Annotated in this window: 41 protein-coding genes (1 of these 41 running past the window's edge); 13 read left to right on the top strand and 28 right to left on the bottom strand. The window is 69.3% G+C overall.

Annotation, left to right across the window (positions count from 1 at the left end; all coding sequences use genetic code 11):
* Positions 1-912, top strand: partial view of a sterol desaturase family protein gene (locus tag DAT35_RS00210; RefSeq protein ID WP_108064837.1) — the 3' portion only. The gene continues 6 nt to the left of window position 1, outside the view; 912 of the gene's 918 nt are visible here — the last part of the coding sequence; its start codon lies beyond the left edge, outside the window; the stop codon is at positions 910-912.
* Here DAT35_RS00210 and DAT35_RS00205 read toward each other — a convergent pair.
* Positions 832-1890 carry a hypothetical protein gene (locus DAT35_RS00205; protein ID WP_108064836.1) on the bottom strand — a complete coding sequence of 353 codons (1059 nt, stop codon included), beginning with the start codon at positions 1888-1890 and terminating at the stop codon, positions 832-834. The two genes, DAT35_RS00210 and DAT35_RS00205, sit on opposite strands and share 81 nt — an antisense overlap.
* 151 nt (positions 1891-2041) lie before the next feature.
* On the opposite strand from DAT35_RS00205, the gene DAT35_RS00200 reads away from it, so the two are divergent.
* Positions 2042-3868, top strand: coding sequence for a hypothetical protein (locus DAT35_RS00200; protein WP_108064835.1), 1827 nt, complete (start codon positions 2042-2044; stop codon positions 3866-3868).
* A gap of 24 nt (positions 3869-3892) precedes the next feature.
* Here the strand turns inward: DAT35_RS00200 and DAT35_RS00195 are convergent, their stop codons facing one another.
* The 11 genes from DAT35_RS00195 to DAT35_RS00145 all read right to left on the bottom strand — a co-directional run bounded on the left by DAT35_RS00195 (position 3893) and on the right by DAT35_RS00145 (position 20341).
* Positions 3893-4744, bottom strand: a complete 852-nt coding sequence (locus tag DAT35_RS00195; protein ID WP_108064834.1) for a TonB family protein — start codon at positions 4742-4744, stop codon at positions 3893-3895.
* Positions 4725-5186: a biopolymer transporter ExbD gene (locus DAT35_RS00190; RefSeq protein ID WP_108064833.1), complete on the bottom strand. Its 462-nt coding sequence runs from the start codon at positions 5184-5186 to the stop codon at positions 4725-4727. Before DAT35_RS00190 ends, DAT35_RS00195 begins: the two co-directional genes overlap by 20 nt.
* Positions 5187-5188: 2 nt before the next feature.
* Positions 5189-5947: a MotA/TolQ/ExbB proton channel family protein gene (locus DAT35_RS00185; protein ID WP_233261225.1), complete on the bottom strand. Its 759-nt coding sequence runs from the start codon at positions 5945-5947 to the stop codon at positions 5189-5191.
* Positions 5948-5990: 43 nt separating this feature from the next.
* The gene (locus tag DAT35_RS00180) at positions 5991-7220 is read right to left on the bottom strand and encodes an MxcI protein (RefSeq protein WP_108064832.1); all 1230 of its coding nucleotides are present in this window, start codon (positions 7218-7220) and stop codon (positions 5991-5993) included.
* Between the two features lie 54 nt (positions 7221-7274).
* Entirely contained in the window at positions 7275-9668 is a 2394-nt protein-coding gene (mxcH, locus tag DAT35_RS00175; protein WP_233261224.1) for a TonB-dependent siderophore myxochelin receptor MxcH, read from the bottom strand.
* 167 nt (positions 9669-9835) lie between these two features.
* Positions 9836-11209: a class II 3-deoxy-7-phosphoheptulonate synthase gene (locus DAT35_RS00170; RefSeq protein ID WP_108064830.1), complete on the bottom strand. Its 1374-nt coding sequence runs from the start codon at positions 11207-11209 to the stop codon at positions 9836-9838.
* Positions 11210-11250: 41 nt separating this feature from the next.
* Entirely contained in the window at positions 11251-15612 is a 4362-nt protein-coding gene (mxcG, locus tag DAT35_RS00165; protein WP_108064829.1) for a myxochelin non-ribosomal peptide synthetase MxcG, read from the bottom strand.
* A 62-nt stretch (positions 15613-15674) separates the two neighbouring features.
* Entirely contained in the window at positions 15675-16583 is a 909-nt protein-coding gene (locus DAT35_RS00160; RefSeq protein ID WP_108064828.1) for an isochorismatase family protein, read from the bottom strand.
* Positions 16584-16595: 12 nt separating this feature from the next.
* Positions 16596-18266: a (2,3-dihydroxybenzoyl)adenylate synthase gene (locus DAT35_RS00155; RefSeq protein ID WP_108064827.1), complete on the bottom strand. Its 1671-nt coding sequence runs from the start codon at positions 18264-18266 to the stop codon at positions 16596-16598.
* Positions 18263-19489: an isochorismate synthase DhbC gene (dhbC, locus tag DAT35_RS00150; protein ID WP_108064826.1), complete on the bottom strand. Its 1227-nt coding sequence runs from the start codon at positions 19487-19489 to the stop codon at positions 18263-18265. The genes DAT35_RS00155 and dhbC overlap by 4 nt, the downstream gene beginning before the upstream one ends.
* A gap of 78 nt (positions 19490-19567) precedes the next feature.
* Positions 19568-20341, bottom strand: a complete 774-nt coding sequence (locus tag DAT35_RS00145) for a 2,3-dihydro-2,3-dihydroxybenzoate dehydrogenase (protein WP_108064825.1) — start codon at positions 20339-20341, stop codon at positions 19568-19570.
* Between the two features lie 228 nt (positions 20342-20569).
* Between DAT35_RS00145 and DAT35_RS00140 the strand changes: the two genes are divergently transcribed.
* Positions 20570-21655: a Gfo/Idh/MocA family protein gene (locus tag DAT35_RS00140; RefSeq protein ID WP_108064824.1), complete on the top strand. Its 1086-nt coding sequence runs from the start codon at positions 20570-20572 to the stop codon at positions 21653-21655.
* 22 nt (positions 21656-21677) lie between these two features.
* Positions 21678-22820, top strand: a complete 1143-nt coding sequence (locus DAT35_RS00135) for a Gfo/Idh/MocA family protein (RefSeq protein WP_108064823.1) — start codon at positions 21678-21680, stop codon at positions 22818-22820.
* 5 nt (positions 22821-22825) lie between these two features.
* On the opposite strand, the gene DAT35_RS62045 is transcribed toward DAT35_RS00135, so the two are convergent.
* From DAT35_RS62045 to DAT35_RS00110, 5 genes are all read right to left on the bottom strand, one after another.
* Positions 22826-25195, bottom strand: a complete 2370-nt coding sequence (locus DAT35_RS62045; RefSeq protein ID WP_108064822.1) for an SH3 domain-containing protein — start codon at positions 25193-25195, stop codon at positions 22826-22828.
* 59 nt (positions 25196-25254) lie between these two features.
* Positions 25255-26031, bottom strand: a complete 777-nt coding sequence (locus DAT35_RS00125) for a PP2C family serine/threonine-protein phosphatase (RefSeq protein ID WP_108064821.1) — start codon at positions 26029-26031, stop codon at positions 25255-25257.
* Positions 26032-26048: 17 nt separating this feature from the next.
* On the bottom strand, positions 26049-26693 hold the full coding sequence (locus DAT35_RS00120; protein ID WP_233261223.1) for a VWA domain-containing protein: 645 nt from the start codon (positions 26691-26693) through the stop codon (positions 26049-26051).
* Between the two features lie 174 nt (positions 26694-26867).
* Positions 26868-28490 carry a carboxypeptidase-like regulatory domain-containing protein gene (locus DAT35_RS00115; RefSeq protein WP_108064819.1) on the bottom strand — a complete coding sequence of 541 codons (1623 nt, stop codon included), beginning with the start codon at positions 28488-28490 and terminating at the stop codon, positions 26868-26870.
* Positions 28491-28536: 46 nt separating this feature from the next.
* A complete protein-coding gene (locus tag DAT35_RS00110; RefSeq protein ID WP_108064818.1) occupies positions 28537-28971 on the bottom strand; it encodes a hypothetical protein in 435 nt (144 codons plus the stop codon).
* 205 nt (positions 28972-29176) lie between these two features.
* Between DAT35_RS00110 and DAT35_RS00105 the strand changes: the two genes are divergently transcribed.
* Positions 29177-29944 (top strand): spermidine synthase, encoded by a 768-nt coding sequence (locus tag DAT35_RS00105; RefSeq protein WP_233261222.1) that lies wholly within the window; start codon positions 29177-29179, stop codon positions 29942-29944.
* Positions 29945-29963: 19 nt separating this feature from the next.
* Here the strand turns inward: DAT35_RS00105 and DAT35_RS00100 are convergent, their stop codons facing one another.
* From DAT35_RS00100 to DAT35_RS00055, 10 genes are all read right to left on the bottom strand, one after another.
* Positions 29964-31070, bottom strand: coding sequence for an FAD-binding oxidoreductase (locus DAT35_RS00100; protein WP_108064816.1), 1107 nt, complete (start codon positions 31068-31070; stop codon positions 29964-29966).
* 3 nt (positions 31071-31073) lie between these two features.
* A complete protein-coding gene (locus tag DAT35_RS00095) occupies positions 31074-33365 on the bottom strand; it encodes a lantibiotic dehydratase (protein WP_108064815.1) in 2292 nt (763 codons plus the stop codon).
* Positions 33362-34870 carry a hypothetical protein gene (locus DAT35_RS00090; protein ID WP_108065582.1) on the bottom strand — a complete coding sequence of 503 codons (1509 nt, stop codon included), beginning with the start codon at positions 34868-34870 and terminating at the stop codon, positions 33362-33364. Before DAT35_RS00090 ends, DAT35_RS00095 begins: the two co-directional genes overlap by 4 nt.
* Positions 34867-37170: a lantibiotic dehydratase gene (locus DAT35_RS00085; RefSeq protein WP_108064814.1), complete on the bottom strand. Its 2304-nt coding sequence runs from the start codon at positions 37168-37170 to the stop codon at positions 34867-34869. The genes DAT35_RS00090 and DAT35_RS00085 overlap by 4 nt, the downstream gene beginning before the upstream one ends.
* A 48-nt stretch (positions 37171-37218) precedes the next feature.
* Complete coding sequence (locus DAT35_RS00080) at positions 37219-40533, bottom strand: serine/threonine-protein kinase (protein WP_199242759.1); 3315 nt, start codon at positions 40531-40533, stop codon at positions 37219-37221.
* Positions 40534-40544: 11 nt separating this feature from the next.
* Positions 40545-41402: a hypothetical protein gene (locus tag DAT35_RS00075; protein ID WP_108064812.1), complete on the bottom strand. Its 858-nt coding sequence runs from the start codon at positions 41400-41402 to the stop codon at positions 40545-40547.
* A gap of 9 nt (positions 41403-41411) precedes the next feature.
* Positions 41412-43676 carry a TonB-dependent receptor gene (locus DAT35_RS00070; RefSeq protein WP_108064811.1) on the bottom strand — a complete coding sequence of 755 codons (2265 nt, stop codon included), beginning with the start codon at positions 43674-43676 and terminating at the stop codon, positions 41412-41414.
* Between the two features lie 170 nt (positions 43677-43846).
* Positions 43847-44755 carry a PhnD/SsuA/transferrin family substrate-binding protein gene (locus tag DAT35_RS00065; protein ID WP_108064810.1) on the bottom strand — a complete coding sequence of 303 codons (909 nt, stop codon included), beginning with the start codon at positions 44753-44755 and terminating at the stop codon, positions 43847-43849.
* Positions 44752-47289 carry a tetratricopeptide repeat protein gene (locus DAT35_RS00060; RefSeq protein WP_108064809.1) on the bottom strand — a complete coding sequence of 846 codons (2538 nt, stop codon included), beginning with the start codon at positions 47287-47289 and terminating at the stop codon, positions 44752-44754. Before DAT35_RS00060 ends, DAT35_RS00065 begins: the two co-directional genes overlap by 4 nt.
* 5 nt (positions 47290-47294) lie before the next feature.
* Positions 47295-48905 carry a SpoIIE family protein phosphatase gene (locus DAT35_RS00055; protein ID WP_108065581.1) on the bottom strand — a complete coding sequence of 537 codons (1611 nt, stop codon included), beginning with the start codon at positions 48903-48905 and terminating at the stop codon, positions 47295-47297.
* Between the two features lie 321 nt (positions 48906-49226).
* Here DAT35_RS00055 and DAT35_RS00050 point away from each other — a divergent pair, with 321 nt between their 5' ends.
* From DAT35_RS00050 to DAT35_RS00035, 4 genes are all read left to right on the top strand, one after another.
* Complete coding sequence (locus tag DAT35_RS00050) at positions 49227-50549, top strand: chloride channel protein (RefSeq protein ID WP_108064808.1); 1323 nt, start codon at positions 49227-49229, stop codon at positions 50547-50549.
* Between the two features lie 202 nt (positions 50550-50751).
* Positions 50752-51759 carry a thiamine pyrophosphate-dependent dehydrogenase E1 component subunit alpha gene (locus DAT35_RS00045; RefSeq protein ID WP_108064807.1) on the top strand — a complete coding sequence of 336 codons (1008 nt, stop codon included), beginning with the start codon at positions 50752-50754 and terminating at the stop codon, positions 51757-51759.
* Positions 51760-51762: 3 nt separating this feature from the next.
* The gene (locus DAT35_RS00040) at positions 51763-52821 is read left to right on the top strand and encodes an alpha-ketoacid dehydrogenase subunit beta (RefSeq protein WP_108064806.1); all 1059 of its coding nucleotides are present in this window, start codon (positions 51763-51765) and stop codon (positions 52819-52821) included.
* A 108-nt stretch (positions 52822-52929) separates the two neighbouring features.
* The gene (locus tag DAT35_RS00035) at positions 52930-53421 is read left to right on the top strand and encodes a GNAT family N-acetyltransferase (protein ID WP_108064805.1); all 492 of its coding nucleotides are present in this window, start codon (positions 52930-52932) and stop codon (positions 53419-53421) included.
* A gap of 32 nt (positions 53422-53453) precedes the next feature.
* On the opposite strand, the gene DAT35_RS00030 is transcribed toward DAT35_RS00035, so the two are convergent.
* Positions 53454-53816: a TIGR02266 family protein gene (locus tag DAT35_RS00030; RefSeq protein WP_108065580.1), complete on the bottom strand. Its 363-nt coding sequence runs from the start codon at positions 53814-53816 to the stop codon at positions 53454-53456.
* A 175-nt stretch (positions 53817-53991) separates the two neighbouring features.
* Between DAT35_RS00030 and DAT35_RS00025 the strand changes: the two genes are divergently transcribed.
* The 4 genes from DAT35_RS00025 to DAT35_RS00005 all read left to right on the top strand — a co-directional run.
* Positions 53992-54882: a hypothetical protein gene (locus DAT35_RS00025; protein ID WP_146209521.1), complete on the top strand. Its 891-nt coding sequence runs from the start codon at positions 53992-53994 to the stop codon at positions 54880-54882.
* Positions 54883-55676: 794 nt separating this feature from the next.
* Positions 55677-56135: a hypothetical protein gene (locus tag DAT35_RS00015; protein WP_146209520.1), complete on the top strand. Its 459-nt coding sequence runs from the start codon at positions 55677-55679 to the stop codon at positions 56133-56135.
* A gap of 83 nt (positions 56136-56218) precedes the next feature.
* Positions 56219-57082, top strand: coding sequence for a PD40 domain-containing protein (locus DAT35_RS00010; RefSeq protein ID WP_158501493.1), 864 nt, complete (start codon positions 56219-56221; stop codon positions 57080-57082).
* On the top strand, positions 57079-57671 hold a 593-nt coding region (locus DAT35_RS00005; RefSeq protein WP_146209519.1), incomplete at its 3' end, for a hypothetical protein. The genes DAT35_RS00010 and DAT35_RS00005, both read left to right, overlap by 4 nt.

Genomic DNA, 57671 nt, shown 5'->3' with positions numbered 1-57671 from the left:
GATCTTCCTTCCTTCGATCCCACCCAGTTCGCCACTCCGGCGTTCATCCTCCTGATGGCCGTGGAGGGTCTCTGGCTCGCCCGGCACCGCGAGGAAGGACTCGTGGGCTACGCCGTCAAGGACACCGCGGCCAGCCTCACCATGGGCACCGTCTACTCGCTCATCTACATGCTCTGGAAGGGCGTGGAGTACGCCTTCTACTCCCTGCTCTACGAGCTCACTCCGCTGCGGCTCGGCACCGGCGTGCTCACCTGGGTGATCCTCTTCTTCGCCGAGGACCTCTGCTACTACTGGTTCCACCGCGTCCATCACGAGTCCCGCTTCTTCTGGGCCTCGCACGTGGTGCACCACTCCAGCCAGCACTACAACCTCTCCACCGCCCTGCGCCAGACGTGGACGCCCATGACGCACCTGCTCTTCTGGGCCCCGCTCGCCCTGCTCGGCTTCCACCCCGCGCTCATCCTCACCCAGCACGCCCTCAGCCTGCTCTACCAGTTCTGGATCCACACCGAGGCCATCGGCCGCATGGGTCCGCTCGAGTGGGTGCTCAACACGCCCTCGCACCACCGCGTCCACCACGGCTCCAACCCGCGCTACCTGGATCGCAACTACGCCGGCATCCTCATCATCTGGGATCGGCTCTTCGGCACCTTCCAGCCCGAGGACGAGCGCCCCGTCTACGGACTCACCAAGAACATCCAGACGTACAACCCGCTGCGCATCGCCTTTCACGAATACGCCGCCATCCTCCGCGACGCGCTGCGCCCCAACCCGCTGCGCGTGCGCCTGGGGTACGTGTTCCGCAACCCCGCCTGGAAGCCTCCGGAGGACTCAGTCCCGGCAGCAGGCGATGGCGCCGTCCTGGGAGCGAAAGAAGGCCGTCGTCAGCTCCCGTCCCACCCAGGCGCATAGCACCTCGTACGTCCGCCGCCGCGCGCCACCTACGCGCGCCGGCTCGCGAATGAGCGTCTCCGGGTGCCGGATGAAGACGTTGTAGCCCAGGATGAACCCATCCGAGCGCAGCACCGTAATCCCATCCGTGGCCATCATCCCGCGCAGCAGCTGCGCCGCCGAGCTCACCGCCGCGGCCGCCTCCACGTCCGGGCTCTCGTGGTAGCGCATCACCCGCGCCACCATGTCGATGGGCTCCCCCAGCAGCACCCCGTCCACGAACACCGGCGAGCCCGTGCTCCCCTTGGGCAGCACCGCCACCAGCGTGCCGTGCGAGGCCTGCATCGCCTCGAAGAGCACGCGCCGGTAGAAGTCCCGCGTCAAGCTCCGCGCCGGATCCTTCAGGTCCACCGTCAGCCCCAGCGCCAGCTCGTCCATCGCCACCGTGGGAAGGGTGACTTCCGCTCGCGCACCGGACAGGAAGACGTGCCGATACAGGCCGCCCATGCCGCGCAGCTCGATGACGTTCTCCGCCAGCTGCAGCACGCCCACCATGCGCAGCGAGCGATCCCCGGCCCGCCGCATCCGCTCCAGCGGCGTCTCCACCAGCGGGGAGGGATCCGTCCGGAAGACCCCGTAGGCGAAGCCCTCGGGCACCAGCAGCATGTACAGCGACCACCACCGCCCCTGGCCCAACGGCGCGCACTGCTTGAGCGCCCGCTGGATCGTCTCCCGCGTCCGAGGGCCCACCCCGATGGCGACCGGATCCCTCCCGTCCAACACCCGCAGCATCCCCTCCAGGTCGTCCCCCAGGAACGCCACGGGGAAGAGCGGCTCGCCCTCCTCGCGGTAGCGCGACAGCGTCACCATCAGCTCGCTGAGAGGGTCTCCCACCTGCTCGGAACCCAGCCCGGCTTCATTGAGGAAGGAACAGACTGCGTCCGACAACAGGTGGCGGAAGGACAGGACCGGGGACTCTCCCGGAGCCGAGGTGCTCATGGACACGCACAGTCTCCTTCAATCCCCACGTTCACGCACGCTCCAAGGGGTTTGACTCATTACCGAAACTCAAGAAAAATAGGATCACCAGGGGCGCAACCGGCCGTTCCTCCTGCACAAAACCTCCTCTTACCCCCCAAGAGGTCCCCCCGTGAGCAATCGGAGCGCGATCGCTGTCGCTGTGGAGGGTGGCTCGCCTGGCGCGCTGCCAGCCAAGGCCATTCAAGTGGACGCGGGTGTGGCGCTGCCCGTGGCCTTTGGTGGATTGAGGAAGATCCTCCTGGCCTGCGAGGACGCGGCCCCCGAGGCCGTGCGGCCCCTGGCGAGGCAGCGGCCCGCCGAGTGGAACCGCCTCTTCCCCGGCTCCATCGAGGGCGCGCCGGATCTCACCGATCTGGCCCTCACGCCGTCCGAGCGCCGGCTCCACCGCGAGTCGGAACAGATCTTCTGGATCCTCAACCTGGCGGCGCGCGCCATCGTGGAGACACTGAGGGTGAGTGGCCGGCCGCTCGTCATCCACGGCGCGGGCGAGTGCGATCTCGTCAGCCTGCGAGCGGTGATGCGCGCGGCCGAGTGGGGCCGGCTGGAGCAGCTCGACAGCCGCATCCTGCTCACCGGCTGGAACACGCGCCGGCCGCACGATGCCGCCTTCTTCGAGGAGCGGCGCCGGGCCTTCCTCGACTCCCTGTGCGAGCGGATGCGTACCTCGCACCCTGGTGGCGGCGTGGGCCCGGTCTCCGGCCGGGCGCTCGAGCCGGCAGTGGACCTCGAGGGCCGCTACCTGGGCACCGTGGTGGACGACCAGGCGCCGCTCGAGCACCGCATCGCCGCGGCCGTGCTCGCCATCCGCAGCTGCTTCTTCACCACCAACTACGAGGGCGCCATGCTCGCCGCCGAGCGGGGACTGGCGCTGCTCGACGCGGCGGGTGACGCCCTGTCCCCCGCGCGGGTGGCCGAGGGCTGGGACGCGCTCGACACGGGCTTCAGCACGCCCGCCATCGAGATCGACCGGAGCAGCCTCGGGGACGCGGAGGAGCTGCGCATCCTCTTCGAGCGGGGAATCGGCGTGGTGCACGTCTTCACCGGCCAGCACGACGAGGCGATGGAGGCCTTCGGCCGGGGTCTGGAGCGCCATGCACCACCGGAGCGGCTCGCGCACCTGCACATGTTCCGCGCCCTCACGCGCACCAAGCGCCTGGCGCAGATGCCGGATGCCCGCGCCGAGGTGGAGGCCGGGCTCTCGCTGCTGTCGGGCCGGGAGACGGAGCTGCGCTACCTGCACGAGGCCTGGCTGCGCAACGTGTACGCGCTCACGTACTTCCTGGAGAAGAACCTCCCCGAGGCACTGGTGCAGGAGAAGCTCGCCATGCGCTGCGTGGGAGACCTCCACGACGCGAGCGCCACGCACCTGAAGATCAACCTCATCTCCAACGCCAGCTACCTGCAGGAGACGGCGAGGAACTACGCGGACTCCATCGCCATCTGGCGGCGCTTCGAGAAGATCAGCGCCAACTGGGGTGCCAACTTCGCCAAGCACCACCGCTACCGGCTGGCCGCGCTCCAGATGGCCAACGGCGAGCGCGAGGCGGCCATCGCCAGCTACACCGAGGCGTTCGAGTGCGCCGGGGAGCTGGGAGATCCCCTGCACCAGCAGGTGATCGCCGCGGACCTGGGACTGCACCTGCTGGACAGGCAGCCGGGCACGGCGGCGCGGTGGTTCTCGCGGGCGGCGGAGCAGGCGCGCGTCATCGGAGATCCGCTCCGGGTGGCGCAGAGCCTCGCGGGCCAGGCGCTCGCCGAGGGAAGCCGCGATTGGACGGAGGCCCTGCGCTGCGCCCAGGCGAGCACCACCACGCCGGCGGAGACGGAGCCCCTGGTGAAGGCGCTCACGCACGGAGACGCCGAGGCCCTGCGCAAGGCCATGCCCCGCCCGCGCAGCAAGCTCAACCGCCCCTTCGACTCGGTGAACCTCTACTGAGGTACGACCGAGGGACGCGCCGGCTCACCGCCGCGTGAACCGGACCCGGATCGGCGGAGAGGAGGCCGCGTACGGACGGCCCTCCCGATCGAGGGCGGCGTCGAAGCGCGCGTTGCGAGCACACTCGAGCGCCGCCTGGCCAAAACCATGGCCCGGATCGGACACCAGCTCGGCCGAGGTGACCCGGCCTTCGGCGGTGACGACGACGCGCAACACAACCGCCTGCTCGTCGATGCGCAGCGCGTCCGCTTCCCGAGGCCAGGGACACTCCCAGTTCCGCGCAGGGAGCTGAACGGAGCGGGCCCTGCTCGCACCCGATCCATTGGCATCGCCCGAGGGGCTCGCGACCGCCTCGACCGCCTGCGTGGAAGTCCCGTTGGACGCCGTCACGCCTCCGGCGTAGCTCTGGCCCTGACCGCTCACGATGTCGAAGCCCGTGAAATCGAGGGGAGCTTCCGCCTCGTCCGCGGCGACGACCGCTCCGGCCTGTGCAGGAGCGGGAGCAGGTGGAGCGGAGCTGGCGGGCTTCGCGGTGCTCGGTGGCGTCTGGGCCCGAGCCGAACGCGGCGGGGGCCGTGACGCAGGTGGCGGAGGGGGTGGAGGAAGAGGCTCGGGAGGAGCGGGCGGTTGCAGATCCACCACGTGCTCGATCTGGATCGGCGGCTTCGCCGCGACCACCGAGAGAGCGCGCGAGCTCTCCTGCTGCCACGCCCGCCATGCGAACCCCACCGCGGCTCCATGCAGGGCCACCGTCGCGAGCATCGCCCATGCGAAGCGTCCCGGGGCCTTCGCACGCGCGGGCCCGAAGACGATCGACGCAATGCTCTCGGTCCCCGCCACGTGCCGGGGAACGGACTCAGGGGCTCGCACGTCCATCCTCCGCTGGCGGATGCCCGTCGTCGCCCTGGGCGGCCGGCTCCGGACGAACCGTGCCGAAAGCCACACGGGTGAGCCCTGCTCCCTTCAGTTGGTCGAGCACCGCGATCACCTGCCGATGGGGAACGGCCCCATCCGCCTGGATGACCGCGCGAAGCTCCGGATCTCGAGCGAGCGCCTGACGAGCCTTGTCCTTCAAGGCAGCCTCATCCAGGACCGCTCCATCCACCTGGATCTGGCCACTCGCGGTGATGGAGATGGCGAGAATCGTCTGGACCTCCTCGCTCTGGGACGCCTGGGGCAGATCCAGCGGCACGGCGGGACTGTCGACGAGCTTCGCCGTGACCATGAAGATGATGAGAAGCACCAACGTGATGTCGACGAGCGGCGTGACGTTGATACCCTCGATCAGTCCGCCGCGGGGCTGCGTTCCACCCGCCATGGCTAGACGACCCCCCGTGCCGGCCGGGTCTCGACAGCGCTGCTTTGAGCCAGGAGCACCTCGGGGGCCTCGCCCTTCCCCACCCTCGCGCCCCCGCCCGCGTCCCGCTCCTGGGCGGACACATAGGCCAGCACGAGGTTGGTGAGCGCCTCGGCGTCAGAGAGCATCCGGGCGATCCGCCTCTGGAAATAGTTGTACGCCGCGACCGCGGGGAGCGCGACGCCGATTCCCACGGCGGTGGCCACCAGGGCTTCCGCGATGGCTCCCATCACGGCATTCGACGCGACCTGACCTGTGCGCCCTCCCGCCACGACCGTCGCCCGGCCCAACTCCTCGAAGGCGAGCAACACCCCGATGACGGTGCCAAAGAGCCCGATGAAGGGCGCGTTGTTTCCCAGCGTCCCCAGATAGGCCAGGCGGTTCTCCAGCGTCGCGCGTTCGATGGCGAGCGCGCTCTGCATGCCCTTGTCAGCGGCGGTCAGACCCCGCGGCGCGAGGCGGAGCCCGGCCCGGGCAACCACCGCCCCGAGGGAGTTCCGCTTCTCGAGCTTCGCCAGCGCCCCGGAGAAGTCACCCTTCGCGAGCGTCTCCTCGAGAGAGTCGGCGAGCTCGCGAAGGACGTCCTGCTTGCCACGAAAGACAATCCAACGTTCGACGATGATGCCAACGCTCGCCAGTGAGAGGGCAAACAGGAACCAGAGGATCCAGTTGGCGCCCCACTGGACGAAGACATTCTTGATCAGCTCGACGATGGGCATCATCGCCCTCCTTCATCGGGGGTCGGAACTCCCGTGACCTATCAGTTCAGCGCACCTGCAGGAAGGAGAAGGCCATACCCGTCGAGGTGGCCATCAGCTTTCCATCCTCGCCCGTCATCAGGTGGAGGGTCGTATTCCCATCCTTGAACGAGGTGAAGAGGGTCTGGTTGCCGGCCTCGAAGACGAAGGCGCTGCCACTGGTCGCCGGGAAGCCCGCCACGGGCGTGGCAGTCCGGGCGTCGAAGTTGAACCGGCTCCACCGCCACGCCGCCGCACTCGCCAGGGCCCGGGCACTGGTGCCCGCCGTCACCGGCGAGGCGAGCGTGCTCTCGTCGAGCACGCGCAGGTAGGCCGCACCGTTGGGACCGGGAACCAGCGAGCCCACGGTCTGTCCACCCGCGAGCGTGTTGAGCGACACGTAGAACGAAGAATCGAAGGCGAGCTTCTGGAGGTCGAACCGGATCATGCAGGACTCCGGCGCGGACTCTCCCGTGGTCCGGCGATACGCGGCGCCGTAGGCCTCCGTGGCCATGTAGAGCAGCCCATCGGGGCCGATGACACCATCCCGCGCGTAGCCACACCGATCGTCCTTCACCACCGTCGCCGTGTCGGTCGTCGTATCAATGACGACGACGCCCGCCTGCTTGACGACCTGCGCCGTCGAGGTGCGCCACGCCGGGAGCATGACGAGCTGATTGCCGCGGCGGATCGGGAACGACGAGAAGCTCAGGCCCGCACCATCCACGGTGAGCCCGTTGAGCGGAATGCTCCCCGTGAGCGACATGTCGGAGGGGTTCCAGACGATGGCCTGCTGGGTGCTTCCATCGAAATAGTAGGCCTTGGTGTCCGAGACGAACTGGAAGGCGTTCTGATACTCACCAATCGTCTTCACCGCCTTGGGAGCGAAGCTGACGGTTTCACCCTTCTCCAGCTTTCCATCCGCCGTCAGGTTGTAGCGGGTGACCGTCGGGCCCTCGCTGCCGCCCACGAAGAGGGCGCCCTTCTTCGAAAGGCCGGCGATGAGCGCCCGCCCGGGGATGACGACGGCATTGTCGAAGGAGAGCTGCTCGGTCTGCTCCACCTTGTCCGTCAGGATGATGTAGGTCTGGCTGGAGGAGCCGCTTCCGGAGGACTGCGCCGCGATGGCATAGACGGGAGTGGTCGAGTCTCCGCCGTTGTCGGGCGTCTTGCCATCATTGTCGTCCCCGCAGCCAGCGAGGAGAGAGAGGGCAAGGGCCGTGGTGGCGAAGCGACGAAGCGGTGTCGTGAATGTCATGTGAACTGCCTTTCGCTGGGTGAAAGTTCACTGCGTGAGGGGTTTCGTGCCGGCTCAGAGCTCCGCCGTGAGTTTGGCGAAGATGCTCCGCCCGGGACGTTGGACGCCGTAGAAGTCATACGCGCGCGCATCGGTCAGGTTCTGCACGTCGACCGTCCAGCTCAGCGTGGCGGGCGCACGGCGAATGACATAGGTGAGGGACACCGAGTGCAGGAACTGAGAGGGAATCACCACCGAGGAGTCCGTCACGCCCGTCTCCGCCCAGGCGCGGAAGAACGTGTGGACGTAGCGGGAGTGCCAGGTCAACGAGAGCTCGTCATTGGAGCTCAGCACGTCGCGAAGCAGGAAGCGGGCACTTCCATTGGCCAGCAGATGGGGCTGGTTGGGAATGCGCTGTCCTTCGAACTGGCTGAAGAGGCCCTCGTCGGAGATGTTGCGAAAGTCCTGCCAGGTGATGTTGCCGTCCAGGCTGAGGTACTGCCCGGGTGACGTCCAACCCGCCGCGCCAGCGACCCCCAGGATGCGTGCGGCGAAGACGTTCTGGTAGATGAGATAGGCCTCCTGGCCGAGCAGCACGATGAGCTGGTCCGCGAGGCGTCCAAACCCATTCACATTGGCGCGGAAATCCCCCGCCCGGGTGGACCCGGACTCGAGCGTCAGTCCGACGTTGATGTTGTGGCTGGTCTCGGGTTTCAGCGCGAGGTTCTCGACGATGATGCCGCCATCTCCGAAGAGCTCGTCTGGACGAGGCACGCGGGTGGCCCACTCGTAGGAGGCCTTGGCGTAGAGCTGCCTGGAGATGCGCAAGCGGGCGCTGTCCCCCACCCCCACCCGGTGTGAGTTCTGATCGAGGTCCCAGAACCCACCGTCAGGCAGGGGCTTCTGGGCATGGGCCCGCTGCACATAATCCTTGATGAAGACGATGTTCTCGAGACGCTCGCCGAGGGCGTTGAGCTGGTACTCCAGGCCGCTGACCAGGGAGAGCAGGTTGCGGGCACCCGTGAGCGGATCGAGCATCTGGTGGGCGCTGAGGTACAGATCCTCGCCGACCCGGGTCACGTACGTGGGCGCCAGGGAGAGACGCAGCGTGTGTTGGGGAGCGGCGTTCCATCCCAGGTTGAACCGGCCAAAACCCGTGTGCTGCTCCACGTGCCTGTCGACGGCACTCGAATCCACCTCTCCGGGCTGGGGAAGCACGAAGATGCAGCGGCCGAACCAGTCGTAGGAACAGCGGCCGATATCTGTGAAAGACGACTGGCGCCAGGTGTAGCCGACGATCGTCTCGGCCGAGAGTCCCTGGGAGAAGAGCTGCTCATACCGGAGGGTGGAGCCCACCGACACCTCCCCGGTCTCCACCTCGCCATAGGGCTTCGTCGCGGTGGTGTTGTTCTGGAGCTCCTTGTCGGAAGTATTCGCGAACACGCGAAGGAGCAGACGCCTGGCCCATGGCCGGTCCACGAAACCCGCCTCGACCCCGAGCCCGGCGGCCTGGTAGGCGTCATGGAAGCGATAGACACGCGCGGGCTCGAGCTTGCCCCGCTCGTTCGCGACCTCGACGTCCATGGGGTAGTCATTCCGGGTGCGATCCACGAAGCCATTGGCCCGGATCAGGAACCCGGAGGGCGCATGGAGATGGCGGAGCCGGGCCGAGAAGCGATGGGTGTCGAATGAGCCGAGCTCGTAGGAAGCAGCCGCGCCGGTTCCGCGAACATCCTGGTCGGTGATGAGCTGGACGGCGCCTCCCAGGGCATCAATCCCGAAGCGGATCGGCACCACGCCCTGGTAGAGCTCCACCTGCTGGATGAGGTTCACCGGAACGTTGGCAAGACTCGAGCCGAAGCCCGCCAACTCGAGCGGAACGCCGTCGATGAAGAAGCGGATCTGCTCATCCGTGAGCCCCCCGAGCGAGAAGCGCGTGCGGCTGCCGAGCCCACCGGCCCTGCGCACCCCCACGCTCTCGGTGCGAGCCATGGCCTCTCCCAGATCCGCGGCCTCACGCTTGATGGACTCGGTCTCGACCACCTGCACCGCTTCGGCGGACTGACGCCGACGCTCCGCCGCGGACTCGCCCTGGACGGTGACTTCGATGGGCTCTTCGGCAACCGGTCCCGGACTGACCGCAGCAGGGGCCGCCTCGACAGGCGCCGGCGGCGGAGGCTCCTGGGGCGGCAGACGGAACTCATAGGTGTAATGGATGCGCGAGGGCATCGGCTGCCCGTTGCGCTTCGCCGACTCGAAGCGGAAACGGAGCGCCGCCTCGCGGGCCGCCTCGTCGAAGCCATGTCCGGCGGGCTCGAGCACCTCGGCCTCCGTGACGTTGCCTCGCGCGTCGATCATGAGGCGCAGCGGCACCTTCGCCTCGAGGCGCTCACTGCGCCCGATGTCTGGATAGGACGCCTCGACGAACTCCAACAACTTCGGAGGCTCCAGTACGCGAGCCGGAGCCACCCCGGACTCCTGAGGAGCGGACGCATTCGCCGCGGCGTCCTGCCCCGCATGAGCCAGGGTGGAACCGAGGAGCCACGAGATCGAGATAATGAAAATGGTTCTCATTTTCAAATTCACGTCGCATGTAGTCCCGATCATCGGGCTCCGTCAAGAAGGATCTCCGCGGCTCAGGCGGCCCGGACCTGGGGGGCACGCAACTCGTGGAGCTTCTCGGCCACCAGGAACGCGAGCTGCAGCGCCTGGTCCGCGTTGAGCCGGGGATCGCAGTGGGTGTGGTAGCGGCTGGACAGGTCGTCCTCGGTCACCGCCTGAGCACCCCCCAGACACTCGGTGACGTTCTGCCCGGTCATCTCCAGGTGCAGACCCCCGGGATGGACTCCTTCGGAGGCGGCGACCTGGGTGAAAGTCTTCACCTCCGACAGGATGCGATCGAAGAGCCGGGTCTTGTAGCCATTGCTGGCCTGCAAGGTATTGCCGTGCATCGGGTCGCTCGACCAGACCACGGGGCGGCCGTCGCGCCGGGTCGCGGCCATCAGCCTGGGCAGGCACTCGGCGGTCTTGTCCGCCCCGAAACGGCCAATGAGTGTCAGCCGACCGGGAATGGCCTTCGGGTTCAGGACGTCGATCAACCGCAACAGGGTGTCCGGATCCATGCGCGGCCCACACTTGAGGCCGATGGGATTCTGGATGCCCCGCATGAACTCCACATGGCCGCCGTCGAGCTGGTTCGTCCGCTCGCCAATCCACAGCATGTGCGCGGAGGTGTCGTACCAATCGCCCGACGCGGAGTCGACACGGGTCATCGCCTCCTCGACGTTGAGGAGCAGGGCCTCATGGCTGGTGAACAAGTCGACCGAGCTCACGGAGGACTGCGGCTCGGAGTGCCCGGTCAGGGCGCGCATGAAGCACAGGGATTCGAAGATCTGATCCGCGAGCCTCCGGTAGCGCTCGCCCTGCGGGCTGCCGGCAATGAAGTCGAGCGTCCACCGGTGGATGTTGCAAAGGTCCGAGTAGCCCCCCTGGGCGAAGGCGCGCAGGAGGTTCAGCGTGGCCGAGGACTGGTGATAGGCCTTGAGCAGCCGCTTCGGATCCGGCGTGCGATCGGCGGCGTTGAACTCCATCCCGTTGATGATGTCGCCGCGATAGGCCGGCAGGGTGATGCCGCCAATGGTCTCGACAGGGCTGGAGCGCGGCTTGGCGAACTGGCCGGCGATACGGCCGACCTTCACCACCGGACGGCCGCCCGCGAAGGTCAGCACCACCGCGATCTGGAGGATCAGCCGGAAGGTGTCACGGATGTTGTCGGCCGTGAACTCCTTGAAGCTCTCCGCGCAATCACCGCCCTGCAACAGGAAGGCCTTGCCTTCGGCGACCTGGCCGAGCGCGGCGGTCAGCTTGCGAGTCTCGGACGCGAACACGAGAGGAGGCAGGCGTGACAACTCCTCCTCGACGCGGGCCAGCGCGCGAGGATCCGGATAGTCGTCGGGTATGTGTTTGACGGGCTTTTCCCGCCAGGAATGGGGGGTCCAGGTTCGAGTCATCACAGAAGAGTCATTTCCAAGGTGAAGGCCGGGAGAAGTCATCATGGGCGTGGCAGGAGCGAGTGCTCCACGCAGTAGTCGAGGTAGCGGTACAGCAGTGCGCGGTCGGAGGGAGGACAGGTGATGCCACTGCCCGCCAGGGCCTGTGTCACCCGTTCGCAACGAATGGGTCCCAAGCCGAACGCGGGCTCCGCCGAGCCCGAGCGGAGATCGAAGAACGCCAGCGTGGTGCTGTTGTCCGCGTTGCCCGTGCGTTCCGCCACCCGGGCGCGCCACTCGGGGACCGGGTACAGGTCGACGGGGTAGCCGTAGTCGCGGACCCAGCGGAACACCTCGCTCAGCCGGACCTCCGGCGTGGGCGTGAGGTTGAACACCGCACCGGGCCGAGGCACCAGCGAGAGCCGTACGAGCGCTCGCGCCACGTAGTCCACCGGCGTCCACGTCTCGCCCACGTCCAGTTGAGGCAGCGCGCCCGCGGGAATGCCCGCCAGCAGGATGCGCCAGACCAGGTCCTGCGGATTGACGATGGCGCTGTCGGGTGCACCGACGACCCGGCCCAGCCGGTAGACCGCCACCGGCAGGCCCCGCTCGGCCGCCTGTTGCACCAGCCGCTCCGCCACCCATTTGCTCTGCTGGTAGCCGTCGCGCAGGCCTGGATGTGCCGGCACGAAGTCCTCGGGAACCTCGGGGCTGAGGTTCACCTGGGGGGCCACCGCCAGCGTCGAGACGTAATGCAGGGGCTTGTGACGAACGGCGGCGGCCAGCCGCAGGAGCTCGCGGGTTCCCCGCACGTTGACCGCCTGCAGGCTGCCGTATTCGCGCACGACACTGACCACGGCGGCGTTGTGGTAGACCGCGTCGCACTCGGCGGCCAACCCGTGGAACCGTGCGGCACCGAGCCCCAACCACGGCTGCGTCAGGTCGGCCGGCACGGCCAGCACCCGCTCGGCGAGGCGCGTGGTCGGGAGCCGCCAGGCCGTCATGGCCGCGCGAATCCGCTCCATCGCCTGGGCCTCATCCCGGGCGCGCACCAGGCAGACCACTCGCGCGTCGGTCTGACGCAGGAGCTCATCGAGCAGGTACGCGCCTACGAAGCCGGTGGCGCCCGTCAGCAGGACCTGCCGAAGCGGGGCTTGCGGCTCGAGGCTCGTGGCGCGAGGACTCCGCTCGTCCTGAGCCGGCTCCTCGGCCTTCCGCCACGGAACGATCTCCTCGGGCAACTCGGCATCGGCGAGCATGGCGGCGGTGAGGCCGCTGCTCTCCGCACCGGCTTCCGCACCTCGCTCCAACGCTTGCGCCAGCGCCGCGGCGGTCGGGTAGCGAAACACCGTGGCGACAGACACCTCGCGGCCCAGCTCGACACCGAGCCGGTTGGCCACCTGGATGCTCTGGAGCGACTGCCCACCGAGCTCGAAGAAGTCATCCTGCGCCGACAGGACATTCACGCCCAGCACCTGCTCCCATACGCGCAGCACCACACGCTCGAGCCCCGTGGCGGCGGCCGCAGCCTGGGTGGATTCTTCGGAAGGCTGGGCGCGGCGCAGCTCGGCCCGATCGAGCTTGCCCGTGCTCGTCCGGGGCAACCGCTCGGCGAACACGAAGGCCCCCGGCACCATGGGCGCGGGGAGCTCCGCCAGCAGGAACCGGCGCAGCTCCGCCGCCGACGGAGCGGGCGAAGCCGCCACGATGTGCGCGCACAGCCGCCGCGTGCCTCCGGGCAACACCTGCCCGACCACGGCGGCCTCGCGAACACCCGGGTGGCCGAGCAGCACGGTCTCGACCTCGGCCGGGTCGACCCGGTGGCCGCTGATCTTGAACTCGTCGTCGACACGGCCGACGAACACCAGGTGTCCATCCTCGCGCAGCCGGACCCTGTCACCGGTGCGGTAGGCGCGTGGGCGGTCGGGCAGTTGCTCGAGCGTGGTGAAGCGCGCCGCATCCAGCAACGGACGTCCCAGATAGCCTCGCGCCAGGCCACCGCCCAACAGGTACAGCTCGCTCTCGGCCCCTGGAGCGGCGATCCGCCCGAGCGGATCGATGAGCACCGCGCGAACACCCGGGAGCGGACGGCCGATCGGCACCTCGTCGCTGGCGGGCCCGGCCTCGGTGCCGCCACTGAGCGTGGCGACGGTGGCCACCACGGTGGCCTCGGTGGGGCCGTAGGTGTTGAGCAGTTGCACCTCGGGTCCGACGGCGGAGCGCCATCGTGCGACTCGCTCGGGCAGCGCGGCCTCCCCGCCAATGATCACCGTGCGAAGGGACGAGGGCAGCCGAGCCGCGCCAGTCGAGACGCTGTAGGCCAGTTCGTGCCAGAACGCTGTGGGCAGATCCAACACGGTGATGCCATGCTCTTCGCAGGCGTCGAGCAGCCGCGGCACCGACTGGAGCATCTCATCGGTGCGCAGTACCAGCCTCGCGCCCGCGCACAGGGTCAGGAAGATCTCCTCGACGCTGGCATCGAAGTGAAGCGGCGCGAACTGCAACACCGTGTCGTCACGGCGCAGTCCGTAGCGCTGCGTCGCCCCCGCGACGAAGTGGGCCAGCGCGCCTCGGGAGATCTGCACGCCATTGGGCTGGCCGGTCGAGCCGGAGGTGTAGATGACATACGCCAACCGCTCTTCTCCCGTCCGGGAGGTCTGCGTCATGTGGCTCGAGGCAAGCCCTTCATACCTTCGCACCAGCAGGTGGCCTGGGGCCTTCGGGCCGGCATCGGACGAGGAGTGTTGGGTATCGGTGGTGATGATCAGCTCAGGCGCGGCGTCGTCGAGGATCGCGGAAGTCCTGGACGTTGGCCCGAGAGGGTCGAGCGGCAGATAGCCGGCCCCGGAGAACAGCACGCCCAGGCTCGCGACGATCGCATCGATTCCCCGAGGCACCATCACCGCCACGGGGCTGTCGGGCCTCACGTCCTCGGCGAGGAGCCGGTCCGCCAGCGCACGAGCCGACTCGAGCAGCTCGCGGTAGCTCAACCGCTGCTGGCCGTGCTCCACCGCGACCGCGTCGGGCTGCTCGCGGGCGCGCGCGGAGATCAGCTCCAACACCGGACGAGCCGGTGCAGGGAGCGGCCCTCCGTCGAGCACGGAGGAGGAAGTGGACTCCACGTTGGAACGAGGAGCGATGGCACCACGGTCTGGCGCATCGAGCAGCGACGCCAGAAGCTGGAGGAAGTCGTGCTGATGGGTGTCCAGCTCGTCGGCGCGGTAGCAAACCGGGTTGGCGTCGAAATCGACCCGCAACCCGCCACCGTCGGACCTGGCGTACATGCCGATGGAGAGGTCCTCGACGGGCCCGGCGGAGATGTTGTGCGCGATGGCCGGCATCCCGGCGAAGCGCAGGGCGTAGTCGAACGGCATGATGTTGACCACGGGGCCGAACAGCCGGCGCTGCCCACCGACCAGCCGCAGGTCGCGGCGGAGCTGCTCGTAGCGATAGCGCAGATGGGGCCGGATGGTGCGGAGCTCCGAGGCAACGTCGCGGGCCAGCGTGAACAACGCGGCACCCGGACGTACCGGCACCCGCAGCGGCACGATGTTCATCGCCATGCACGGCACACGCAGCGCGGCGGAGCCGAGCCGCGACATCACCGGAAGGCCGAGCACCACCTCCGAGGCACCCGTCCGCTGGTGCAGCCAGACCACCGTGGTGGCGAGCACGAGGTCTGGCCAGCTCAGGCCCGCCTGGCGCGCGGCCGCCTGCAGCCGCTCCACTTCACTCGTGGGCAGATGGCGCGTCTGCCGAACGAAGCTGGCCGACATGGGCGCGGGTGCGGCCAGGCTCACCGGGGTGGGCCGGTCGGCGAAGCGCTCCATCCAGAAGGCCCGGTCGAGCTCATACTGCGCCCCTGCCCGGAAGGCCGCGTCCTCATCCAGCACGGCACGCAGCGAGCCAAAGCCACCCGTGGAGGGCCGGCCGGCGGCCCGTGCGGTGTAGAGCTCGGCGACCCGGCGCGCCAGCAGCGAGAAGCCAAAGCCATCCATGGCGATGTGGTGGACCCGCTGGAACCAGAAGAAACGATCGGGCGCGGCCTTGAACAGCGCTTCCGCGAACAGGGGCCCGCGGCTGAGGTCGACGGGCCGGGCCAGATCGTCCCTCATCCAGGCCTGCGCCGCCGCCCAGGGATCGGGAGTCCCGCTGAGATCCACCACGTGCAGCGTCCAGTCCGGCTGCGTCCCAAGGAGCTGCCCGGGCCCATCACCATCGGACACGAAGCGCGAGTGCAGTGCCTCGGCTTCTCCGACGGCCTGCCGCAGCGCTGCCTCGAATACCGCCGGGTCGACGGGCCCGCGTATCTCGATGCATTCGCCGGCGTTGTACACCGGGCTCTTGAGGTCGAACTGCTGGCCCAACCAGATTCCGTGCTGGGCCGCCGACAGCGGCCAGCGGGCATGCTGTGAATCGCACATCGCGAGGTACTCCCTGGGAGGATGAGCGCCCGGAGCGTGGGAGGGTCCCCACGCCCCATGGGCTAGGATGGATGGTGGGAATTGGCGCGAGGCGTCGCGGGGACCAGCAGCGCGTACCAATCGGTCAGGGTCGGGCGCTCGGCCAGCTCCACGAAGGTGATCTCCGCGCCGGTGCCCCGCCAACGCTCCACCAGGCTCATGAGCCGGATCGAGTCGAGCCCCCGCTCGAGCAGGTTCTCCCCCTCCCCTATCTCCGACGCCGGCTGGAGCAGCACCTCGGCGACATCCTCACGCATCTGCTGGCGGCTCAGGCTCTGCGCGCCGGACGCGGTCTGGGGCCGCAGCGCATCGATGACCTGCTGCGTGGTGGCGGTGACGGCGCACAGCCTCGCCGCGTAGTTCAGCGCCAGCTGATGCTGCTCCAGCGAGAAGTCGCCCAGCGCATCGGCGACCAGGAACGCCTGCACATCGTGCATGAAGGCATGGCTCGCCGTCTGGAGACAGCCGATGTGGGCGTAGATTCCGCAGATGATCAACTGGTCGCGCCCGCGCTTGTGCAGGATGTCCAGCAGGTCGGTCTTGACGAACGCGCTGTAGCGCCACTTGGTGAGGAAGATGTCGTCGGGGCCCGGAGCGAGCGCATCGACGATCTGCTTCAGGTCCGGGCCGCCGCTGACACCCGGCCCCCACAGGTCCAATTGAAGGCCACGCTGCTCGGGCGTCTGGCCGCCGGGCTGGGCCGAGTACACCACCGGAATGCCCAGGGAAGCGCAGTGCTGACGCAGCGCCCGGATGTTCGCCAGCAATTCCGGCACCGGAGACTGCTGAGCGTTGAAGGCATTCAGGAAATAGCGCTGCATGTCGTGGATCAGCAGCACGGCGCGCTGGGGATCCGGTGTCCACGACACCTTGTTCTTGGGCAGATCAGCTGCGCCAGGCATGGGATACGGGGCGATGGCGGGAAGTGCCATGGAATGACTCCTTCAATTCGAGCGTGTGGGGGTTGCGTTTCGTGAGGAAGATTTCGCGAGCGCCTCGCGCAGCGCCTTCTTGCTGACCTTTCCAACTCCGGTCTGCGGGAAGGTGTCGACGAGCTCGATCCGATCCGGAATCTTGTACGCCGCCAGTCCGCGCTCGCGCAGGAACGCGGTGAGGGTGGCGGCGGTCGGCCTTGTTTCGCGTGGAATGACGAACGCGCAGGTGCGCTCGCCGAGGAACGGGTCGGGCATGGCGACCACCGCCGCGTCATGGACCGCGGGATGGGCCAGCAGGTGGTTCTCCACCTCCTCGGCCGCGACCTTCTCACCGCCGCGGTTGATCTGATCCTTGGCGCGCCCCTCCACCACCAGGTACCCCTCGGGAGTCACCCGCACCAGATCTCCCGTGCAATAGAAGCCATCGGAGGTGAACGCCCGAGCGTTGTGCGTCTCGGCCTTGTAGTAGCCGCGGATGGTGTAGGGGCCGCGCGTCAGGAGTTGGCCCGTCTCCCCTGGAGCGACCTCGCGGCCGTCTTCATCGACCACGCAAATCTCATCGTCGGAGGAGATCGGCCTTCCCTGCGTGGTGACGATGAGTTCCTCGGGATCGTCCAACCGGGTGTAATTGACCAGTCCCTCGGCCATTCCGAAGACCTGCTGCAGGGTGCAGCCGAGCGTGGGACGCACCCGCTGGGCGGCCTCGATGCTGAACTTCGCCCCTCCGACCTGCAGCACTCGCAGGCTCGACAGGTCATGACGTCTGGCCTTGGCGGCCTCCAGCCAGATCATCGCCAGCGGAGGCACCAGCGCGGTGATCGTGACCCGCTCCCGCTCAATCAGCGGAAAGGCCACGTCGGGGCTGGGATGCATCGCCAGCACGGCCGTGCCACCCGCGTACAGGGTGCCGAACACTCCCGGCGAGCTCATCGGGAAGTTGTGCGCGGCGGGCAATGCGCACAGGTACACGCTCGACCCATCGAGCTGGCAGATCTCCGCGCTGGCGCGCACGCTGTAGATGTAGTCGTCGTGGGTGCGCGGAATCAGCTTGGGCACGCCCGTGCTGCCGCCCGACAGTTGGAAGAACGCCACATCGCTGGCACGTGGCCCCTCCCACGTCTCGGCCGGCGAATCCGCGTACAGCCTGCTCAACGCCGTGAACGGGCCCGCGTCGCCAGCGACAATCACATGTCGCAGCGTGGGCACCGTGCCGCGAACCTGCTCGGCCAGCGTGCGGTAGTCGAAGCCGACGTGCCTGTCGGGGATGATGTAGGCGACCGCTTCGGTGAACGCGCAGAAGTAGGTGATCTCCGCGCTCCGGTGCGCGGGAAGCGCGAACACCGGCAGCGCGCCCAACCGGAACAGCGCGAAGCACACCTCATAGAACTCGGCGATGTTGGGCAACTGGACCACCACCCGATCCCGCGGCCGGATGCCCAGGGCCCGGAAACCGGCGGCCAGTTGATCGGCTCGCGCGTCGAGCTCGCGGTAGCTCCAGCGCTCCGTCCCGGCCACCAGCGCGGTCCGCTCACCGTGGCGCTCCGCCCGCTCTCGCAACACCTGCCCGAAGGTCTCGCCGCGCCAGTACCCGGCCTCCCGGTAGCGCCTGGCGAACTCCTCGGGCCACATGGGGCAGCCCTCGAGCACGCCTGCTTCCTGCTGAGGGGGTTGGCTGCTCATGGCTGGACCTCGACGCCCTGCCCCAGCCCCATCGCCTGGAGCATCGTGCGGAACTTCGCCTCGGTCTCGGCCAGCTCGGACTCGGGCTTCGAGCCGACCACGATTCCCGCTCCGGCGAACAGCCGCAGCGTGCTCTCGTCGGCCTCGGCGCAGCGGATGGTCACGGCCCACTGCCCGTCACCGTTGGCATCGCACCAGCCCACCGTGCCCGTGTAGTAGCCGCGCTCAAATGGTTCGATCTTCGTGATCGCCGCGTGGGCCAGCTCGGTCGGGTAGCCACACACCGCCGGAGTCGGGTGCATCGCGACGGCCAACGTCAGCGAGGAGATCGACGGATCCAACAGCTCGCCGCTGATCCGGCTGGACAGGTGCCACATGGTGGCGGTGTTGACGAGCGACGGTTTCGAGGGCACCTCGAGCGTCTTGCAATATGGACGCAGGGCCTCCGCCACGGCGTCGATCACCACGGCGTGCTCGTGGAGGTCCTTGGGCGACGCCAGCAGTGCGGCGGCCCGCGCTTGATCCTCGATCGGATCGGCACTGCGCGGCGCCGATCCCGCCAGGGGGTTGGCCAGCACCTGCAGACCCGAGCGCGAGACCAACAGCTCCGGACTGGCGCCGATCAGCGTGCGCCGCCCCCCTCCCGTCGCGGAGGCCGAACGCGGAGGCAGATCCACCGCGAAGGTGTAGCCCGAGGGGTTGCGCTGGGCCAGGTTGCACAGCAGCTGCCGCAGGTCGATCGGCGTGGCCGCGCTGAGGTGCAGGGAGCGCGACAGCACCACCTTGCGCAGCGGGCCGCTCTGCATCAGCTCCAGGGCCCGCTCCACACCGTGAAGATACGCCGAGGGCTCCGGCACGGGCCGGACCGTGTAGCGCGCCGACGACGGGCGGCTCACGGGAGCGGCCATGTCGAACGCCAGCGGCCCCGCGCGCTGGATGGTCATGGGCACCACCAGCTGTGCCGGGACCGAGCCGTCGAAGGGCACCGCGCCCACCGCCACCGGGATGTCGTGAGCGGCCTCCCGCGCGTCGTTGAGCACCGCCGCCACGCGCTCGGGAAGGCGCGCCAGCGCGTTCGCTCCCCCGGGGTGCGGCACGGTGGCGAACGTGCCTCGCGCCAACAGCGTCCGCTTGGGCGAGGCGAAGAAGAACGACGAGCCCGCCTCGTAACCTTCCAGCAACTGCGCGGCCAGTGTCCGCTGCGCCATGGCACTTTCAGTCATCACAGCTACTCCTGATTTTGAATTTGACAACCATTCTCAACTTCAAGACATACGAAGAGGTGGAGCTCCGGCTCGGACCTAGGCCCCCAGGGTCGCGCCGCCGTCGACGCACAGGTCGTGCAACGTGATGTGGCGAGCCCGGTCGGAGGCCAGGAAGGACACCGCGTGAGCGATGTCGGAGGGCGTGGCAATCCGGCGCAACGGGATGCCCACGCGGAAGGTCTCGGGCGAGCCAGCGATCATCGCCTGCGCGCCGTTCTCGTCGGTCCACAGCGCGCGCTGCATGGCCGTGTCGGTGGAGCCAGGAGACACCACGTTGCAGCGGATGTTGTGCTGGGCCAGCTCCAACCCCAGACATTTGGTGAACATGGTGGAGGCGGCCTTGGAGGCGGCATAGGCGGCCATCTGCATCCGCGGAACCCCGGAGGCATTCGAACCGACGGTGACAATCACCCCGGACTGGCGCGGCACCATGCGCCGGGCCACCGCGCGGGAGACATGGAATACCCCGTGGGTGTTGACCGCGAAGGTGGCCGCCCAGTCCTCGTCGCTGAGCGACACGGCCGGCCCCATCCGCAGCACACCGGCCACGTTGACCAGGATGCCGATGGGCCCCAGCTCGCGCTCGACCCGCTCGACCACCCGCTCCACCGCGGCGCTGTCACTGACATCCACCGGGAAGGCGGCGGCGCGGCACCCTCGCTCGCGCAGCTCCGCCACCAGCGAGGCCAGCCCCTCCTCCCGCATGTCCAGCGCCGCGATCACCGCGCCGTCGGCGAGCTCCCGCGCCACCGCTGCCCCAATGCCCTGCGCGGCGCCCGTCACCAGGGCCACTCTGGCCGTCGCTCCCATCCGCTCCTCCTCTGCTCCAGGGTGATGACCCACTGGGCTGTCCTGACGGCTGGCCTCACACCACCGTCCTAGATGAATCCCGGAAAATGAAAATGGTTATCATTATCATTTTCTCGATAAAGACCTGCCATATTCTTGTAGTGGTTGTCAAGAGATACCTCTGACGCAGTGAGCAATTGTTCTTTCCTGGGCTCACCTGCCTCCCTGGAATAGTTTCCGCCGCAAACAATGCGTGACGCCATTCGCTGGGGCATTCTCGGGACGGGACAGATAGCGGGACTCTTCGCGAAGGGGCTCCGGGAGATTCCCGAGGCCCGGCTGGTCGCGGTGGGCTCGCGCTCGAGCCAGAACGCGGAGCGCTTCGCCCGGCAGTACGGGGTTGCGCGCGCCTACGCGACCTACGAAGAGCTGGTGCGCGACGCGGAAGTGGACGTCGTCTACGTGGCCACGCCCCACACCGCGCACCGGGAGCACTGCGTGCTGGCGCTCGACCACGGCAAGCCGGTGCTGTGCGAGAAGCCCTTCACCGTGAACGCCGCCGAGGCCACCGCCGTGGTCGCCGCGGCCCGGGCTCGCGGGCTCTTCTGCATGGAAGCCATGTGGATGCACTTCGTCCCCGTGATGCGCGAGCTGGAGACGCTGGTGAGCGCGGGGACCATCGGAGACGTGCGCATGCTCACCGCGCACCTCGGCATACCCTTCGAGTTCGCGCCACAGCACCGCCTCTTCGACCCGGCGCTCGGCGGTGGCGCGCTGCTGGACCTGGGCGTCTACCCGCTGTCGCTCGCGCTGCGGCTGATGGGGAAGCCCATACGAATCTCCAGCCAGGCGGTGCTCGGGCGGACGGGAGTGGATGAGCAGTGCACCGTGCTCCTCGAGTTCCCCGAGGGGCGGCAGGCGGCGATCACCACCAGCCTGCGCAACCGCACGCCCGATGACGCGACGCTGATGGGCACGGAGGGGATGATCCACCTCCACGCTCCCATCTACCGCCCGGAGACGCTGTCGCTGGTGCGAACCCCTCGGATTGCACTGGCGAGTGAGACGTCACGGATTCGAGAGTTCGCGGACCGGCTCGGATTGGATCGGCTCACGCACAACCGCTGGGTGCGCGAGGCCGTCGACTTCGTACGCACCGAGCGGGTGACACGCCGGGTCATCGGCAACGGCTACGCGCACGAGGCCCTCGAGGTCATGCGCTGCCTGCGAGAGGGACTGTGGGAGAGCCCGCTCATGCCGCTCGCCGAGTCGGTGGAGTTGATGCGTACGGTGGATGCCATCCGCCTCGAATGGACACGCCAGGGCCGGGAGTAGGCACTGGGAAGGAAGTGAAGTCATGCGGATCGCCATCGTCGGTACCGGCTACGTGGCCGACTACTACCTGAGGACACTGCCCCGGCACCCACAACTTGAACTCGTGGGAGTCATGGACCGGGACGGGCCACGCGCCGAGCGCTTCGCGCGACACCACCGCGTGTCCAAGGTGTACCGCACCTACGAGGAGCTGCTCGCGGATGGCCGCGTGGAGTGCGTGGTGAACCTCACCAATCCGGGCAGCCACTACGCGCTGACGAAGGCTGCGCTGGAGGCGGGCAAGCACGTCTACTCGGAGAAGCCGCTGGCCACGGAGATGGCCCAGGCCGAGGAGCTGGTGGCCATCGCCGAATCCCGCGGGCTGCGGCTCGCGAGCGCTCCGTGCACCGTGCTCGGCGAGACGGCGCAGACGATGTGGAAGGCCCTGCGCGAGGAGCGCATCGGCCGGGTGCGCCTGGTGTACGCCGAGCTGGATGACGGGCCCATCCACCTGATGAAGCCCGAGCGGTGGCGCAGCGAGTCGGGCAGCCCCTGGCCGATGAAGGACGAGTACGAGGTCGGCTGCACGATGCAGCACGCGGGCTATTACATCACCTGGCTCGTGGCCTTCTTCGGCCCGGCCGTGCGCGTCGCGTCCTTCTCCACCGTGCTCACGCCGGACAAGGGCGTGGAAGTGGACCGGCTGACGCCGGACTTCAGCGTGGCGTGTATCGAGTTCCAGTCCGGCACGGTGGCGCGGCTCACGCACAGCATCTACGCGCCGTACAACCACGGGATGAGGCTCATCGGAGACCGGGGCATGCTGAGCACGAATGAGTGCTGGGTCTACGACGCACCCGTGCAACTGGGGCGGCGCGACGGGCTCGGGCTGAAGGCGGAGAAAAACCCGATCAAGGCGCGGCTGGTGGGCCTGGGCCCGGAGACACTGCCCCTGCTGCCCGGTCCCGGTCAGACCCGAGGACAGCGCAACCTGATGGATGTCTCGCGCGGCATCGCCGAGATGGCCGAGGCCGTGGCCCAGGAGCGTCCGTGCCGGCTGTCCCCGCGGTTCGCCCTGCACGTGAATGAAGTCACGCTCGCCATCCAGCACCCGGCGGAGCCCGGCGTTCCGAGGACGATGAAGACGACGTGCGACCCCATCGAGCCCATGCCCTGGGCGCGATAGTCCACTCAGGGCGTGGACCAGCAGCCCGGGCCCGTCCATCCCTCGCGGCCGCTCGTCAGCACCACCTTGCGCCACCCGCCCTCCTCCGCCACCACCTCCAGGTGGCTTCCCGCCGCCAGCCGCTCCAGCACCGGCGCCGCCGTCGTGGCCCTCTCCCGCGCCATGCAGTCCTGGGGCAGTACGTCGGCGGGTTTCTCGGGCTCCACCTGCTCCTGCGCTACCGGCGGTGTTGCCACCTTCGCCGGCTCCGCCACGCCCGTGGCCCGCGTCACCAGCCCCACCAGCCCTCCGAGCACCACCGCCGCAACCAGTCCCAGCACGTAGCGCCGGTCCTCCCACACTCGTGGCTTCAGCGCGGCCTCCATCGCCGCCTGCGCCGCGGGCATCCCCAGCGTGGCCCTCATCTTCATCTGCTGCGCCCCCTCCACCTTCTCCGCCAGCTCCCCCGAGCGCTTCACCATCTCCGCCGACCACGTTCGCAGCGGCGCCACCTCCGCCTCCAGCCTCGAGCGCAGCGAGGCCTTCCGCTGCAGGAAGTGTGAGATCAGCGCCCTCCGCTCCGCCTCGCTCACCGCCAGGCCCGGATCGAACCGGAAGCCCTTCTCCACTTCCTTCGCCCACGCCACCAGCCTCGCCGACCTCACCGCGCCAAAGCCCGGCACCTGCCTCACGTCCTCCTTCAGCACGTCGTACGCGGACTCGATTCCATAGCGCACCAGGTTCGACTTCAGCCCCTGCTTGATACCCTCGATCTCCTGGTCCTCGATGAGCGCGTTGCGCAGGAACTGCTCTCGCTGCAATGCCTCGCGATGCTGCAACTGCCGACGCTGCTCGGCCTCATACTCCGGTTGCAGCTTGCCGTACTCCGCTCGCAGCCCGTGCAGCAGCTGCCGCGCCCGCTCCGCCAGCCGGTTCAGCTCCTCCTTGAAGCGCTCGTACTCGGCCTGCACCGCCGCCAGGCCCGCCTCCGCCTGATGGAGCAGCCCCTGCTGCTCGGCCACCAGCGCCGGAAGCCGGAGCTCCCTTCGGCCCTTCCACCACAGCACCGAGGCACTCGCCAGCAGCGTGCAGCCCGGCACCAGCACCAGCTGCCCCAACCTCGGCGACGCCAGCACCAGCACCCACCAGCCCACCGTCGTCAGCACGCCTCCCACCAGCATGGCCAGGCTCGCCTGCCGCACCCGGTCCACCTCGGTCTGGAGATCCTCCGGCAGCCGCTCCGGCAACGCGGGCATCGGCGCGACCGGCACGGGCGTGGCCAGGTTCGGCGACAGCAGCCGCTGTGCCTCGACCCACAGCGGTTCGATCTCCTGGAAACCACACGTGAAGCCCTGCGGCCCCGGCGCCTGGTTCCGCGGGTGGGTGAAGAAGGCCACCCCGCGCGTCACCATCATCTGGCACCACGGGCAGGCCGCCAGGTGCTGCGGATATTTGTGCGTGGGCTCCTGTGGGCACGTGCGCAGCGAGCGCGCCAGCGTCTGCAGGCCCCGGTACCACGCCGTCGCCCCGGGCCGCCCCGTCCTCGAGGCCTCCGGTGCGAAGGCCTGCTCGAAGAGCGCCGTCAGCTCCACGGGCAGCGTGTCCAGCGGCAGGTGGATGGCCGGCGGCGCCATCTGCAGCGCCCTCGCGTTGCGCCCATAGGCGAAGCGGAACTCCCGGATGGCCCGCTCCGGCGTCATCTCCCCCTGTCCCGTGAAGACGCCCGTGAAGGGATGGCGCCCCAGGAAGAGCAGGTGGAAGAGCAGCACCGCCAGGCTGAAGCCCTCATTCGACGAGGTCCGCTCCAGCCCTCCGAAGGACTGGCCCTGAAGCTCGGGAGGCGTGAAGAGCGGCACGCCCACCTCGCAGCGGTACACCCGGCTCTCCGCACGAATCTGGAACGAGTCGCAGTCGATCAGCCGCACCGTGGCGTCCTTCGGGGACACCAGCAGGTTGCTCTCGTTCACGTCCCCCACCAGATGGCCGACCGCGTGCAGTTCCTCGAAGACGCTCGCGCAGTTGAGCGCCGTCTGCACCAGGAAGGCCCAGTCCGCCGCGGGGAACTCCTTGCGCCGGCTCGCCGTGGAGTACAGCAGGTGGATGGGCTTGTAGCCATTCACCCGGGACATGGTGAAGCCCCGCACCGGACCTCCGGCACGTCCCTCGTGCAGCACCTCGTGCGGCCAGGCCGCCAGCTTCTCCACTCCCGAGGGCGCATGGGCCGCCATCCACAGCAGCTTCTGGCCCTGCTCCACCGGCGGCGCCGTCAGGTACACCTTCGCCACGCGCTGCGGATCCCTCGGCAGCGTGTACACCGCGCCCTCGCCCCCCCGGCCCAGCTCCGGACCCAGGGCGATCCGCTCACCTCGCGCGTTGAAGAGGAGCGTCTGCGACACGGTCTACCCGCGGCATGGCGAGGACGTGCGCCCCGCTCCTGACAGAATGCACTTCGCGCTCATGGCTCCCCCCCGGTGGGTGCTCGACCTTCCCGGATGGCGAGCACGAGCGTCTTGTCATCATCCGTCCGCTCGTTCACCGCGGGCGAGTCCAGGAACGCGCGCAGGGGCACCACCAGGTCCTCCGGGTGCGCGGCGCCGCGCAACGCGGCGAACAGCGGCTCGAAGAAGGGACGGTGCACGGAGCGCGAGGCGAAGTGCAGCGCCAGCATCTGCAGCCCGTCGGTGAACAGCGCCACCTCGTCCACCGGCTCCCCGCTCGTCACCTGCAGCACCTGCTCCAGGTCCGGCGAGGTGACGAACCAAGTGGTGTTGGCGTACTCGCCCACCTGCGGCCAGAAGACGGGCACGTACTCCTCCCCCTGGCGCACGACGATCGCCCCATCTCCCACCTGCGCGAACACGGACGCGTGCTCCCCCACCACCGCCGTCAGCAGCGTGCAGGACAGCTCGCGCATCGGTACCTCGCGCCTCGAGGCCTCCTCCTCCAGGGCCTGCCGCACCTGCCGGTACCAGCCACGAACCACCTCCGGATCGCTCACGGCCCCCGGACCCTCGCGCTCGAGCGCCTCGCAAGCCAACTCGATGAAGCGCCGGCAGGCCAACGCCGAGCCCACCTGGCTCAGCGCCGCGCTGCCCGCACCATCGGAGCAGGCCACCACCAGAAAGGACTCCTGCCCCGGACACGTCGCCGTCCCCGCGCAGTTGTCCTGACAGGGCGTGGCCGAGCGCCGGTGCGAGGTCCCCTCCAGGGACTGCTGGAGCAGCCTCCACATGCGGATGGATCCTGTTCCTAGACGGAGGCCCAGCCGCCGGGCGCCGCCGGGTTGGCCAGCCTCACCTCGTCGGTCGTCTGCGAGCGGGACACGGCCTTCTGGGAGTTGGACAGCCACTGGAACAGGTCCCGGAAGCGCAGGCCGTCCAGCTTCAGCGGCTCACGCACCGACAGCTGCTTCAGCACGTCCAGGTTCGCCCCCTCCACGCCCACGGCGAAGAAGGAGAAGGCCTTGGCGGACTCGCCCTGGCGCACTCGCTCGGCGGCGGACTGCCACGCGTCCGTGGGGCCTCCATCCGTGATGAGGAAGATCCACGGCCGGTAGAAGAGGATGCCGTTCTGCCGGTAGAGGCTCTTGCGCGCCGACAGCATGTCCGTGGCCCGGACGATGGCCTCGCCCATGGGCGTGTTGCCCTCCGCCATCAGCGTGGGGGGAAAGAAGGCCTCGGCGGTGGAGAAGTCGTGCACCGTCTGCACCTGGCCCCCGAAGGTGACCACGGCCACCTCCACCCGCTTGGAGGCCAGACTGTCGGCCGCCAGTTCGTCGCGGTACTGCAACAGCCCCGCGTTGAGCGCCTCGATGGGGCGCCCGTTCATGGAGCCGGAGGTGTCCAGCAGCAGCACGCAGGGGCAGCGCGGCTCCGGGTTCTCTGCGAACGACAAGGCTCCAAACGGTACTTGCTCGGCCACGTGGCTCCCTCTCGGGTGCGCGGGGCGGGTCTCCCCCCCAGGCGGATCCCGGTGGATCTACCAGGGCGGCCCCGGGTTGAACAGGCACAGCAGGAGGGTGGATCAGCCCCAGCGGCGCCAGACGTGCGTTCCACGACGCCGGGCCGCTCACCCTCCGGGCAGGGAGCTGCGGACCCGGGCGGGCTCGGTCTCCGGGTTGTCCTTTCGCGCGGGCCTGCGAAGCAGCTTGAGCCTCAGATTCCCGGCCGGCAGGTACACCACTCCCCGAGCCCCGAAGAACGTGTCATCTGGCGAGAGCTCGTACGCGTAACGGCCGGGAGCAAGCCCGTCCACCGCGAAGCTCCCATCCCTGGCCGTCAGGGCAGTACCCCCTCCCGGGGGGACATCACCGCGCGTTTCCCCCGAAGGAGACGGGCCCCGTGCCGCGCGCGGAGAGAGGAGCACTCGGACACCGCTGATCCCCCGGCCCTCTGGATCCACGATGCGTCCGCGTGCCAGGGCCGCCGGCTGGAGGATGAAGTTGGCCGAGAGCGAGCCTTCCACGGACAGGTCCCCCTTCGTCGGCTCGAGCGGGGAGACATGGCCAGCGGCCCTGACGGCGAGAAGCACCTGACCCCGCTCCACGCACTCGAAGCGGTAGCGTCCGTCCGAAGAGGTGGTAGCGAGGCTCCTCCGCTCGACACCATCGCGGGTGAGCAGCAGTTCCACCGCCGCCCCTGGGATGGGCACCTCCTTGGGACGCAGGACGCGCCCGGTCACCTCGCCACAAGGCTCCAAGGAGAGCTGTACGTCCGAGGGGTCCCCATCGCCGGAGATGCGGACCGTCGCCGTCGCGAGTTCCTGTCCCTCGCGCGCCGACAGTGAGTAGGTGCCCGGTGGAAGTCCCTCGAGCCGGAAGCTCCCGTCCGCCTGGGTCTGCATCTGCCCCTGCAACCCCTGGCCCTCGAGTCGGACGCGAACGCCCGCCACGCCGTCCTTCCCCTGCCGGAGCACGCGGCCCGACAGTCTCCGAGGCATGTACAGGCCGAGCGCGACCTCGTCCCCACGCACCGGGCTCGCGTCCGCGAGGCGCCCGGGAAGCGAGGCGACCACGTGGTACTCGCCCGTGGGCACCCGCGGGAAGATCGTCCTTCCCTCGGCATCCGAGGCCGCCACGAAGGCGTAGCCTCCGGCCCGCGGCAGCAGCGCGACCTGGGTACCGGGAAGGGGCCGCCCCGAGTCGCCGTCCCTCACGACCACCGAGACGCTCCTGCCCGCTTCCAACGGAACCCGGGCCACGGTGGAGCCCGCGGGAATGGCGGCCACGAAGGCCGTCCCCATGGGGCCACTGGCCCAGAGATCGTAGGTGGCAGCCCGGAGGTTGGTGAGCTCGAACCAGCCATCGGCATCGCTCACGGTCTCGCGGAGCGGAGACCTGTAGCCGAGCCAGTCCGCCGTCTGCGCCAGCTCTCCCTTCATGGCGCCGCACTCGGGATCGAGGATCGTCGTCCCGGGTTCGCCATGGGAGCAGGCTCGCGCGGAGAGCGGCACGTCGGCATGGAGCACGGCGCGCACCGTCGCGCCCGCCACCGGCTTGCCCTCCCAGGTGACGACTCCCCGGAGGACGAGCGGACCCGAGGGCAGCGATTCTCGAACGATCGTTCGAGCGGAAGCGGTGGCCTCGGAGCGCGAAGGCTCGGAGGGCGCGTGCGCGCAGCCCGAGACGACGAGCACGAAGACTCCCACCACTGCACCCAGCAGGCGCGACACCCAGAGCTCCCGTACGGTCATGAGATGCGGCGGACTCTACCCTGCTCCACCGCCTCGGAGGCTCACCTCACAGGCCGAAGTCGCGGCGGATGCGCCCGACGGCCTCTAGGAGACCAGCCGATTCCAACTGGGCCGCGGTCCACCTCACCCCCCCGGCCAGGTCGTGGACGGTGACATACGGCGTGGGCAGGGGCCTGATGTGCAGGACGGCGCTCAGCGCCAGCCGGACGAAGGGAGAGGTGATGATGAGCGCACAGCCGAGCAACCGCTCGCGCATGAGTGCCGCGTGCTCCAGCACCCACTCGGCCTGGCGCTGGCGCTGTGCCACCGTGGGCATGACGAGCTGACCCATGTCGAGGACACTGACGTACAGATCGCCTCGCTGGAGATAGGCTGTCCCGCGGGCGAGGTACTCTTCGTACTCTGAATCCGTGGCCGCGCCCCGGAACCGGGAGATGAGCAGTGGCCAGTGCGAATCGTCAAAGGTGATGGATGCGCCCATGCCTCCTCCCGGGTCCAAGCATGCCCGATTCCCTGGTAACGAGAGGACCCGTGCCGGGGCCGCGAGGACACCTCCTCTGGTTGAATGAGAAGGCAGGGAGGAGAATTCCACCCGCCGGGTTGGGGGCCTGTTCCACTCGGAGTGTTGGACCGGGCAGCCTGACCGTGCTACCGAGCGCGTCCACGACTCCGCTCCGGAGGAGAAGGTGAGCCTTTCGGGAACAGTGGTCCATGAGGCCTCTTCGCCCTTCGGGACCGTGTACGTGGTGGACGAGGGCGACCAGCGCACGCTGCGCTTCGACAGCCCCGATGGCACCCTGCAGAGCGCCATCCTCAAGAGCGATCCGCTCGCGGTCCCGACGAGCTACGTGCGCGTGGCCACCGCCGGGCTCGCGCTCACGCGGGGCCGCTCCCGTGTGCTGGTGGTGGGGCTCGGAGGAGGCGCGTTCCCCATGCTGCTGCACCGGCTCCTGCCTGGCCGGGCGCGGGTGGATGTGGTGGAGCTCAACCCCGTGGTGGTGGACGTGGCCCGGCGTTTCTTCGGTGTCCGGGAGGATGCCCGGCTCCGCATCCTGGTGGATGACGGAGCACGCTTCATGGCGCGGCAGGGGACTCACTACGACGTCATCCTCCTCGATGCGTTCTCGGACAGCGGGACACCTGATCACCTGAAGGAATCGCGCTTCTTCGAGGACGTCCAGCGCAGGCTCAAGCCCGGTGGCGTCGCGGTGCTCAACATCGCGCTGGAGAAGCCGAGGAACGTGGCGCCGCGAATCGAGACGTTCGCCCGGGCCTTCGAGGACTGCGCGAAGCTGCGCGGCGCCTCGGAGTACAACAACCTCATCCTCGTGGGCACCCTGGAGCCCCTGCCCTCCGAACCCCTGTTCCGGCAGCAACTCTGGAGGCTCGCTCGCGAGCTGGACTTCCCCGCCCTGACCCAGAGCGTGGCGTCCTTCGAGCGGATCAAGGGCTGAACCCGGACATCCAGAATGACTACGAGTGCTCCGAAGCCGCCGCGAGCACACGCTCGGGCTCGAAGGCGGCGGCGATTTCGCTGTGGCCGTGCTCCATGAGCTCCGACACCGCTCGGCCCGTGAGCGCGCTCGTGAGGATGCCCTGCCCCGCGTGCCCGCTGGCGATCAGCACCACTTTCGTCCCCGGGTAGCGGCCAATGAGCGGCTTGCCCCCCGGCGTCACCGAGCGCAGTCCCGCCCACGCCTTTCCGAAGCGTGCCTCGCGCAGCTTCGGCGCCAGCTTCGCCACCGTCGCTCCCAGGTGCATCAGCCCCGTCGGCGTCACGTGGCACGCGAAACCGGCGTCTTCCTCGGTCGCTCCCACGACGATCTCCCCCATCCGCCACGGCGCCAGGTACGTAGGCCCCGACACCACCCGCGTCAGTCTCACGTCCGGACTGAAGATCGTCAGCATCTGCCCTCGCATCGGCTTCACCGGCAGCCCCGGCAGCCCCGCGATTCCCCCCGACCACGCCCCCGCGCACACCACCAGCCTTCCGGCTCGGAGCGTCTCGTGCTCCGTCCGTACCTCGACTCCGCCCTCCACCTCGGCCACTGCGCGTGCTCCTTCGCCCAGGCGCACCCGCACGCCCCTTCGGTGCAGGTCGTGGAGCAGCGCGTTGAGGTACGCCTCCGTGTCCACCATGAAGCCCTGCTCGGTCAGGAAGGCTCCGAGGATCGGCGTGCCCTCCAGCGCTGGCTCCAGTTCCACCACTCGCGTGGCATCCATCCAGGTGCCCAACCACTCGGGATGGTTCGCCGCCTTCTGTCCGAGCGCGTCCCGGCCCTTCGCGTCCATTGCCACCCGGAGCACGCCCTGTCCCCGGCGCAGGTGCAGGCCGTCACCCAGTGAGGCCAGCTCCTCGGCCAGCGCCCCGTGCGCCGCCCTCGTGAAGGCGAGCATGTCCGGGTCGTCCAACAGCCGCACCGAGGGAATCGCCACTCCCGCCGCCGCTCGCGAGCCCTGCCCTCCCGGGTCCATCGGGTCCAACACCGTCACCCGCGCCCCCAGCATCACCAGCCGGCGCGCCACGGACAGGCCCATCACTCCCGCTCCGAGTACGAGGACGTCCTGCATTGCGCTCATCGGTCAGCCTCCCTCCTCGCTCCAGCGCACCGCCTGCATCCGCATCTCGCAGGTGTAGCGGCCTCGCTCGTCCTTCAGCCACAGCTGCTCCGGTGCCGGATACATCTCCTCCACCGAGAGCTGCTCCGCCGCTCGCGACAGGTACAGCAGCAGTTCCAGCGCGAACGGCGAGGCCGTGTCGATCAGGTACGGCTTGCGCTCCGTGGAGCTGCGCATGAACACGAAGCGTGGCCAGCCGCTCGTGTGGCGCTCGCGCTCCACCGCGAGCAGCAGATCCAGCCCGCTCACCTGCGAGAACGTGGTGGTCGGCAGCTCCCACCGCTCCCGCTGGTACACCGCTCCGCCCACGCTGAGCCTCGGCAAGTGCCGGCCCTGGGTCCGCAGCTTCGCGTGCAGCACCTGCGGGTGCCCCAGCGCCGCGAACGGCGGGTACGTGTTGAAGTCGTCCAGCGGCATGTACAGTGAGAGCCTCTGCCCCTCCCCGTCCACCAGCACCGGCCCCTCGCGCGTGGGCAGCACCTTCACGTCGTGCGTCTTCAGCGCCCCCTGCTCCACGTCCAGCACGTCCGACACCGAGTACACCAGCCGCCGCCCCGGGAAGACGTAGAAGCCCTTGTTGCGCCGGCGGATGGCCAGCCCCACCAGCCCTCGCGCCGCCGGCTCGCGCTGCAACCACTGTCCCGCCACTGACTCGTAGCGCGCGCGATCCGGATAGAAGGCGCTCAGCCAGCTCCACAGCATCAGGTGGTGGTGCACCCGCGCGAGCATCACCTCGTAGCCGCTTCCCGTCGCCGCCAGGCACACGTCCGGTAGTGAGTAGCGGCCTCCAGGAGTGGACGTGCCCAGGAAGTCCTCGGGCAGCGTTCGGGCTCGCGACAGGTCCTCCTCGAGCTGGATGGGCGGCACCGGCGCGAAGCGGCTCCCCGCCACCTGGTCCGGCCTCAGCCGCACCGCGTACTCCAGGAAGTCCAGTGGCCGTTCCTCCGCGCCCAGCGCATCGCGCACCTGCTCGCGGTAGCTGCGCTGCACCCGGTCCCCGTACGCCGCCGAGAGTTCCAGTCCCCCGGACAGCTTCGCCGCCATCTCCTCGCTGAAGCGCCGCCCCAGCTTCAGCCGGAAGGGCGAGGACGCCTCCTCGTAAAGGATGAGCCGGTCCGAATACACCTGCCCCTCGCCTCGCCGCGCGGGCTTGCCCGTGTACTCGGTGAAGCGCGTCTCCAGCGTCTGCATCAGCTCCCGGCGGCGGGCCAGTCCCGCGCTCTCGAACTCGGCGCGCAGGCGCTCCAGCTCGTCCAGCCGCGACAGCCACCGCTCCCGGGCCTCCGATGCGGGCAGCGCCGCCACCGCCTCGCGCAGGCTCGTGAAGGCACCGAAGTCGTTGGCCACGAAGGGCAGCCCCAGCAGCACCAGCGCAGATTTCACCAGCGGCACCACCAGCCGCTCCACTCCCTCCACCGGCAGGCCCAGCGCGCGAGAGGCCGCGTCCAGCGTCGGCGCCGTGGGCAGCACCTCGAGCAACCGCTCCGCCTCCGGCGACAGCGCCACCTCCAGGTTCAACGGCGCGCAGCTCGCACGGCCCGCCTCCACCTTGAAGAGCGGATTGAGGCGCAGCGGCAGATATGGGCGCACCACCCGTTCACGGCCCACCGCCCGGGCCAGCTCCGTCACGGCCCAGAAGGTGAGGAAGGTGCGCCGCCGCGTGCTCCCGCTCGGCACCACGCGCACGTCCGTGCCGTCCTCTCCGTCACACTCGCCGTAGGAGATGGGGCCGAAGAAGCTCGTCGTCTCGTTCTTCGCGCAGAAGCGCTGGAGGTACGTGTAGACCTGTCTCTCCACCCGGCGCGCATCCGAGTTGTCCGGCCGTTGCTCCCCCTCCAGGTAGCGGGACCAGACGTTCTCGTACATGGCAGGGTTGGAGAAGAAGACGGCCTCCTGGATGGCGGGATCCGCGGCCCGCTCGCGCAGGCGCCTCCGCAGTTCCTGCCGCTCCTCCGCGTACCGCGTCGACAGCGCCGCTCGATGCGAGCGGTAGCGCTCCAGCTCCTGTGCGCATGCGGGCCCGTACTTCGGCTTGAGCGAGGGCTCCTTGCCGCGCTCCAACGCCTCGCGCGCTGCCCGGGCCGCGTCCTCGCCCGCGGCGGCTCGCACGGCCTCCACCAGCGCCCGCTCGTCCTCGAGCAGCACCGCCACCTCGGAGCGCAGCCCCTCCGAGAAGCCCAGGCCCTCCAACCAGTCGAACGGGAAACCCGCGTGACGGAGTACGAAGACGTCGCCCAGCGTCCAGCGCTCGCTCATGCGTGTACCCTCTCGAGGATCGCGCGGCCCACCAGCGCCGCTTCCACCTTGCCGCGCTGCGCCTCCGGCAGCGTCGCGAAGAGCTCACCCACCGTCACCGGCTGCTCGGCCCTCGCCACCATCGGCGCGAGCCTCGCGTCCATGGCCAGCACTCCGCCCGTGCGCAGGTTCGCCGCGTACCAGGAGGGTTTCACCACGCCATCCAGCCCCGCCGGCAGTTGCACCAGCGCGCAGTCTCCATCCAGCCTCACCCAGTCACCTCCAGGCGTCACGGGACTCGGGGGATGGAGCGACGCCCAGGCTACCCGGCCCGGGCTGAGCGGCGCGCGTTGCAGCAGTTTTCCCGCGAGCCCGTTGAGCAACTCCGGCAAGCGTGCCTGAGGAACCGTCCCGGGTGCCTCGAAGGGCACGGTGCGCGACAGGTCCCGGTCCTCGGGCGGCGCGAGGAAGCGCACCGGCACTCCCGCGAAGTCCTCGCCGGAGCGCCCGCGTGTCCAGTGGAACTGCCTCACTCCCGAAACCCAATCGAACACGGGCCGCTGTCCGAGCAGCACGAAGGTCCGCTCGTGCGTGGCCTCATCCACTCCCGGAGCCCCCACCCACCACTCCGCCACCACCCGGACTCCGGCCGAGCGCAGACGCTCCACCGAGGCGGCCAGCGAGTCCAACAGTACGCGCGTCCCGTCACTGCCCAACACCGAGCCCTCGTCCACCGAGCAGAAGCCCACCACCGCCGTGCGGCAGCCGCTCGCCACGAGGGCCTCCGGATCGCGCAAGGCACTCAGGGACACATGACCCGCCCAGGGCCCTCCGTCCGCCGGTGGATGCGCGCCCTCGGGCACCCAGGTGAGCGGCTCCGGGCCTTCCGCGTCCAGCGCCGACACCCGCCAACGCAGTGGAGCCACATCCTCGGGGAAGGACGCCCGCTGGAAAGCGGGGAGCGTTGCGAGCACCGCACGGTGGGTGGTGGCGAAGGGGCCCGCCACCTCCAGCGCAACCGAGGCCGGGCATGCCGCCGCGAGCGCCACCGCCGCCGGAAGTTGAAGGTCCTTCTCCAGCCACAACCGCACCCGCTCGGCACCCGGGAAGCGATCGGCCGCGCGAACCAGGTCCTCATTGAAGAGCGCGGGCCGCCCGATGCTCCGCTGCACGTCCGCCGAGCGCTCGGTGGTGCCGCCCTCCAGCTCGATGTCGTCCAGCCTCACGCGCACGCCCGCGGGTGGACCGGAGAGGGCCGTCAGCACCGCGCCCAGGGCCCGCAGGGGCCGGTACGCGTCCGCCCTCCCCCGCTTCCACAGCACGAGCGCGGCGCGCAGGAGCAGCAACTCCCGCATCGACTCGGGCGTGGCGGGCTCTCGCTCCCGCGTCTCCACGGCCCGAGCCAGCGTCTCCGGAACCATCACGCGCTGGCAGAAGGCACGCGCCACATCGAGCACCCGCCAGCCCTCGGGTGCATCCGGCACGCACGTCACGTCTCGGTGGGGAGGCAGCACGAGCAGCTTCATGAAGCGGTACCCCACAGGAAGCAGCAGCGCAGCTCCGCCGTGTGTCTCCCGCCCGCCGTGCCCAGCCACAGCTGTCCGGGTGCGGGAAGCATCTCCGACAGCAGCACCTCGCCCTTCTGCTCGAGCAGGTTGACGAAGACGCGCAGCAGCGCGGGACTGCGCACGTCGATGAGCACCGGCTTGCGCTCGCCCGGGAACTTCGCGAACACGTGCTCCGGCAGCCCCATCCGCGCCCAGATGGCCACCGCCGTCCGGAGCCGGGCCTTGTCGTCCTTGCACGCCAGGAGCGCTTCCCCGTCCGCGGCCTCCAGCCGCCACTGCTCGCGCTGCAACACCGCGCCACCCAGCACCAACCGCGGCGTATGCGCGCCCAGGGACACTCGCAGGGGACGGATGCGCGGCAGGGCGAAGGCCGTCTGCACCACGCTCTCCATCTCGCCGTTGTAGAGGCACACCTCCGAGCCCAATCGCGTGGACACCAGCCGCGCCGTGCGCCCGTCGCTCTCCACCAGGAGATCGTCGAAGGGCAACCGCCACGCCGAAGCCCGGGCGCTCACTCCACCCAACTCGACGACAGGGCCAGGGAACTCGGAGGGCAACAGGCCGGTGCGCCGCGAGGCCAGCACGGTGACGAAGGGCATCGGCCGCCGCAGCGCCCCGAGCGCCCGCACCATCTCGCTCTCCACCCGCCTGCGCTCCTCGTGGAACTGCAGCGCCCAGCCCCACACCAGGGCCGTGTCGTGCACGTCCCCCACCACCAGCTCGTAATCACCGCGGCCCCAGGCCTCCACGTCCGAGGCCCCCACGAGCAGATCGATCGACGTGACGATCGGCAGCTCCACGTCCGTGCGCGGCGTGGGAAGCACCGCCGGATCCAGCTCCACGCGGGAGGCCGCCGGGTCGGTGATGGCCGCCGCGAGCGCCGAGGCCACGGTGGTGTCATAGGGCCGCGGCCGCTCTCCATACGCCGCCACCACCTTCCAGAAAGGCACCGTCCGCGCACCCACCAGCGCCGCCACGGCGGAACGGGCCGCCTCGCGCGTGCGCAGCGCCGCCTCGCCCATCAACCCGAGCGCCGGCTCCAACCTCCGGGTCAGCTCTCGCGCCCGCTCGCCGCCCAGCGTGAGACGCAGGTCTCCGCCGCACTCCTCCCGCATCGGGAGCCGGTCTTGGTAGAAGTTATGGCTGTCGGACGTCGACGCGGGAGCCACGGGCGCCACGTTCCAGCGTTCCCGGGCGTGCTTCGCCATCTCCTCGTTGAGCACCATCTTGGCCGCCGCATCCGCCGCGCCGTAGCGCGCCATCAGCCGCAGCAGCTCCTCCAGCTCACGCAGATGCCCACGCGCCACCGGGCCAGGAACACCGGCGAGCCGCTCGGCCAGGTCCTCCAACGGATGGTGCGAGGCCGCGGGCACCTCGAGCTGGTGGGTGAACAGGTTGCGCTGCAAGCCGAAGCGGACGGCCTCGAGCAGCAGCGGCCACTCCACTCCGAGCGCCTCGCGCAGGGCCGACAGGGGCCGGGTTCCATCCACGGCCTCCACCAGTCTCGGGAGCAGTTCCTCCATGCTCGAGGGGCTGGGCGCCGCTCCCTTGCTCGGGGGCAGTGCGGCGAAGGACTTGCGGCGCAGGACGAGCCAGGGCGCCACCTCCGGGTCGGCCGCGATGGCGCGCACCAGGCCCAGCACCAACCACGAGGCGGCGAAGGTGTTACGCCCCACCAGCAACTCCGGGCCGGACCAGCGCACCGTGACACCCGTGGGCGCCTCGGGCTCCACCCGGCCGTAGTTGATGGGGCCGAAGAAGCTCATCGTCTCGTTCTTCGCGCACAGGCGCTGCAGGTAGCTGGCCACCTGCCGCTTCAGCCGCGCCCCGTCCCGGCCGGCGATCAAGTCCCTCGCCACCGGCGGGCTGGAGCTCGCCACCGCCTCCAAAAAGCGGGGCTCGGTGCGCAGCGCCGCGAGCGACTCCTCCACCCGAGCCGACTCCCGGGTGAACGCCGCCTCGAATTCGGACGCGGCCTCCTGCGCGGCGCGAGCGTGGACGTTGTAGGCGGCGAAGAACTCGGGGGACTCCAGGCCTGCCACGTCCACCGGGCGTCCCGCCTTCAACGCCGCCAGCACGGCGGACGGCGGCCGGCGCAGGCGAGGACCGCTGGCCTTCAGCGCCTCCAACTCACGCTGCTCGGCCCACAGCTTCCGAGCGCTCGCCGCCGCCTCGGGACAACCCAGACGCTCCAGCCGCTCGAAGGCAAAACCGGTGGTGCGGACAACGAGGTGAGGAAAGAGATTCCAGCCCTTCATGGGTGACGCACCCCGGCCCTTCGGCCCCTGCGGAGAGAGGGGAACTCCCTACTTCCTTGGCAGCGGCAGGACGTCCACCTCCTGCCCTGGCACCGCCATCACCCACCGGGACCACACCGGCTGGTTGGGGCAGGTGACGATCACCTCGATCTCCTTGCCAGCCTCGATGGGCATCGACACGGGCGTCGCACCGGGAGCCATCTCCGAGCCCACCTTGACGAAGCAACCCGTCTGCCCGCCGACGCTCAGCTTGCCCTTGCTTCCCGGTTCCGGCCGGGCCTCGGGCAGGGTGCGCACGTCGATGACGTCCTTGCGCACGGCGATGCCGAAGCGGCGCAGCTGACCATTCACCGCGGTCGACACGACGCTCTGGCTGGCGCCTTCCAGGTTGAGACCGCTGGGGTCCTCCACCCGGAGGCCGGCGACGTACAACTGCTCGCCCGCCTCGCGGTTGATCACCTCGACGCCGCCGCCCGAGAGCACCTTCGGAACTACCACGGCGGCCCCGCCGATGACCAGGAGCCCGACGACGCCGATGAGGACCCACTTGAGCGGCGAAGACCCGGACGCGGCGGGCTTGACGGCGGGCCTGGCCGCGGACGTGGCCGGAGCCGTGGCGGGCGGAGCCACGGGGGCATGGCTCTTGGAATGAACACCCACGGGAGCGGGCGCGGGCCCCACGTGGGTCGCCGCGCGGCCGGACACCGGGACGGCGGGCTGCAACGCGGGCCCGGAGGGACGAGGAGGCACCGCGGGTGCGGAGGACAGGGACGGACGCGCCGGCGTGGGCGCGGAGGAGAAGGACGGGCGCGCCGGCATGGGCGCCGCCGGAGCCGGTGCGGCGGGATGCACGGGCGCGACACCGGGCGAGGACATGGCCCCTGGACGAGAGGCCACGGTCGGAGGCGGAGGCGCAACGGCCGGAGCCGAGGCCTTCACCGTCGGAGGCTCGGGCGGCAGCGAGTTGGGCGCGATGAGGCCCTGCTGCACAGGCCGGTAGACCTCGGTGCGCTCTTCCCCACCCGTGGGAGCCGGAACGGCCGTCGGCGTCGGAATGGGAGGAGCTGGCGGGCGCACGGCCGCCTGGGACTGCGAAACGGGGCCATACTGCCCGGTGCCGCTCGGAGTTCCAGGCCGGGAGGGGGTTCCCGACTTCCCGGGCACAGGCGTGTCCGAGAACGCCACCTCGCCCGTACTTCCCGGAGCGGGAGCGCGCATGCTGCCCGACGGGGTTCCATGCCCCGCCACGCTCGGGAAGGAGCCGGTGGCTGGGCTGGGGGTGGTGGGCCCGAACTCCGCGAGCCTGTCACCCAGCGTGGCCTTGAAGAACTGGGCCACCGCCGCCGGCGACGAGTTGAGCCGGTGATGGGCCATCACCGCCTCGAGCTCCTCGCGCATGGCCGCGGCGGACGGCGTGCGGCGCGCCGGATCCTTCACCAGGGCGCGCAGGATCAGGTCCGACACGTCCTGGGGGATAGTCGGCTTGAGCTGCGACGGTACGGGCGCTGGCTCGCGGACGATGGCGTTGAGCGTGGCCGCGTCGTGGTCGCGCTTGAAGGGCAGCTGACCGGTGAGCAGCTCGAAGAGCACCACGCCCAGGGCGAACACGTCATTGCGCGCGTCCAGGGGCCGGCCCGCGGCGGCCTCGGGGGAGATATAGGAGATCTTCCCCTTGAGCACGCCCGCCTGGGTGTTCTCCTCACCCTGCACCTTGGCGATGCCGAAGTCGCTCAGCTTGATGGCGCCATCGAGCGAGATGAGGACGTTGTGGGGGCTCACGTCGCGGTGCACCACCGGGTGGGGCACACCGGCCGGGTCCACGTAGCTGTGCGCGTAGTGCAGGCCCGCGGCCGTCTCGGCGACGATGCGCAGCGCGTGCTCGAGCGGCAGGGCGAGCCCCTTGCGCCGCAGCTCGTTCGTCAGCTTCTTGAGGTCCGGGCCACGCACGTACTCCATGAGGATGTACGCCACGCCGTCGTTCATGCCCACGTCGAACGTCTGCACGACGTTGGGGTGCGTGAGGCGCGCGTTGGCCCGCGCCTCGGCGAAGAGCATGTCGACGAACTCCGCATTCTCCGCGAACTGCGGGAGAATCTTCTTCATCACCACGAACTTCTCGAACCCCTTCACGCCCACCTGCTTGGCGAGGAACACCTCGGCCATGCCGCCCTGGCCCAGCCGGCGGATGACCTGAAGCTTGGTGGCGCTGATGGAGTTGCTGATGTCCGAGCCGCTGCCGCCCTTGTTGGCGTTCGGATCCACGTTGGTGGAGCCGAACAGGTACTGGCTGAGGGCCCGGGCCTCGAGCGCCTCGATGTCCTCCAGCGGGTGCTCCACCAGCGACGAGCGGCTGAGCAGGGGCACCAGTTGGGGCATGGAAGGCAGACGCGCGCTCCCGCCGCAGATGGGGCACTGACGCTCGGGGCTGGCGTTGGCACGCTGCTTGGCCAGGTACTCGGAGGCCAGGGCGCGCTGCTGGTGCTCGTGACCGCAGTTGCGGCACTCGCACGGCAGCCACAGCGTGCCGATCTGCGCGGCGAGCGGTTTGGTGAAGCGGGTCAGCGCGTTGAGCACCGGCGGGGGCACCCGGCACAGCACCACCTTGCCGCCCTGCGCCGCCGTGCTCAGCACCTGCTCCAGCTTGGGGACGGCCTCGGGCTCCACCTTGGTGACGTGGGCGAAGTCGAAGGCGACGCGCCCCTCCAGGCCCGAGGCCAGCCGACGTACGTTCAGGTCCCCCTTCAGCTCGCTGGCCAGCGTGATGTACGTGATGTCGTCCTGGACGATCTTCAGGTGCGTGGTGAGCGCGCTGGGAGCGCTGGGCGTGGTGGCGCGCAGGTAGCGCATCACCACCGGATCCACCGTGCCGAACTGCTGACGCTTGGCGTAGTCGAAGAACTCGCTGGGCAGGTCCGCGAACTCCAGCTTGCCGGCGCACACCGGGCAGGAGTGCTCGGGGGCGCGGCCCTCGGCGATGATGGCCGCCTCCGCCTGCAGGTCCACCAGGCGCAGCCGATCCTCGCCACAGGCGCGGCACGTGTAGGGCGCCAGCACCGACAGCACCCGGGCCACGCCGGCGAAGCCCTCCACCATGTTGAGCTGGTCCACCATCACCGGTGGCGCGTTGACCACGTAGAGCGAGATGCCCCCGGGAGGCAGCTTGCTGGCGAACTCGATCCACCGCCGCACGCCGAAGGAGCTGATGCGCTCCACCTGGCCGAGGTCGACGATGATGAGACCGCCCACGTCCGACGAGGTGGACGTCAGCGGGAAGGTCTCGTCGATGACGCCAGCGATGCGGACGTGGTTGATGGTACCCACGCGCACGCGGCTGATAGTGGCATTGGAACCCTGCGTCTCCACCGTCCCACTCCTCATTCCGACTTGAAGTACAGCAACGACTTGGGAAGCGCGGCGCGGCGGCGCGCCTCCCCGAGCCCTACTACGCCCAACATCCGCGTCTCCTTGCCCGGCACGACGCGGACCGCGATCAGATCACACGCTTCCACGATGCGCCGCATTCCCAGCCCCGCCCCGCCGCCCGAGGCATTCACCTGCATCCGCCCCCCCAACGAGGATACCGCCCGCGCGATGGGCCCGGGAGGCAGCCGTCCGAAGAGATCCACCGCCTCCAAAAAGATACCGCCCTCCCCTACACAGAAAGACACCTGGCACACGTGCTCTGGCGCAACGGACTGCACCGATTCGCGCCGATGGGCGTAGAGCGGCGTGCCGTGGGCGTCCACCGGAGCGTCCAGCAGCGCGTTGGCGGCCAGCTCGTGCATCACCTCGGCCGCGAGGTTCGCCGCGCTCCGGCTGCCCCTGGAGGCCTCCACCAGCGCGGCCGCCTCGGAGGAGGCGCCCTTGATGTCCACCACTCGCTCCAGCCACAACTTCGCCACCGCGACCCCGGGAGGCAGGAGCGGCTCGCCGCGCAGGAGCGAGGCCAGCACCCGCACCTCCCACGCGGACGGGGTGCCTCCGGGCTCGCGCGTGGCCAGCAGCAGCGCCGGGGGTTCTCTCTCCAGGAGCGCCGCGTGGGACGGGCCCAGACGGCCGTCAAAGAGGACCAGCTCGCGTGCCGGGACCCTCGCACCCACCCCACCCGACACCAGGGGCAGACCTCCTCGCACGAGCGTGGGCGCGGCCTGCTCCAGCGTGGCGGGAGCCAGGGAGGGATCCGCGATGAGATGGAGGCCGGTGGCGGCCCCCGGATGGTGGGCGACTCTCACGGTGACGGCTCAGTACTGGAATTTGACCTCGCTGAAGAGGCTCAGCGGGGGCGCGGGGAATCCGTGGGACTCCTCGTACTTCGCGTTGAAGAGGTTGGAGCCGAGCACCGACACCGTCAGGCCCTTGGTGACATTGGCTCCCACGCGGGCGGTGGCGGTGAAGTAGCCAGGCAGCTTCACCCGCTCGGGCTGGCCGGTGTCCACGTTCGCCACGTAGCCCGGATCGAAGCGGTCGCCCACATAGAGGGCATACAGCTCGGCGAAGGCGAACTTGCCAAAGTTCGTCCGGCCGCGCACGTACACGCGGTGCTGGGGCGCGTAGTCGAGCTGCTGCTGCGGCCGGCCCTCGAAGGCGAGCGAGCGCGCATCCAGGAACTGGTACGCCACGTCGAACGAGGAGTTGATGGCCGCCAGTTGCGCCGCGGCCTCCAGCTCGAGGCCCGCCACGCGGGCGTCACCGATGTTCTTGAACTGGGACGTGGAGCCGAAGAGGAGCTCCTGGTTGATGAAGTTCTTGGCCAGGTTGTAGAAGCCCGTGCCCGTCATGCGCACCGTGCGGTCGAACGGCCAGAAGTCGACCGAGGCCTCGACGGTGTCCAGCGTCTCGGCGCGCAGGTTGCCGTTGCCCAGCAGGGTGGCCGCATACATCTGCTGGTTGATGGCCAGCTCCGCCAGCGTGGGCGCGCGGAAGGCGCGGCCATAGTTGGCGCGGAAGGTCAGGTCCGGGCGCGCGTGGAACACGACGCTGGCGCGAGGGGAGAGCTGATCCGAGCGGGCCTGCCAGACCTTCTCCGGAATCATGTACTTGTCGTAGCGGGCGCCCGCGCTGACCACGAGCTGGCTGAGCGGCCGGTACTCCGCGTCCACGAAGCCGCCGAGGATCTGCTGCTGGGTGTCGTCCAGCGACAGGCCGGGCAGCACGTTGGGGTTGTTGACCAGGTCGTTCTTGTAGTCACCGCCGAAGGTAACGGTGAGGTCGCCCAGGGTGAGCAGCGCGCGGGCCTCGGCGCCCAGCCGGCGGCGCTTGCCGAGCGGCTCCTGGGGGCTGTCCGAGTTGAAGGCGTTCTCCATCTCCACCTGGCGGCGCTTGAAGAGGGTGTACGCCTGGGCGAACACGCGCACGTTGTCCGTGATCTGCTGGTCGATCTGCGCGCTCGCGTTGAAGTTCTGGACGTGCTCCACGTCGTTGGGCGTGTAGTGGCAACGGCCGCAGTTGCCCACGGTGGAGATCTGCTGGCCACCCGGACGGCCGATGTCGCCGGTGGTGAAGGAGGCATCCAGCGCCACGTTCTTCACGTGCACCTTGCCGCTCACCTGGTGCACCAGCGAGTCCTCGTTGTGGTCCACGCGGCCCAGCTTCGTGTCATTGAAGAGCTGCGGGCCGTCCGAGCCGAAGCCGTAGTAGCTGACGAGCGCCTCCACGGGGCCGCCACGGCCCGCCGCGGTGGCCTGTGCGCGCCAGGTGCGATCCTGGCCCGCCAGCAACCGCGCGTCCGCGCCCCAGTTGCGCCCCTCCTGCATCAGGTCCGACGGCTGGCGCTCGATGATGTTGATGACGCCGCTGAAGGCGTTGGAGCCGTAGAGCGAGGAGCCGGGGCCCCGGATGACTTCAATCTGCTTCAGGTTGTTCAGCGGCGTGGTCTCGTCCGCGTAGAACTGGCCCGTCCAGGGATCCGTCAGCGGCCGGCCGTCCTTGAGCAGCAGGAGCCGGTTGGAGAGGTAGTTGGAGCCCAGGCCGCGAGCGCTCACCGCGGCCTTGCGCATGGCGCCGCGCCGGCACTCCATGCCGGGGAAGTACTGGATGGCCTCGCACAGGGTGAACTGGCCGGTGCCCTCCAGCTCCTCGGCGGGAATCCAGGAGACGGTCATCGGCACGTCCGCGATGCGCTGGTTGCGCTTGGACGCGGTGGACACCACCGCCTCGCTCAGCAACTGCTGGACGGACTCCTCGAGCGAGGAGTCGCTGGAGGTGGCGAGCGGATCCGGAATGTCCACCCCGGCCAGCCCCGAGGGCGGAGGCAGCGGCCGCGAGGTGGAGGGGCCCGTGAAGGGCGCGCGCTGGGGGACGTTGGACGTGGAGGGAGCCGGCAGCGGCAGCTTGCGCGCCTTCGGGGCATCCGACGCCGGGGAGGCCGAAGGCTGGGCAACGGACGCGTTCGCCGCGCTCTTGGAAGCGGGCGGAGAGGATTTCGTCTGGGCCGCCCCACTGCTGGAGGCGAGGCCACACATCAGCCCGACGAGGGCCGGGAGCCAGGCGATTCGAGTCGAGTGCATCGGTGTCTACGTCCCGCGAGTGGAAGGAGAAGCGTTCGAGGACACGTCCTTGGTCGTACTGACCGGCGCGCTCCCCAGGCCGTCATTGCGACGGCTGTCCCCGAACGCCCTGGGTTGTTGAAGTGTAGCAACTCTAACTTTGTAAGGAGGTAAAAGTCGCCCCCCCTGGGTCAGTCATCCGGCTGCTCCGCGGACACCTCCAGGGCGTCGGCGAAGGAAGGCAACACGGGCTGGAGGGCGGAGGGCTCCATGAGGGCCTTGGTCTCCACACGCAGTGCGGGTGCATCCACCAGCACGGGCTGACGGCGGGGAGGACCGCTCTGGAGCAGCTTGCGGAAGTCCTCCAGCTCCTTGCCCTGCACGGCGACGAAGGCGCCGAAGGGGGCCACCGGCTGGAGCTTCTGCAGGTTCTCCGTCAGGTCGTCCGCGTCGCCGCGCATGCCCACGAGGACGGCGCCCGGCACCTTGCTGCTGCGGAAGAGCACCCGAACCCCTTCGGGCACGTGCGACAGGGGCACCAGCGCGGCCTCGGCGCCCTTGGCCTCCAGCATCTTGAGGGCGGACTCCACGTTGGGCACCGTCGTCAGCTTGAAGTGCTTCTTCGCATCCAGGTCGCCGGCCAGCACCACGTTGGTGACGAACTTGGGATCCGCCGCGCCCGCGCCCTTGACGATGGCGAGCCGCTTGCCGGCCAGGTCCTTCACGGAGCCCTTCGCGGTGGAGACGATGGCCCAGCGCTGGGACGTCTCACCGGACAGCGGGGCGAGCGCCACCGGAGTGGCCTTGGCGCCGAGCTGCACCGCGGCCCAGGAGTCCACGACGGCGAAGTCGATGATTCCCTCGGCGACGGCCTTCGAGAAGTCCTCGTAGCGGGCGAAGCTCTTGGCCGCCGTGGCGCGGCCGGTGGCCTCGGTCAGCTTCGCGGCGAGCGCCTCGGCGTACTGGAAGCGCTGTTGGCCGTCGGTGAGGGTGGTGGGCAGGAAGACGCCCAGGGTGGCCTTCTTGGCGGCCGCGCCAGCGGCGGGCACCCACGCGAACAACAGCGCGAGGCCCAGAAGGAGCGAGCGGGGGGCAATCATGGAGTGGTCTCCGAAGCGGTGACGCTGGAGGGCTCGGGGTTGGAGGTCGGAGCGGTGTTGGCCGGATCGGACAGGCCGTAGATCATCTGCAGCCGCTCCTTCCACTCACGCACGGCGGCGGCGCGAGGCCCGCCGGAGGCGAGGTAGCGGCGGTAGGAGTCCACGGCCTCGCCCATCTCGCGACGGCGCTCCTGGGCATCGATGCCGAGATTGAGTGTGGCCTGGGGTACGGCGCCCTCCAGCTTCTTCCAGACGGCCACGGCGTCCGCGGGCTTCTTGCCGCGGTAGGCCACGCAGGCGAGGTTGTGCTGAAGGGCGGCGCTCTCGGGAGCGAGGGCCAGCGCGGACTTGAAGGCCTTCTCCGCGGCCTTCATGTTGCCGGACGCATAGGCGCGCTCGGCCTCGCGGCGGTAGAGGGAACTGGTGAAGGTGGACGTCCACTGCGCCTGCTCGGGGATGGGGCGCTTGGTGGCGGCTGCCAGGGCCTTGCGCGCCTGCGGGAGTTGATCGCGGCGGTAGAGGACGAAGGCGTCGACGAGCTGGCGGGTGTTGGGCCGGGCCCACGCGGGCGTCGGGGTGAGCGAGCGCTTGAAGCCCGCGCTCGCATCCGCGAAGCGGCCCTCCTCCGTCTGGGAGAGCGCCTTGGTGAAGGCGGCCAGACGGCCCAGGTCGGACGAGTTGCCCCCCACGCCCGCGCGCTCGGCGGACTCCACGTCCTGGCGGGCGCCCGCGCCGTCACCGGCCTCGAGCCGGGCGAAGGCGCGGCGCAGGTGGGCACGCGAGAGGTTGGCGCGCGTCACCTCGATGGCGCGCTTGGAGGTGCCGGGCTCGGCCAGCCGCTTGAGGGCGGCATCTACCTGCCCGAGCTCCATCTCCGCGAGGGCCGAGCCGGCGGACACGTCCGCGAGCGAAGCCACATCCGGAGCCATCTGTCCGGCCTTCTCGAAGGAGGCGAGCGCATCCTTGGGAGCGCCCGAGCCCAGCCGCGCGTAGCCGAGCAGCAGATGCTCGCGCCAGGCGGCCTCGGGCATCTGCACGCCCTGCTCCATCACCTTGCGGGCCTCGGCGTAGGAGCCCTGTTGCAGCAGCGCGGCGCCCAGCCGGCGAGCCATGGCGGAGGAGCGCTCCAGGTCGAAGGCGCGGCGCAGGTCGCGCACGGCATCGTCCACGCGCCCGTTGCCGGCCCGGTCCCGGGCGCGGTGGGCCAGCGCGCGGCCCAGCCACTTCTTCGCGTCGGCGTGCTCCGGCTCAATCTTGAGCGCGTTGGTGTAGTCGTCGATGGTCAGGTCCCACTGGCCGGTGGCGAAGTGGTCCGCGCCCAGCAGCACATGGCCGAGCGCCTGCTTGGGGGCCATCTCCACCACGCGGCGGTGCACCTCCACAGCGCGGGCGTAGCGGCCGGCGCGGCGGTTGACGCTGCCGAGCGTGGACCACAGCTCCAGGCTGTCGGCGCCTGACTGCACGGCGCCCTCCAGGAAGGAGATGGCCTCCTCGTTGCGGCCCTGATTCTGCAGCGCCATACCCACGGAGATCTGCGCGGCCACGTCGCCCGGGGCCTGGTCCAGCGCCTTGCGGAACTCGGTCTCCGCCTCGGCGGGCCGGGCCTGGGCCATGCGCACGTCACCGAGCAGCATGTGCGCCGGAGGCGTGCTCCCCAGCTTCACCAGGGCCAGTGCCTGCACCTCGGCACGCGGCAGCTCGTTGGAGGCCAGCAGCAACCGTCCCAGACGCTCCTTGGCCTCGGGCACCTGCGGGAAGCGCACGGTGAGGCCCTCGAGCAGCGCCATGGCCTCGGCAATCTTCCCTTCCATCTCGAGCACCGCGCCCAGGCCCATCTGGATGGAGACGGACTCGGCCCGGCCCACCTGGGCGCGCTCGAAGGACAGGCGCGCGGCGGCGGGGTCGTTCCTCAGCAGGTGGCCGCGGCCGAGCAGCTCGTGAATCTGGTAGTCGTTGGCGGCGATCTTGTCGGGGCGCTGGGCCAGGTAGGCCTGCAGCTCCGCCACGGTCGCCTCGCCGTCCTGGGCGATGAGGGCGTAGTAGCTGCCCAGGTAGTAGTGGACGAGCAGGTGCTCGGGCTGGTTGGCCACGGTCACCTGCTGCAGCACGGGCACCGCCTCCTCGTAGCGCTTGAGCTTGAAGAGCGAGATACCGAGCGGATAGGCCAGATCGAGCGAGTCGTGGTTGGCGGCGTACACCGGGGCCACGCGCTCGGCGACGCGGGCGTAGTCCTGGAGCGCGAGCCCCACGGCGCCGAGGCCCGCGGCGGCCGGCACGGAGGTGGGCTCGGCGGCAAGCGCTTTCTCGAAGAGCTCGAGGGCCTTGCGGTACTTGGCCTCGGCGCGCTTCTTGTCACCGGAGGTGGCGGCGGTGCTCGCGTCCACCTGGGCCGACTCACCTTCCCGGACGAGCCGCTGGGACTCGGACATGGGGGGTGGACGGTACTGGGCGAGCGCGCCTGTACCTGCGAGCGAATGGGCAAGGGCGAGTGCCGCGACGAGGCGGCGGACGGAGGGACGGGGGAGGCGTCTCATGCGACTCATGGGGAGGCGGGGCTGAACTCGGCGACGACCACGGTGATGTCGTCGTGGGCCGGGAGGCCTGCGCTGAAGGCACGCGCATCGGCCAGGATGGCATCGCGCAGGGCCTCGGCGGACAGGTGGGCGTTGGCCGCGAGGGTACTGGCCAGCCGCTGGGTGCCGTACTGCTTCTGGCTGGCGTCACGGGACTCGGTGAGGCCGTCCGTGTACCAGACGATGACGTCGCCGGGCCGCAGTTGCGCCTGACGCGAGGCGTACTGGGAGCTGGCGGAGGCGCCCAGCAGCGCACCGCGCGCCGGCAGCGAGGCCACCTGGCGGGAGAGGCGGTTGTAGACGACGGGGCTGGGGTGGGCACCGCTCGCGTAGTCGATGACACCCGTCTGCAGGTCGATGACGGCCAGCGCGCTCGACATCTGGTGCTCGCCCTTGCCCACGTTGGCCATGGTGACGTTGAGCGAGGAGATGAGGAGCTGGGCGGAGATCTCCGCGGGCGGGCGCATGGTCATGGCGGCGGCGAAGCCGCTGGTGGCACTGGTGGCCACCAGGGCGGTCGCGAGGCCGTGACCGGTGACGTCACCGATGCCGATCACCACGCGCCGCTCGTCCAGGGCGGCGCGCGTCCACCAGTCACCACCGCACGCATCCGCGGTGACGACGAGGCCGGCGATGCGCAGCGGGCCCGCCTGGAAGCCCTCGCGGCCGGGCAGCAGCGTCTCCTGCACGGTGCGCGCGAGCGACACGTCGCGCTCGAGCTGGGCCTTGGCGCGCACGTCCTCGAGGAGCACGTTGATGCGCTCGGCCATGTGGTTGAACACCACCCCGAGCGTGGTCACCTCGCGCCCGGCGCCCCGCACCTCCTCGGTGCGCGCACCCAGGTCTCCGGCGGCCAGTTGCATCACCTTGCCGGTGAGCACGCCGAGCGGCCGGGTGATGCGGCGGCTCTGGATGGCGACCAGGATGCCGGCCACCAAGAGGAAGCCCACGCCCAGGCCCGCCATGGTGGTGGCGTTGCGGCGCAGCGACTCCTGCTTGGAGGCCTCCAACGCGTGGAGCTGCTTCTGCAGGGACTCCAGCGAGTAGCTGATGACGACCACGCCCTTGCCGCTCTGGGAGCCGTAGTCGATGGGCTCCTGGTACTCGATGATGGGTTTGCCCTGGTACAGGGCGCTCACCCAGCGGCGCTCCGGCTTGCGCTCGGTGGGGGTGCCGAGCTTCGCGTCCGGCGACGAGTCCGCCGCGAGCTGGCTGTCCGCGTCATAGATCTGCACGCGGAGGATGTTGGGGTTGTCGGCGATGATGGAGCGCGCCACCTCACTGAGGAAGGCGTAGTTGTTGTCGCGCAGCGAGGTGGCCGAGGTGAGCGACAGGGTGTGGCTGAGCGTCTGGCCCAGCTCCGTGGCCTGCTTCTGGACCTGCTCGGTGAAGCGCCCCGAGGTCTCCTCGAACTGGGCCTTGGTGGACATCCAGGCCACGGAGGCGAGCAGGCCCACGATGATGCCGACCAGCACACCGGTGGTGACGAAGAGGAGCTGATCCAACCGCAGACCGCGGATGGCGGCCACATCGGGGAGCTCCCCGGCCTCCATCGGGGCGACGATGGTGCCCGTCATCTCCGGGTAGAGCGGGGAGATCGCCGTCGAGGTATGGCCCGCCACGCGGGTGGCGGTAAAGGTAGGCTCTTGCTGCTCGAACGACCCGTCAGGCGGGGGTTGGGACGGCAGAGGGGCGTTGGACAAGGCGGGACTCTGTTCGGCGCGTGGGGGGCGCGACGGGTGTTCGGAATATGAGAGGCCGGGACTTTATCTCAGTTTTCCAGTTATGCGAGTACCCCCACCAGGAGGGGGGTCCGTGCATCCATCCGTATTGAATGGGATTTTGCTGACAGTGGAGTCTTCAAGAGGCACTCCTGCGGCCTCCAAACAGGACGGACAGTGACCCTGGACAAGCGTGCACGTTCTTTCGGGCAGTGGCTGGCCCTTGGCTCCGTGGTGGGCGCCGTGTGCGGCGTGGCGTCGGCGGTGTTCCTCTACCTGCTGGATCTGGCGACGCGGTTCCGGATCACCCACGAGGTCCTCGTCTACACCCTGCCCCTGGCGGGCCTCGTCATCGGCGCCCTCTATGGAAGGTGGGGCACCCCCATCCGGGGCGGCAACAACCTCATCATCGATACGGTGCACGAGGGCGACAAGCAGATCCCCCTGCGCATGGCGCCCATGGTGCTGCTGGGGACGGTGCTCACCCATCTCTTCGGAGGCAGCGCCGGGCGCGAGGGCACCGCCGTGCAGATGGGGGCCAGCCTCGCGGATGCCGTGGCGCACCGCTTCCGTGTCTCGCCCGCCACGCGGCGTGAGTTGCTCGCCGCGGGCATCGCCGGGGGCTTCGGCTCCGTCTTCGGCACGCCCATCGCGGGCACCGTCTTCGGGCTCGAGGTCGTCTGTGTGGGGCGCATGGGCTACGAGGCGCTCGCGCCCGCGCTGGTGGCCGCGGTGGTGGGAGACCTCGTCACGCGCTCGCTCGGCATCCACCACACGGTGTACCCCACGCCCGCGGCGCTGCCCCTCACGCCGGGGGTGCTCGGCAAGTGGCTCGTCTTCGGCATCGCGGTGGCGGTGGTGGCCGTGGTGTTCGTGGAGCTGGTCCACTTCCTCAAGAAGCAGTCGGAAAAACGCATCCCGTCCCTCCCCCTGCGCATGGCGCTCGGAGGCGCCGTCATCGTGGTCCTGTGGAAGCTGGTGGGCACGAGCGACTACCTCGGCCTGGGCGTGCCCACCATCGAGCGCGCCTTCGTGGACCCCACCCTTCCGCCCGAGGCCTTCGCCCTCAAGCTGCTCTTCACCGCCGTCACCCTGGGCGCGGGCTTCCTCGGAGGTGAAGTGACGCCGCTCTTCTTCGTGGGAGCGGCGCTCGGCAACGTGCTGGCGCGGGTGCTCGGCCTGCCGTTGGAGCTGGCCGCGGGCGTGGGGCTCGCCGCGCTCTTCGGCGCCGCCGCCAATACACCCCTGGCCTTGTCCATCATGGCCGTGGAGCTGCTCGGAGCGGGCGTCCTGCCCCACGTCGTCATCGTCACCGTCACGGCCTATCTGCTCACGGGCCACCGGGGCATCTATCCGGCACAGCGCATCGCGCGCTTCAAGCACGGAGGACCACTGCTCTCGCGCCTGATTCCCCTGCGGGACGTGGAATCCCAGCCCGGCTCCACTTCGGGGGAGCAAGCCCCCGAGGAACCCCCGGCACCGCGCGAGGGTTCTCGTTAGGAAGACTGCTTGCTGCCAACAGCCTCCGGGGTTCACTTCCAGGGCGGCTCACGCCGAGCGTGAACGCCTCGTGACAGGGTCTCCGCCTACGCCGCAGCGCGGCATGTTCGACGGCGGGTGTACCTCGTGGGGCGCTTGAGATTCTGGGGCACCTTTGCGGTATAGGGGGCCCCGTTCCCTTCCTCTGACTAGAGAGACGCGCGTGCCAAAACCCCGCCTCCTCAACCGCGAAGAAGATGCGCTCCCGCTCGAGCGGGAGCTCCTGGTCCGGATGCACGACCTGATGGTGAAGGCGCGCGTCCTCGAAGAGCGCCTCATCCAGATGTACAAGCAGGGCCACGGCTACTTCTGGATTGGGGGCCCCGGCGAGGAGGCCTTCAACGTCCCGCTCGGCCTGCTGATGAAGAAGGGCCAGGGTCCGGCCTACGACTACCTGCACGCGCACTACCGCCAGTCGGCCACGATGCTGGCGCTGGGCGAGGAGCCCATCGGGGCGCTGCGGCAGATGAAGAACACGGCCACGGATCCGTACTCGGGCGGCCGCAACTTCGCGGGCCACTTCTCCAAGCGTGAGTGGAACATCGCCCCGGTCTCCTCCCCCATCGAGGTGCAGTACGTGATGGCGCCGGGCACGGCGATGGCACAGAAGCGCCACGGCGGAGACGGCATCACCATCGTCACCGGCGGTGACGCGGGCACGGCCGAGGGCGATTTCGCCTCGTGCCTCATCTGGAGCTCGCGCCCGGGCAACGAGCTGCCCGTGCTCATCATCGTCACCAACAACAAGTGGGGCATCTCCACGCCGGCGGAGACGCAGCACGGCGAGACGCACGTGGCGGATCGCGGCAAGGCGTTCAACATCCGCTCCAAGACGATCGACGGCAACGATCCCATCAACGCCTGGCTGGAGCTGAAGGAGGCGATGGAGTACGTGCGCAAGGAGCGCAAGCCGTTCCTGATGGAGGCGAATGTGTCGCGCCTGTACGGGCACTCGTCGGCGTCCGGCGCCAACTTCGTGGGCAACGAGCTGGACTGCCTGGCGCGCTTCGAGGAGCGCCTGGAGAAGAACGGCGTGCTCACGCGCAAGGACATGGACGACCTGCGCAACCGCTACACCGAGGACATGGCCGCCATGGCCCGTCAGGTCCGTGAGGAGCCGCTGCCGGCCCCCGAGACCATCTGGAACCACATCTTCGCGGAGAGGAAGTAACCCATGGCCAACATGGCACAGGCCATTCGCATGGCCCTGCACTACGCCGAGGAGAACCTCGGTGTCACCGACGTCTTCGGCGAGGACGTGGGCGCTCCGCTGGGCGGCGTCTTCACCGCCACCCAGGGCCTCAAGACGGCGTGGAACTCGCCCCTGGACGAGCGCGGCATCATCGGCATGGCCATCGGTCTGGCCATGGCCGGCCAGAAGCCCGTCGCCGAAATCCAGTTCGCCGACTACATCTACAACACGATCGATCTGCTGAAGATCGCCGGCAACACGTGCTGGAGCACCAACGGGGACTGGAACGTGCCCATGGTGGTGCGCACCCCGGTGGGCAGCGGCATCCGCGGGTCCATCTACCACTCGCACTCGTTCGACGCGACGGCGACCCACATCCCGGGCTGGAAGATCGTCATCCCCTCCAACCCGCTGGATGCGTACGGGCTGCTCATCTCCGCCTGCCAGGAGATCAACCCCGTCATGTACCTGGAGCCCAAGGCGCTCTTGCGCATCAAGGGCGAGGATCGCATTCCGGGCGAGCCGGACGACGACAAGCTGCTGTCGAAGATGATCGACGCGCCGCTGGGAGACCGCTCGCAGTGGAAGCCGCAGTGGCCGAAGGAGCTCGAGGCCTACGCGGTGCCCATCGGCAAGGGCAAGGTGGTGCGCCCGGGCTCGCAGCTGACGGTGGTGAGCTACGGGCGCACGCTGCCGCTGTGCAAGAAGGCCGCGGACGACCTGGCCAGCGAGGGCGTGGACGCCGAGGTCATCGACATGCGCAGCCTGTGGCCCTACGACTGGGAGCTCATCAAGGGCTCCGTGGAGAAGACGGGCCGCGTGCTGTACGTGAACGAGGACACCGAGGTGACCAACTTCGGTGAGCACCTGGTGCGCCGCACGGTGGAGGAGCTCTTCTTCAAGCTGGTGGCCCCTCCCCGGCTGCTGGCCGGCAAGTTCCTGCCGGGCATCGGCCTGGCGGACACGCTGGAGATGGCCTCGGTGCCCCAGCTGGGTGACATCACCGCCGCCATCCGCTCGCTGGCGGCCGAGCAGCCCTGATTCTCACACTCCAAGAGCCGATGTAAGCGCGGGGCGGCCCGGATGCGAGTCCGGAGCCGCCCTCTGCCTTTGCGAGGTTGCCCGCCCCATGGGTAGACTGCGTGGGCCGTGCAACCCATACCCACCAGAACCCCAGCCCCGGACGCTCCCCCCTTCCGCATCCGCCGCGCACGCCGCGGTGACGCCGAGAGCCTAGCCGCGCTCCTGCGCGAGATGGGCTACGCCCACGGCTCGGATGCCCAGACGGTCCACTGGGTCATCAGCCATCCGGAGATCGAGATCTTCGTGGCGGCGGACTCGCAGGATCGCCCGGTGGGAATGGTGTCGCTGTCGCACCGGCCACAGTTGAGGCTGCGCGGGCGCATCGCGACCGTGGACGAGCTGGTGGTGACGGAGACCTGGCGGCGCCGCGGCGTGGGCAAGGCCCTCATGCAGCAGGTGCTCGAGCGGTGTGGTGCTCGGGCGCTGAGCGTGAAGCGGCTCGAGGTGAGCGCCTACGCCCTGGAGGAGCTGAAGGGGTTCTACACGTCCTGCGGCTTCGTGCAGGTGGACAACATGGTGATGCGCCACGCCGAGCTGGAGAAGCAGCACGGCCAGTAGCGCATCACCCCGGGCGGGGGGAGCCCCCCGCCTCAACGCTTGAAGCTGGACACCACGCGCTGCAGGCGGCCCTGGTCCGCCTCGCTGACCCCGACGAAGCGCACGCCAATGGCCTCGGCGTCATCCCGTACCCACGAGATGATGCCCTCGAGGTCGAAGTCCTCGCCACTCACCGTCATCTGAAGGCGTACGCGCGAGCCCACGTCATACGAGCGGCGCGTGCGCAGGCACAACCCTCCCGCGGACAGGTTGAGCGAGTACGCACGCAGGGCGCGCGCCGCGTCCTGGGGTTCCTGGAAGCGCACGTCGAACGTCGCCGTCACCCTCTCATGGGCTCTGCGGTTGGCGTGTGCCACCGCCAACGACTCCGCGGCATCGGCAGTCTTCATGCTCATGCGCACTTGATTCCCTCGGGCGTGTTTCGGATGGAAGTCCTACGAGATGAGACACCCGTTTGAGGACTTCGTGACAGATGCAAGTGTCCGCTGTCACCCAGGTGTTGTTCAAGGGGGGCCCGTTTCTCCCCGGACGTCTTATTAGTCCCGTTCGTGACTCCAGAGGGGGCCAGGAATGCGGGCGAATGTACTTCTGTTGAGCAGTGTCCTCGTCGTGGGACTGATGGCCGGGGCGTGCCGCAACGGCAGAGGCCCCGGAACCGGCGCCACCGGGGACGCGGGGAGTGACGCCGGGAAGACCAACAGTGGGGAGGATGGAGGCGGGGGCACACCGGACGCGGATGGGGGTGGGACGGTCTCGGGTTGCGACGTGGCGCGTCAGCGGGGCTGTGACGCGGGCGCGCTCTGCCTGCGGGGCCTGCAGGAAGGGGGTGGGCAGGGCAACCGCTGCTTCCCGGGCGGATGTGATCTGGTGGCGCAGGATTGCCCCTCGGGCAGCAAGTGCACCTACGTGCGCCAGGGGGACGTGACGGCCCGCCGCTGTGTGCCGGACGGGACGGTGGCCGAGGGCGGTGCCTGTGCGAGCACCGCGACGCCGTCGGGCGACTTCTATGACACGTGCAAGGCGGGGCTGTACTGCACGGATCAGAAGGCGCCGGGTGGGGGCACGGTCTTCACGTGCCAGAAGTTCTGCTACGGAAGCGAGCAGTGCACGGCACCGCGCGATTGCATCGAGGTGCTGCGCTTCACGGGCTCGGACGAGCTGCCGAGGGTGTGCGGAGAGGCGGGTCCGAAGTGCGATCCCCTGGCGCAGGGCTGCGCGAGCCCTCGGGGGTGCTACCCCTCGCCGGGGAGCGGACCGGTGTGCGCGACAGCGGGCACGGCGGAGGACGGAGCACCGTGCACGTACTCGAACGACTGCCGGCCGGGGAGCGCGTGCGTGAAAGACGGAGCGGCCCTGACGTGCCGCCGGTTGTGCCGCGCTCCATCGGGAGAGCCCGGTTGCGCGAGCGGACACTGCGAGCCGCTGCTGGGCTCCACGGGAGTGGGTGCCTGCGTGCCCTGAAACCCCTCTCCCTCCGGGAGGGGGACGGGGTGAGGGTGTCGAGCCCCTCGGGTTGAACCCGTCGCACCGGCGGCCCGAGGAGAGCCCTTGTCTCGAGCACTCCATTTCAATGGATAAATCCAGCCAGGATGTTCTTGGACTTCCGGCTAGCGCCTGAAGCAGATGAACTCGGAAATAAGTAACCGTTCACCGCGTCGGGCGGCGGCAAGGCGCACCAGTGATTGCGAGGGCTCTGGCGAAGGGCGGCGCCCCGCGCCGATGCGTGTCCTCAACACGCATCGGCGTTACGGCACTACGCAACCTCCCGGCGCAGAGGCGCCCCTCATGGGAGCCCACGTGCTGCGAACCAGCGCTGAGGCGTTCCAGCACACCGTCCGTCTGCGTCTCAGGGACAGAATCCGCGAGCGCCGCGAGCCCAGTCCGTTCGTCGTGCTGGTACGCCGCTTGCTGATGCCCCGCTACAAACCTACCCAGACCGAGGCGAGCCGGACCGATACCCGTGAACGGCTACGGAAATAAAACGAGTTCTTGACCCAGACGTGCCTTGACAGTGCAAGCACCGCACTGCACTGTCCGCCGCCCCACAGCCAAGGATCTCATAAAGATGCCCGTAACCATTTTCACCAGGTGCGGGCTTCCGGATGGGAATGACGCAGGCCCATCCCGGGTGCCGCGCCGAAGCAGCAGGGCGCACCGCTCCTGTGTGAATCCATTCACAGCGCGCGAGCGAGGCCCTTGGTAGGAACCGCAACACCTTTGACATTGACATGCGTCCATTGAAAGGAAATCACATCATGTGCTCATTACGAGCGCTGGTGCCCTGTCTGGCTTTGTTCCTGATGGCGCTGGCGTGCAATCCTACCGCCTCCCCGGACGACTCGGCGAGCGGCAGGGCCGGCAACGTGCTCACCGAGCGTCAACCCCTGCAAGCCGCGGCGCGCACCAGGCAATTCGGCGAGGACTGTACCCGCGCCGGCCGCTCCGAGTGTCAGACGGGCCTCTGCCTCCACTATCGCCCCGGTTCCCACGAGGGCTACGTCTGCTCCGACTTCTGCTCCGACGCCTCCGAGTGCCCTTCTCGCTGGCAGTGCGTCACCCTCGTCCCCGGCTCCCCCGAGCGCGTCTGCACACCTCCTTCTGACTGGGCTCCCTCGGCTGTGACCAAGCGCGGAAAGGGCGCCGCTCGTCCCCGCCCCACCGAGCTTCCCCAGTCCCTCCCCGGCAACCCTCGCGGCGACGAGCCCTCGCCCTGAGCCCTCTGGTTGATCTGATGCCCATACATTCAATGGCAGACACACCCCGTCCTCACGGGCGGCCGCCCCATGCCCTGAGGTGGATGACCACGCTGTGGCTCCTGCTCCTCGCGCTCCCCGCCTCCGCCGGGGATGCCTGGAGGGAATCGCGGGTGCTGGCATTCGGCGAAGGCCGGGACTGGGTACTGGTCCGCATGCCCGGCCTCCAATCCGAGCGCGTCGTCTTCCCAGCGGGCTTCGAGCCGACAGCGCTCACCGTGACGCGAGACGGAAAAACGATTGTCTTCACCTCGCAAGACGCCCACCACCCATTCGACGCGCTCTTCGCCTGGGATTGGAAGGCCAAGACCGCTCCTCGCTCCATCGGCATGGATACAGGACGTCACGGCGAGCCGGCGCTCAGCCCGGATGGACAATGGGTCTACTTCGCCCACCACCCCGAGTCGGATGGCCCGCCGGGACAGCATACGTCGAAGGCCACCGCGCAAATCACCCGGGTGCGGATCGATGGCCTCAACTATGAGCGGCTCACGGATGCGCCGGGCTGCCATTTCGCCCCCGCTCCCGCCACGTCTGGGAAGGTCATCTTCCTGCACACCCCATGTGACTTCACACGCTCCATCAAGGTGCTCGACACGCGCAGCCGTCAGGTCACCGCGATCCGAACCGCGGGGCTCCGTATGGAGCAACTCTCGCTGTCTCCGGACAGCAAGCGAGGCGTGTACGCCGAGATGCGGAGCGACACCCTTGCGCTCATGGAGGTGGACGTGAGTACCGGCGGAGTGAAGCAACTCCACAAGTTCGACCGCACCGGACCTCTCGCCCGGCCGCAGTACGGCCGGAGCACGAACGAAATCCTCTATCAACATGACGGCGCTGTGTGGCGTTTCGACGGAAAGACCGCCACCCGCCTCTTCCCCTTCCTCTCCCAGGAGAGCCAGCAATGAATCGGCTCACGACCGCCACCGTGCTGCTCCTGCTCGCCGCCCTCTTCGTCCCGGCGAGCATGAGCGCCGCTCCCTACTGCCCCGACACCAACACGTCCCTGGACTGCAAGAAGGACAAGTCCTGCAAGTGTTCCGACATCATGGTCGGAGACCCCATCAACCTCGCCGACGGCAGTTCCTTCCACCGCGCCGAGGACCTTCCCCTCACCGGCATCTCCGCGGACCTGGGTTTCCTGCGCGCCTATGACTCCGAGGATTACGCCTCCAGTCACGCCAACGAGATGACTGGCCTGCCCAAGCCCTTCGGCTCCAGCCCCACCAACGTCAATGCGCTGAAGTGGTACCACAACTTCTTCGCCTTCGTTTTGAAGCCCACCTCCGGCTCCTGGTGGGTGCGTAACCTCGATGCCCAGCGCATGCAGTACACGCCCTGCGCCTCCTTCTGGTGCTACGCCCCCAACGCCTCCGGCAACTCCGCTCGCAAGGACCGTCTGCAGTGGACTCCCGAGGGCTTCACCCTCCACGAGTTCGACGGCCGCAAACTCCTCTTCAACGCCGCCTTTGGCTCCACCCACTACTTCCTCACCGA

The sequence above is a fragment of the Vitiosangium sp. GDMCC 1.1324 genome (assembly GCF_003044305.1).
Classification (GTDB): domain Bacteria; phylum Myxococcota; class Myxococcia; order Myxococcales; family Myxococcaceae; genus Archangium.
Note: the sequence above shows the minus strand (reverse complement) of the source record. Positions and strands in the feature narration are given on the sequence as shown.

Excerpts from the sequence above, each read along its gene's own strand:
- DAT35_RS00160 (WP_108064828.1), bottom strand. The coding sequence starts at position 16,583 with ATGGCACTTCCCGCCATCGCCCCGTATCCCATGCCTGGCGCAGCTGAT.
- DAT35_RS00060 (WP_108064809.1), bottom strand. The coding sequence starts at position 47,289 with ATGAGACGCCTCCCCCGTCCCTCCGTCCGCCGCCTCGTCGCGGCACTC.
- mxcG (WP_108064829.1), bottom strand. The coding sequence starts at position 15,612 with ATGTGCGATTCACAGCATGCCCGCTGGCCGCTGTCGGCGGCCCAGCAC.
- DAT35_RS00025 (WP_146209521.1), top strand. The coding sequence starts at position 53,992 with ATGCGGGCGAATGTACTTCTGTTGAGCAGTGTCCTCGTCGTGGGACTG.
- DAT35_RS00030 (WP_108065580.1), bottom strand. The coding sequence starts at position 53,816 with ATGAGCATGAAGACTGCCGATGCCGCGGAGTCGTTGGCGGTGGCACAC.
- DAT35_RS00135 (WP_108064823.1), top strand. The coding sequence starts at position 21,678 with ATGCGGATCGCCATCGTCGGTACCGGCTACGTGGCCGACTACTACCTG.
- DAT35_RS00085 (WP_108064814.1), bottom strand. The coding sequence starts at position 37,170 with ATGAAGGGCTGGAATCTCTTTCCTCACCTCGTTGTCCGCACCACCGGT.
- DAT35_RS00115 (WP_108064819.1), bottom strand. The coding sequence starts at position 28,490 with ATGACCGTACGGGAGCTCTGGGTGTCGCGCCTGCTGGGTGCAGTGGTG.
- DAT35_RS00125 (WP_108064821.1), bottom strand. The coding sequence starts at position 26,031 with ATGTGGAGGCTGCTCCAGCAGTCCCTGGAGGGGACCTCGCACCGGCGC.
- DAT35_RS00070 (WP_108064811.1), bottom strand. The coding sequence starts at position 43,676 with ATGCACTCGACTCGAATCGCCTGGCTCCCGGCCCTCGTCGGGCTGATG.
- DAT35_RS00195 (WP_108064834.1), bottom strand. The coding sequence starts at position 4,744 with ATGGACGTGCGAGCCCCTGAGTCCGTTCCCCGGCACGTGGCGGGGACC.
- DAT35_RS00015 (WP_146209520.1), top strand. The coding sequence starts at position 55,677 with ATGTGCTCATTACGAGCGCTGGTGCCCTGTCTGGCTTTGTTCCTGATG.
- DAT35_RS00205 (WP_108064836.1), bottom strand. The coding sequence starts at position 1,890 with ATGAGCACCTCGGCTCCGGGAGAGTCCCCGGTCCTGTCCTTCCGCCAC.
- DAT35_RS00055 (WP_108065581.1), bottom strand. The coding sequence starts at position 48,905 with ATGACGGGCACCATCGTCGCCCCGATGGAGGCCGGGGAGCTCCCCGAT.
- DAT35_RS00185 (WP_233261225.1), bottom strand. The coding sequence starts at position 5,947 with ATGATGCCCATCGTCGAGCTGATCAAGAATGTCTTCGTCCAGTGGGGC.
- DAT35_RS00170 (WP_108064830.1), bottom strand. The coding sequence starts at position 11,209 with ATGACTCGAACCTGGACCCCCCATTCCTGGCGGGAAAAGCCCGTCAAA.
- DAT35_RS00065 (WP_108064810.1), bottom strand. The coding sequence starts at position 44,755 with ATGATTGCCCCCCGCTCGCTCCTTCTGGGCCTCGCGCTGTTGTTCGCG.
- DAT35_RS00090 (WP_108065582.1), bottom strand. The coding sequence starts at position 34,870 with ATGAAGCTGCTCGTGCTGCCTCCCCACCGAGACGTGACGTGCGTGCCG.
- DAT35_RS00100 (WP_108064816.1), bottom strand. The coding sequence starts at position 31,070 with ATGAGCGCAATGCAGGACGTCCTCGTACTCGGAGCGGGAGTGATGGGC.
- DAT35_RS00180 (WP_108064832.1), bottom strand. The coding sequence starts at position 7,220 with ATGACATTCACGACACCGCTTCGTCGCTTCGCCACCACGGCCCTTGCC.
- DAT35_RS00140 (WP_108064824.1), top strand. The coding sequence starts at position 20,570 with ATGCGTGACGCCATTCGCTGGGGCATTCTCGGGACGGGACAGATAGCG.
- DAT35_RS00095 (WP_108064815.1), bottom strand. The coding sequence starts at position 33,365 with ATGAGCGAGCGCTGGACGCTGGGCGACGTCTTCGTACTCCGTCACGCG.
- DAT35_RS00010 (WP_158501493.1), top strand. The coding sequence starts at position 56,219 with ATGACCACGCTGTGGCTCCTGCTCCTCGCGCTCCCCGCCTCCGCCGGG.
- dhbC (WP_108064826.1), bottom strand. The coding sequence starts at position 19,489 with ATGACTGAAAGTGCCATGGCGCAGCGGACACTGGCCGCGCAGTTGCTG.
- DAT35_RS00145 (WP_108064825.1), bottom strand. The coding sequence starts at position 20,341 with ATGGGAGCGACGGCCAGAGTGGCCCTGGTGACGGGCGCCGCGCAGGGC.
- DAT35_RS00040 (WP_108064806.1), top strand. The coding sequence starts at position 51,763 with ATGGCCAACATGGCACAGGCCATTCGCATGGCCCTGCACTACGCCGAG.
- DAT35_RS00190 (WP_108064833.1), bottom strand. The coding sequence starts at position 5,186 with ATGGCGGGTGGAACGCAGCCCCGCGGCGGACTGATCGAGGGTATCAAC.
- DAT35_RS00110 (WP_108064818.1), bottom strand. The coding sequence starts at position 28,971 with ATGGGCGCATCCATCACCTTTGACGATTCGCACTGGCCACTGCTCATC.
- DAT35_RS00155 (WP_108064827.1), bottom strand. The coding sequence starts at position 18,266 with ATGAGCAGCCAACCCCCTCAGCAGGAAGCAGGCGTGCTCGAGGGCTGC.